The 57,671-nt window shown below is 68.7% G+C and carries 42 protein-coding genes and 2 pseudogenes (2 of these 44 running past the window's edge); 24 read left to right on the top strand and 20 right to left on the bottom strand.

Translation table 11 applies throughout. The features are described 5' to 3' along the window. Positions 1–775: the 5' portion of an Ltp family lipoprotein gene (locus GA0070616_RS15650; protein WP_139128908.1), read on the bottom strand. It extends 638 nt beyond the left edge of the window; 775 of the gene's 1,413 nt are visible here — the first part of the coding sequence; its start codon is at positions 773–775; its stop codon lies beyond the left edge, outside the window. A gap of 621 nt (positions 776–1,396) precedes the next feature. On the opposite strand from GA0070616_RS15650, the gene GA0070616_RS15655 reads away from it, so the two are divergent. From GA0070616_RS15655 to GA0070616_RS15665, 3 genes are all read left to right on the top strand, one after another. After that, entirely contained in the window at positions 1,397–2,428 is a 1,032-nt protein-coding gene (locus tag GA0070616_RS15655) for a macro domain-containing protein (protein ID WP_139128909.1), read from the top strand. Positions 2,429–2,758: 330 nt separating this feature from the next. Further along, positions 2,759–4,393, top strand: coding sequence for a hypothetical protein (locus GA0070616_RS15660; RefSeq protein ID WP_139128910.1), 1,635 nt, complete (start codon positions 2,759–2,761; stop codon positions 4,391–4,393). Between the two features lie 138 nt (positions 4,394–4,531). Beyond that, the gene (locus GA0070616_RS15665; RefSeq protein WP_091082616.1) at positions 4,532–5,461 is read left to right on the top strand and encodes a hypothetical protein; all 930 of its coding nucleotides are present in this window, start codon (positions 4,532–4,534) and stop codon (positions 5,459–5,461) included. 109 nt (positions 5,462–5,570) lie between these two features. Here the strand turns inward: GA0070616_RS15665 and GA0070616_RS15670 are convergent, their stop codons facing one another. Next, positions 5,571–6,434, bottom strand: a complete 864-nt coding sequence (locus GA0070616_RS15670; protein WP_091075810.1) for an IS5 family transposase — start codon at positions 6,432–6,434, stop codon at positions 5,571–5,573. 445 nt (positions 6,435–6,879) lie between these two features. Here GA0070616_RS15670 and GA0070616_RS15675 point away from each other — a divergent pair, with 445 nt between their 5' ends. Beyond that, positions 6,880–7,743: an IS5 family transposase gene (locus GA0070616_RS15675; protein WP_091075810.1), complete on the top strand. Its 864-nt coding sequence runs from the start codon at positions 6,880–6,882 to the stop codon at positions 7,741–7,743. A 13-nt stretch (positions 7,744–7,756) separates the two neighbouring features. Here GA0070616_RS15675 and GA0070616_RS27635 read toward each other — a convergent pair whose 3' ends face one another. Both GA0070616_RS27635 and GA0070616_RS15690 read right to left on the bottom strand, forming a co-directional pair. Next, positions 7,757–10,747 (bottom strand): hypothetical protein, encoded by a 2,991-nt coding sequence (locus GA0070616_RS27635; RefSeq protein ID WP_139128911.1) that lies wholly within the window; start codon positions 10,745–10,747, stop codon positions 7,757–7,759. Positions 10,748–11,390: 643 nt separating this feature from the next. Beyond that, positions 11,391–12,170 (bottom strand): transposase family protein, encoded by a 780-nt coding sequence (locus GA0070616_RS15690; RefSeq protein ID WP_091090882.1) that lies wholly within the window; start codon positions 12,168–12,170, stop codon positions 11,391–11,393. Positions 12,171–12,404: 234 nt separating this feature from the next. Between GA0070616_RS15690 and GA0070616_RS15695 the strand changes: the two are divergent. Beyond that, positions 12,405–13,227, top strand: a pseudogene (locus GA0070616_RS15695) (IS256 family transposase); the annotation flags it as partial. Between the two features lie 111 nt (positions 13,228–13,338). Here the strand turns inward: GA0070616_RS15695 and GA0070616_RS28850 are convergent. Then, a pseudogene (locus tag GA0070616_RS28850) lies at positions 13,339–13,404 on the bottom strand (hypothetical protein); the annotation flags it as partial. A gap of 34 nt (positions 13,405–13,438) precedes the next feature. On the opposite strand from GA0070616_RS28850, the gene GA0070616_RS15700 reads away from it, so the two are divergent. Beyond that, the gene (locus tag GA0070616_RS15700) at positions 13,439–13,654 is read left to right on the top strand and encodes a transposase (RefSeq protein WP_091082622.1); all 216 of its coding nucleotides are present in this window, start codon (positions 13,439–13,441) and stop codon (positions 13,652–13,654) included. 96 nt (positions 13,655–13,750) lie between these two features. After that, positions 13,751–15,706, top strand: coding sequence for a DNA cytosine methyltransferase (gene dcm / locus GA0070616_RS15705; RefSeq protein WP_091090885.1), 1,956 nt, complete (start codon positions 13,751–13,753; stop codon positions 15,704–15,706). A 30-nt stretch (positions 15,707–15,736) separates the two neighbouring features. On the opposite strand, the gene GA0070616_RS15710 is transcribed toward dcm, so the two are convergent. Then, a complete protein-coding gene (locus tag GA0070616_RS15710; protein ID WP_091082624.1) occupies positions 15,737–17,047 on the bottom strand; it encodes an ATP-binding protein in 1,311 nt (436 codons plus the stop codon). Between the two features lie 44 nt (positions 17,048–17,091). Continuing rightward, entirely contained in the window at positions 17,092–17,496 is a 405-nt protein-coding gene (locus tag GA0070616_RS15715; RefSeq protein WP_091090889.1) for a very short patch repair endonuclease, read from the bottom strand. 524 nt (positions 17,497–18,020) lie between these two features. On the opposite strand from GA0070616_RS15715, the gene GA0070616_RS15720 reads away from it, so the two are divergent. From GA0070616_RS15720 to GA0070616_RS15735, 4 genes are read left to right on the top strand one after another with little or no spacing between them, the layout of a single operon-like run. Continuing rightward, complete coding sequence (locus GA0070616_RS15720; RefSeq protein WP_091082627.1) at positions 18,021–20,006, top strand: AIPR family protein; 1,986 nt, start codon at positions 18,021–18,023, stop codon at positions 20,004–20,006. A 32-nt stretch (positions 20,007–20,038) separates the two neighbouring features. Continuing rightward, on the top strand, positions 20,039–21,553 hold the full coding sequence (locus GA0070616_RS15725) for an ATP-binding protein (RefSeq protein ID WP_091082630.1): 1,515 nt from the start codon (positions 20,039–20,041) through the stop codon (positions 21,551–21,553). Then, the gene (locus GA0070616_RS15730; RefSeq protein ID WP_091082632.1) at positions 21,550–22,536 is read left to right on the top strand and encodes a PD-(D/E)XK motif protein; all 987 of its coding nucleotides are present in this window, start codon (positions 21,550–21,552) and stop codon (positions 22,534–22,536) included. The genes GA0070616_RS15725 and GA0070616_RS15730 overlap by 4 nt, the downstream gene beginning before the upstream one ends. Continuing rightward, a complete protein-coding gene (locus GA0070616_RS15735; RefSeq protein WP_091082635.1) occupies positions 22,533–25,427 on the top strand; it encodes a Z1 domain-containing protein in 2,895 nt (964 codons plus the stop codon). The genes GA0070616_RS15730 and GA0070616_RS15735 overlap by 4 nt, the downstream gene beginning before the upstream one ends. Before the next feature lie 215 nt (positions 25,428–25,642). Here GA0070616_RS15735 and GA0070616_RS28165 read toward each other — a convergent pair whose 3' ends face one another. Further along, on the bottom strand, positions 25,643–25,789 hold the full coding sequence (locus tag GA0070616_RS28165) for a hypothetical protein (protein ID WP_175440091.1): 147 nt from the start codon (positions 25,787–25,789) through the stop codon (positions 25,643–25,645). Between the two features lie 166 nt (positions 25,790–25,955). Then, complete coding sequence (locus GA0070616_RS15740) at positions 25,956–27,068, bottom strand: sigma-70 family RNA polymerase sigma factor (RefSeq protein WP_175440092.1); 1,113 nt, start codon at positions 27,066–27,068, stop codon at positions 25,956–25,958. Between the two features lie 151 nt (positions 27,069–27,219). Here GA0070616_RS15740 and GA0070616_RS28855 point away from each other — a divergent pair, with 151 nt between their 5' ends. The 5 genes from GA0070616_RS28855 (at position 27,220) to GA0070616_RS15765 (ending at position 35,965) form a co-directional block, all read left to right on the top strand. Further along, positions 27,220–28,794 carry a nuclease-related domain-containing DEAD/DEAH box helicase gene (locus GA0070616_RS28855; protein WP_245712785.1) on the top strand — a complete coding sequence of 525 codons (1,575 nt, stop codon included), beginning with the start codon at positions 27,220–27,222 and terminating at the stop codon, positions 28,792–28,794. Beyond that, positions 28,791–31,937: a helicase-related protein gene (locus GA0070616_RS15750; RefSeq protein WP_245712786.1), complete on the top strand. Its 3,147-nt coding sequence runs from the start codon at positions 28,791–28,793 to the stop codon at positions 31,935–31,937. The genes GA0070616_RS28855 and GA0070616_RS15750 overlap by 4 nt, the downstream gene beginning before the upstream one ends. Then, positions 31,934–33,742: a DUF1998 domain-containing protein gene (gene drmB / locus GA0070616_RS15755; protein ID WP_091082643.1), complete on the top strand. Its 1,809-nt coding sequence runs from the start codon at positions 31,934–31,936 to the stop codon at positions 33,740–33,742. The genes GA0070616_RS15750 and drmB overlap by 4 nt, the downstream gene beginning before the upstream one ends. Beyond that, on the top strand, positions 33,739–34,845 hold the full coding sequence (locus GA0070616_RS15760; RefSeq protein ID WP_091082645.1) for an AAA family ATPase: 1,107 nt from the start codon (positions 33,739–33,741) through the stop codon (positions 34,843–34,845). Before drmB ends, GA0070616_RS15760 begins: the two co-directional genes overlap by 4 nt. Before the next feature lie 166 nt (positions 34,846–35,011). Then, complete coding sequence (locus GA0070616_RS15765) at positions 35,012–35,965, top strand: HNH endonuclease signature motif containing protein (protein ID WP_139128913.1); 954 nt, start codon at positions 35,012–35,014, stop codon at positions 35,963–35,965. A 239-nt stretch (positions 35,966–36,204) separates the two neighbouring features. On the opposite strand, the gene GA0070616_RS27645 is transcribed toward GA0070616_RS15765, so the two are convergent. Continuing rightward, positions 36,205–36,438: a hypothetical protein gene (locus tag GA0070616_RS27645; protein WP_139128914.1), complete on the bottom strand. Its 234-nt coding sequence runs from the start codon at positions 36,436–36,438 to the stop codon at positions 36,205–36,207. 446 nt (positions 36,439–36,884) lie between these two features. On the opposite strand from GA0070616_RS27645, the gene GA0070616_RS15770 reads away from it, so the two are divergent. Both GA0070616_RS15770 and GA0070616_RS28170 read left to right on the top strand, forming a co-directional pair. Next, positions 36,885–37,196: a caspase family protein gene (locus GA0070616_RS15770; RefSeq protein WP_091082649.1), complete on the top strand. Its 312-nt coding sequence runs from the start codon at positions 36,885–36,887 to the stop codon at positions 37,194–37,196. A gap of 141 nt (positions 37,197–37,337) precedes the next feature. Further along, positions 37,338–37,499: a hypothetical protein gene (locus GA0070616_RS28170; RefSeq protein WP_175440093.1), complete on the top strand. Its 162-nt coding sequence runs from the start codon at positions 37,338–37,340 to the stop codon at positions 37,497–37,499. Positions 37,500–37,521: 22 nt separating this feature from the next. Here GA0070616_RS28170 and GA0070616_RS28860 read toward each other — a convergent pair whose 3' ends face one another. Next, positions 37,522–37,734, bottom strand: a complete 213-nt coding sequence (locus GA0070616_RS28860; RefSeq protein WP_091082651.1) for an ATP-binding protein — start codon at positions 37,732–37,734, stop codon at positions 37,522–37,524. A gap of 369 nt (positions 37,735–38,103) precedes the next feature. Between GA0070616_RS28860 and GA0070616_RS29170 the strand changes: the two genes are divergently transcribed. Together GA0070616_RS29170 and GA0070616_RS15785 are read left to right on the top strand one after the other, a co-directional pair. Continuing rightward, complete coding sequence (locus GA0070616_RS29170; protein ID WP_425412952.1) at positions 38,104–39,735, top strand: Hsp70 family protein; 1,632 nt, start codon at positions 38,104–38,106, stop codon at positions 39,733–39,735. A 55-nt stretch (positions 39,736–39,790) separates the two neighbouring features. After that, positions 39,791–41,809: an AfsR/SARP family transcriptional regulator gene (locus GA0070616_RS15785; RefSeq protein ID WP_091082655.1), complete on the top strand. Its 2,019-nt coding sequence runs from the start codon at positions 39,791–39,793 to the stop codon at positions 41,807–41,809. Between the two features lie 175 nt (positions 41,810–41,984). Here the strand turns inward: GA0070616_RS15785 and GA0070616_RS28475 are convergent, their stop codons facing one another. Next, on the bottom strand, positions 41,985–42,842 hold the full coding sequence (locus GA0070616_RS28475) for a DUF6193 family natural product biosynthesis protein (protein ID WP_217628205.1): 858 nt from the start codon (positions 42,840–42,842) through the stop codon (positions 41,985–41,987). A gap of 1,676 nt (positions 42,843–44,518) precedes the next feature. Here GA0070616_RS28475 and GA0070616_RS28875 point away from each other — a divergent pair. The 3 genes from GA0070616_RS28875 (at position 44,519) to GA0070616_RS29330 (ending at position 48,951) form a co-directional block, all read left to right on the top strand. Beyond that, the gene (locus GA0070616_RS28875) at positions 44,519–46,225 is read left to right on the top strand and encodes an AfsR/SARP family transcriptional regulator (protein ID WP_245712980.1); all 1,707 of its coding nucleotides are present in this window, start codon (positions 44,519–44,521) and stop codon (positions 46,223–46,225) included. Between the two features lie 254 nt (positions 46,226–46,479). After that, positions 46,480–47,754 (top strand): hypothetical protein, encoded by a 1,275-nt coding sequence (locus GA0070616_RS15800; RefSeq protein ID WP_175440094.1) that lies wholly within the window; start codon positions 46,480–46,482, stop codon positions 47,752–47,754. A gap of 702 nt (positions 47,755–48,456) precedes the next feature. After that, positions 48,457–48,951: an excalibur calcium-binding domain-containing protein gene (locus GA0070616_RS29330; protein ID WP_091090901.1), complete on the top strand. Its 495-nt coding sequence runs from the start codon at positions 48,457–48,459 to the stop codon at positions 48,949–48,951. A gap of 707 nt (positions 48,952–49,658) precedes the next feature. Here the strand turns inward: GA0070616_RS29330 and GA0070616_RS15810 are convergent. From GA0070616_RS15810 to GA0070616_RS15845, 8 genes are all read right to left on the bottom strand, one after another. Then, positions 49,659–50,084 carry a hypothetical protein gene (locus GA0070616_RS15810; RefSeq protein WP_245712787.1) on the bottom strand — a complete coding sequence of 142 codons (426 nt, stop codon included), beginning with the start codon at positions 50,082–50,084 and terminating at the stop codon, positions 49,659–49,661. Positions 50,085–50,181: 97 nt separating this feature from the next. Next, positions 50,182–50,724 (bottom strand): HAD domain-containing protein, encoded by a 543-nt coding sequence (locus GA0070616_RS15815; protein WP_091082657.1) that lies wholly within the window; start codon positions 50,722–50,724, stop codon positions 50,182–50,184. Next, positions 50,721–51,398, bottom strand: a complete 678-nt coding sequence (locus GA0070616_RS15820; RefSeq protein WP_245712788.1) for a hypothetical protein — start codon at positions 51,396–51,398, stop codon at positions 50,721–50,723. The genes GA0070616_RS15815 and GA0070616_RS15820 overlap by 4 nt, the downstream gene beginning before the upstream one ends. A gap of 228 nt (positions 51,399–51,626) precedes the next feature. Beyond that, a complete protein-coding gene (locus GA0070616_RS15825; RefSeq protein WP_091082659.1) occupies positions 51,627–53,264 on the bottom strand; it encodes a VWA domain-containing protein in 1,638 nt (545 codons plus the stop codon). A gap of 37 nt (positions 53,265–53,301) precedes the next feature. After that, positions 53,302–54,477 (bottom strand): ATP-binding protein, encoded by a 1,176-nt coding sequence (locus GA0070616_RS15830; protein WP_091082661.1) that lies wholly within the window; start codon positions 54,475–54,477, stop codon positions 53,302–53,304. A gap of 357 nt (positions 54,478–54,834) precedes the next feature. Continuing rightward, positions 54,835–55,224, bottom strand: coding sequence for a hypothetical protein (locus GA0070616_RS15835; protein WP_245712789.1), 390 nt, complete (start codon positions 55,222–55,224; stop codon positions 54,835–54,837). Between the two features lie 196 nt (positions 55,225–55,420). Continuing rightward, positions 55,421–56,515 (bottom strand): DUF4314 domain-containing protein, encoded by a 1,095-nt coding sequence (locus tag GA0070616_RS15840; protein WP_091082663.1) that lies wholly within the window; start codon positions 56,513–56,515, stop codon positions 55,421–55,423. A 71-nt stretch (positions 56,516–56,586) separates the two neighbouring features. Further along, complete coding sequence (locus GA0070616_RS15845) at positions 56,587–57,252, bottom strand: hypothetical protein (protein WP_091082674.1); 666 nt, start codon at positions 57,250–57,252, stop codon at positions 56,587–56,589. A gap of 337 nt (positions 57,253–57,589) precedes the next feature. On the opposite strand from GA0070616_RS15845, the gene GA0070616_RS15850 reads away from it, so the two are divergent. Then, positions 57,590–57,671 carry the 5' end (the start) of a hypothetical protein gene (locus GA0070616_RS15850; protein ID WP_245712981.1) on the top strand. Its footprint extends 557 nt past the window's final position, so only the first 82 of its 639 coding nucleotides appear in the window; its start codon is at positions 57,590–57,592; its stop codon lies off the right edge, out of view.

The raw sequence follows: 57,671 nt of genomic DNA on the forward strand, positions 1-57,671 counted from the left end.
GTAAAGGCTGCTCGGCACCTTTGGCGACCTTGCGGCTTGGTACCGACAGGTAATCCGCGATGACGGCGACGGCGAAATCCGCCGCGTTTCGGGCGGCGAGCGGCTGTGAGCCCTTGGCATCGACGATTTCCTTGGCACCGTCGGCCCGGTCGCTGATGCCGCGGATGACCAGCGCGGGCACCCGGCAAACGTGGCAGGCCCGGACCATGCCGGCGCTCTCCATCTCGATCGCGCCCGCGTCGTTGTAGTCGTTCTCCAGTTGGTCCGATAGCGGCTGCGTGCGGGAGTTGAGCACCACGTCACCTGCAGCGACCGGCCGGAAGTGGACCGCTGGCGCATCCGGATGGTCGCGATAGGTTCGGGCGACTACCCGGGCCCGCTGTTCGAGTTCCCGGTCGGCGTCGTGAGAGCGCGGCCGCGTGAGAAATCCGCGGTCGCTCACGATGCCGCTCTGATATGCGTACACCCGGGTTGCGGTGAGAACATCGCCGATCTGGAGATCGTCGTGCAGGGCACCGGCGATCCCGACGAACAGGATAGCGCTGGGACGGAACATCTCGACGGCGTGCGCGACCGCCAGCGCGGCGTCGAGGTTGCCCTGCCCAAGCTCTGCAATCGCCACCCGGCCGTCGGTGTCGGGCAGATTGCCGACCTCGAACTCGATGCCCAGCGGATGCGGGCTCCGATCCCGATCATGCAGGTGCCGCCGCACTGCGTCGTACTCCACGGGCAGCGCGGTCAGCACGACAACCTGTACACCGCGCCGTTCGTTCACGAGATCAGCGTACCGGTGGGCATCTGGATGACGTAGACGAGCAGTGGCGCTGGGGTGGGGCGGCTTCACCTGCGGGTGGTGCGTACCGACCTGCACTCTATGGTCCACACGGCATGTCGTATCACCTGGTCCGGCTGGACAAACCGCTAACTTGCCGCCCACCCGGTTGCGCCAAGCTGGAGGACCGGCAAGGTCCGCCCTCTGACTGCGTTGCCCGAATTGAGCGCGTGAGGGGTGTCGCCGCCGACTCCGACGAGCAGGGCATGACGTCTTGGAAGCTCGGATCGCATCGGAGCTTCCGGCCGAGCCGGTACCCGCCGGACACCCTTAATGTGGTGGTCTTTGGGGGCAGCGCCAAAGATCGTCCACCCTGGACTCTCCTGGCTGCCGAGCAACGCCATCGTGCACCGACAGAGGTTGCCGACCCACGCCCTGTCGATCGCGAGCACCATATAGGTGTTCTGCCCACCTATGTACCAGAATCACGCATGTGCAGACTATATCGGCCAGTCACGATTACCATTCTTGATTGGCCATCAGTTATATTCTAATTGCCTTGAGGTGGCGGCTGAATAGAGGTTAACCGTGGTTGTCGTTGTAGCGTCTGCTGGCCTCTTCCTGGTGCTCTGTCTGGCGACACTGTGGTGGGCGACGCGTGCTTCGTCGGTTGGAGTGCGCCACACGCTGTTCGTCTTCGTCTGGCTCTGTGCCGCGTTGACCGCCACACTGGTCACCTTCTCGCTCCTCCCGGCCACCACCGCCGACGGTACGGTCTTCGGCGTCACTCTGGGCGGTGCCGGCGCCTTCGTGATTTTGGTGTGGACGGCCGCACTGCGGGCCGGCAACCGGGCGGCTGACCGGGACGGGCGTGAAGCCGCAGCCCTGCGCAAGGCGGTGGCGGCGGCCGCACGGCGCGACGACGCCGAGGCGGTGGCCCGCCGGGCGGTACTGGACCGACAGGATACGCACTGGTTCAAGCTGCGACACACTGATGATGGTGCAAAGCGGTGGATCGGTGTCGTCACCGGTGACGCACGGCAGGTGACCTGCGCGGATGCCTGGGTGAATTCCGAGAACACAGACATGATGATGTCGCGGACGAGCGAGTTCTCGATGTCCGGAATCATCCGCTACGAGGGCGCCCGCCGGGACGCGAGTGGCCGGGTGGTGGCCGACCTGGTCGCCGACGAACTGGCAGCCGCCGTTCGCGACCGGCGGCCAGTGATGCCAGCAGTGGCGATCGTGACCTCCGGCGGAGAACTGGAGCGCACCAACGGCGTACGCATGATCGTCCACACCGCTGCCGTCGAGGGCCAGCCGGGCAGCGGTTACCGGCCCATCCGCGATCTCGACCGCGCCGTCCACCATGCGCTGGCCGCCGCGCAGCAGCCGGTGCTCCCGGACGGCACCGCGATCGAGCCCGCACACACGGTCCTGGTCCCGCTGCTCGGCGCCGGCACGGCGGGCGGTGACCTGGACACCGTCAGCCGTACACTAATCCGGGCCGCTGTCGACCGTCTGGCCCGCTCGTCGAGTCCGGAGCGGGTGCTCTTCCTTGCCTACACCGACGCGGAATTGGCCGCCTGTCGCCGGGTCCTGAAAGCGTGCCCGGACGTGACCTCCGGCAGCCCAGATGGTCCGCCCTCCGGGTGATCCGTTCTGGCTGACAGATCGGGCAGTCTTGGAGAGCATAGGACTCGGTCGCCGCTGATCGCTACCGTGCCCCGCCCGCGCAGTCCAGAGTGCCGAGCGCCCCGCATACCCCAATCTCGATGCCGTTCGCCGAGCCAGCGTGCCCTCGCTGTGCACCTGCTACGCAAGGCGCGCGGTCTAGACGAGCCCTCTTGCCGGGCACCAGCAACTGCCAGTGTCGTTCAGGTGACGGCGTTTAGTGCGAAGTATTTCTGGCAGAGCGATGCGGCCGCCGAGGATGCGAAAGATAGACCACCTTAACGGCGCCGCCCCTACATCCTCACTGTCAGTTTGCAGGCGGACCTCGACAGTTCGGTCCGTTCTTCGGACCGGCCTGCCACATGCGGCCGTGTCCAGCTCAATCGAGTACGCCGTGCCCCTTACTGTCGGATGGTGCAGCGATGGGATTCGCTCAGTGAGCGGCAGCTCGGCCTGCTTCGCCGGATCCACGGCGGCGATGACCTCAGTGGCCCGGACGGCGTCGAGTACCGGCGGTCGGCGCGTGCGCTCCAGGACCGGAACCTGGTGACGGTGACACGTAAGGCAGGGGTGTGGAGGGCGTCTTCGACTGACGCCGGTCGCTTCTACCTTGAGCATGGCCACCATCCCGATCATCCCGACCACCGTGCTTCCCTCCCGTGGTTCGAGACGCCGGCACCCGGCGGCATCGCCGGCGGAGCTTCGTCGGAGGATCTGCTGCGATCGGCTCGCGAACTGCGCGACCGCCTGCAGCACGAGGGCGGCATGGTCCGTATCGAGAGTCCCGACAGTGGAACGCGGGCCCGGTACCGGCGGATCATTCACGCGGCCAAGCAGCAGGGACTTGTGCCATCGGGTCACCATCTACGCCACACTGGCCGCGACGCCGGGGACACCGTCATCCGCCTGTACACCGATGCCGGCCCGGACGAGACCGACGGGAACCGGATCCGGCTCAACACCCGACGTGTCACCACCGACCCGCATCTGGCGTTCAGCGCCCTCGAAGCCGATCCGACCAGCCTCGCTGTCAGCTCGGGCCTACTGCCCCGGGCGTTGCTGCTGATCCGGCAGCTCGCCGGCGAGGCGGCCCGGCGAGGGCACCGGCTCGGGGTCAACACCAAGGCGAAATATCCGCGGATGTTTCTCCAGGCCGGGCAGGTTCGACGCACGGTCACTCTGACCGAGGAACGCGACCAGGTCCCGCACGAAACCACCGCCGAGGAGCTGAAGGTGCTGCGCCTGCGGCCGTGGATGAAACCCGCGGAGTTCGACGTCGTCGACTCCGGCAGGCTCCGCTTGGAGATCGCCCGGGCCGGGTACGACAACCGGGACACCTGGACCGACACCGCACGCGTACGTCTAGAACAGCGCGTCGCGCAGATCATCCAAGGGTTCGAGGCTGGCGTCACCGCCGACGAACAGCAACGGCGGGCAGCCGAGGCCGCGAGGGAGAAGGCCGCGGCCGAACACCGGCGGCGGCAGGAGGAAGCCGCGGCCGAGCGCAGACGGCAGGAGGAGGCCACCCTCGCCCGATGGCACGCCGCGATGGCCGACGCCCGCGTCCAGGCCGCGGACAACATCCGCGCGGACACCTTCCGCAACGCCTACCAGGCGTGGACCACCGCAGCCGGCATCCGCGCGTTCTGCACCGCCCTTGAACAAGCGGCCGAGGGGCGGACCGGCGCCGGCGGGTACCTCGCCAGCTGGGTCGCGTGGGGCAGGGCCGCCGCCGACCGGATCGACCCCATCCGCAATCCCCGCGTGCTAGCTGACATCGATTACAACCCCGAACCCGGACCCGACGATCTGCGCCCGTTCCTCGGTGACTGGAGCCCCCATGGGCCGCGCAAGGAGCACCGCCCTGATCACGACCGGCAGGCCCACGCCGGCATCCGCCGACAGGCCGAATCGTGGCACCACGGGCTGCTCGACCACGGCGCCTGAAGTGCGTCCACCTCAACCTCCACCACCCTCCGGCCGGATGCGCACGAGCCTGCGCCGGGACCTGCCGCCATCGCGGCGCGAACCGCCAGCACGACCCGGTACCACGCAACAAGCGACGCTCACCCGAAGGACGGCTGGATGAGAATCGACCCCTCCCGCTTCACCGTCGGCGACGAATGGGCGTACCGGCAGTCGGACCACGGACCGTCCGAACGCGTCCGCATCCTGGCAGTCGAGCCGAAGAAGAACAGCGCCCGCCTCGAGATCAGATTCCTCGACGACCCCGACGAACGGGTGGAGAAGGTCCCCGGGTCGCGGCTGCGGGTGCCGTGGAGCGAGGTCGGGACCTTCGACGCGCTGATGGCGAACTGGCAACGCATCGACGATCAGAGCCTCGATCGTACAGAGGAAGCCTGCGTCGAGGAGATCTTCGGCCTCTTGATCAGCGATGACGTAGCCGAGCTGCTCTGGTCCCCGGTGTCCTGCGCCACCGAAATCCGAGACAGGGCCCGGCTGAGCGAGATCATCGACGGGCCGGTCGACGACATCCTCGCCTCGGCTGAATGGTTCGACCACGACGACCGGACCATCCTGTCACCGGCCGGCACCCTTCAACTGGTCGAGGCCGCGTGCCGTGCCCATCCGACCCAGGTCCTCGACCTCGTCATCGAGCAGGAAGCCCAGTCCCGCCACAAATGCAAGTTCGGCGACGAGCACCGCGTCGGCCGCGACAACCGGTCGACGACACCGGAATGGGAGTACGACTGGTACCGCCGCCACGACCGGCCCCGTCACGAACTACTACGCCAGTGGTGCGGCCACCGAGCAGTGACCCGCCACGAACGGTTCCTCGCCGCCGAAGCCGAAACTCACCGCCTCGACATCCTGGTGACCGACCTCCTCAAGGCCCTGGACACCCTCGGCGAACACGACCAGGCCGCCCGGTTCGCCGAGGAACACGAACGCGACCGCATCACACCCCACACGATGCGCCCCGTCGTCGAACGCCCCCTACACCCCTCCGAGATACCCGTACACGAGATCAAGGTCAGGAGCCGCTGGTGGTGAATCGCCCTGAAGGCGGGGCCCCAGCCGACTCTGCTCGGATGAAGGCAATGGGTCGGGAGGACCGCCGTTCCTCGCAGCTCCAGTTCACGTTTGTAAGAGGACGTCTGATTCACGTATTTTGTGTGTGTTGTGGTTGTAGGGGTTCTCGCCAGGTTGGGGTGGTTTCGGTGGTGAGGCGTTTGGCGAGGTTGTCGATCATGGCGAGGGTGATCATGCTGGCGGAGTTGTCGGGGCGGGCTTCGTAGTCGCGGACGAGTCGGCGGTGGTGCATGAGCCAGCCGATGGTGCGTTCGACGACCCATCTGCGCTTGACCACGCTGAAGCCCTTGACCTGCGGGTCCTTGGTGACGATCTCGACGTCGACGCCGAGGTGGGCGCCGTGTTCGATGACGCGGTTTTTGAATCCGGCGTCGGCCCAGGTTTTGGTCAGGGTGGGGTAGGTGGTGGTGGCCTGGTCGAGCAGGTCTGCGCCGATGGTGTTGTCGCTGGTGCTGGCGGCGGTGACGATGACGGCGAGGAGGAGGCCGAGGGTGTCGGTGATGATGCCGCGTTTGCGGCCGACGATCTTCTTCCCGGCATCGGTGCCCTGTGTGGACAATGGGACGTTGGTGGAGGTCTTGACGCTCTGGCTGTCCATGATGGACGCGGTGGGTGCGATGGTGCGGCCGTGGTGGTCGCGTACGAGGCCGGTGAGCTGGTAGTTCAGTTCGGTGAAGATGCCTTCCTTGCTCCAGGCGGCGAAGTAGCCGTAGACCGTCGGGTGGGGCGGGAAGTCGTGGGGCAGGTAGCGCCAGGCGATGCCGGTGCGGTTGACGTACAGGATGGCGTTGAAGATCTCGCGCAGGTCGTGAGTGGGGGTGCGGCCGCTGACTCCGGCATCGGTGCGGGCCTGTCGCCAGGCTGTCAGGCGGGGTGCGATCAGGGCCCATCGGGCGTCGGACAGGTCGGACGGATAGGCTCGTCGCGCGGTCATGATTCAGGCGTACGGCGTCTGACTGGACGTTTGTTTCGCGTTCGCGTCAGTAGTGACCGATTTACGCCTCGACCTCGTCAGGGCAATATGCCGGACCTGACCCGGAAGGCGCACATTCTGGCCAGCTCTACCTTGACCAGAATCAGAGCATTTCAGCCCGCGATCGTGTCTGATTCACTTTCACCCGACATCGACGTACATGAGGTCCGTCGATCCGGCCCTCACTGGACGTTTGTTTCGCGTTCGCGTCAGTAGTGACCGATTTACGCCTCGACCTCGTCAGGGCAATATGCCGGACCTGACCCGGAAGGCGCACATTCTGGCCAGCTCTACCTTGACCAGAATCAGAGCATTTCAGCCCGCGATCGTGTCTGATTCACTTTCACCCGACATCGACGTACATGAGGTCCGTCGATCCGGCCCTCAGACGCCGTACGCCTGAATCATGACCGCGCGACGAGCCTATCCGTCCGACCTGTCCGACGCCCGATGGGCCCTGATCGCACCCCGCCTGACAGCCTGGCGACAGGCCCGCACCGATGCCGGAGTCAGCGGCCGCACCCCCACTCACGACCTGCGCGAGATCTTCAACGCCATCCTGTACGTCAACCGCACCGGCATCGCCTGGCGCTACCTGCCCCACGACTTCCCGCCCCACCCGACGGTCTACGGCTACTTCGCCGCCTGGAGCAAGGAAGGCATCTTCACCGAACTGAACTACCAGCTCACCGGCCTCGTACGCGACCACCACGGCCGCACCATCGCACCCACCGCGTCCATCATGGACAGCCAGAGCGTCAAGACCTCCACCAACGTCCCATTGTCCACACAGGGCACCGATGCCGGGAAGAAGATCGTCGGCCGCAAACGCGGCATCATCACCGACACCCTCGGCCTCCTCCTCGCCGTCATCGTCACCGCCGCCAGCACCAGCGACAACACCATCGGCGCAGACCTGCTCGACCAGGCCACCACCACCTACCCCACCCTGACCAAAACCTGGGCCGACGCCGGATTCAAAAACCGCGTCATCGAACACGGCGCCCACCTCGGCGTCGACGTCGAGATCGTCACCAAGGACCCGCAGGTCAAGGGCTTCAGCGTGGTCAAGCGCAGATGGGTCGTCGAACGCACCATCGGCTGGCTCATGCACCACCGCCGACTCGTCCGCGACTACGAAGCCCGCCCCGACAACTCCGCCAGCATGATCACCCTCGCCATGATCGACAACCTCGCCAAACGCCTCACCACCGAAACCACCCCAACCTGGCGAGAACCCCTACAACCACAACACACACAAAATACGTGAATCAGACGTCCTCTTAGCTCCATCGGGTTGCGAGCATTCGTTCGCTCGAGACGTCCAATAAGGCGTTTGGCTGGATGCGGGCCACTATGTCAAGGCACCTATCCCATGAACCTTGAGCGAGGGCTGCCGCGGCAAGTGAACGGGCTCGCAGCACTCCCGTACCTTTGCCTGCGCCCAACGAATATAGCCCCGCCGGAGCTGAACCAGCCTCGGCCTCCACACAGGCGGTTGCGACGACGATGAGCGCCTGCGCCTGCTGGTCCGGGTCGGTGATGCTGTTGGAGATGGTCTCGGCCCGGTCGAGATCTCCGGTAGCGGTCACTGCCTTGGCCAGAGCGGTCATCGCCTGCGCCCGCTGGTCCGGGTTGGTGATGTGGCGGGTCAACGCCTCGGCCCGGTCGACGAGTGCCCGTGCCCGGTCGAGGTTCCCGGTGGCGGCCACCGTCTCGGCCAGAGCGGCTAACGCCTGCATCTGGGGATAAGAGTCGGTGATGCTGTTGGAGATGGTCTCGGCCCGGTCGAGATCTCCGGTAGCGGTCACTGCCTTGGCCAGAGCGGTCATCGCCTGCGCCCGCTGGTCCGGGTTGGTGATGTGGCGGGTCAACGCCTCGGCCCGGTCGACGAGTGCCCGTGCCCGGTCGAGGTTCCCGGTGGCGGCCACCGTCTCGGCTAGGGCGGTTAGAGCCCGTGTCTGTTCACTCGGGTTAGTGACGTTACGGGCAATTGTTTCTGCCCGGTCGAGGTTCCCGGTGGCGGCCACTGCCTTGGCCAGAGCGGTTAGCGCCCATGCTTGCTGGAACGGGTCAGCGATGGTAAGGGCAATCGTCTCAACCTGGTTGACGAGTGCCCGTGCCCGGTCGAGGTCTCCGGTGGCGGTCACTGCGTTGGCCAGGGCGGTTAGCGCCCTGGCCTGTTGGTTCGGGTTGGTGATTCTGTAGGCGATAGTCTCGGCTCGGTCGAGGTTCCCAGTGACGGCCACGGCCCTGGTCAGAGCGGTTAGCGCCCATGCCACTCGGTCCGCGTTGGTGATGTTTCGGGCGATCGTCTCAGCCTGGTGGGCGAACAGCCGCGCCCGGTCGAAATTTCCGATGGTTGCCGCTGCCTTGGCCAGGGCGGTCAAACTCTGCGCGTGCCGGTTCGGGTTGGTGATGCTGCTGGCGATGGTCTCTGCCCGGTCGAGGTTCCCAGTGGCGGCGATTGCGTTGGCCAAGGCGGTTAGTGCCCATGCCTGCCCGTCCGGGTTGGTGATGCTGCTGGCGATGGTCTCGGCTCGGTCGACGCGTCCGGTGACGGCCACTGCCTTGGCCAGACTGGTCATCGCCTGCGCCTGCTGGTATGGGTCGCTGATGCTGTGGGCCAACGCTTCGGCTCGGTCGACGAGTGCCTGTGCCCGGTCGACGCGTCCGGTAACCGCCACCGCCTCGGCCAGAGCGGCTAACGCCTGTGTCTGTCGATAAGAGTTCGTGATGCTGCTGGCGATGGTCTCGGCTCGGTCGACGCGTCCGGTGACGGCCACTGCCTTGGCCAGACTGGTCATCGCCTGCGCCTGCTGGTATGGGTCGCTGATGCTGTGGGCCAACGCTTCGGCCCGGTCGACGATTGCCCTTGCCCGGTCGACGCCTCTGGTGACGGCTACCGTCTCGGCCAGAGCGGCTAACGCCTGTGTCTGTCGATAAGAGTTGGTGATGCTGCGAGCAAGGGCATCAGCGCGGTTTGGCTGCCCGAGTCGTGCCCAGACGCTGGGTAGATCGGTAGGGATATTGTTGTTGCGGTCAGCCAGATCGTTGCGGTGCATGCTGAGCAGCAGCAGCCAGCCGAGGTCGGGTTTGTCATTGGCGAGGATGACGTCTTGGGCGGCAACGATCTCGCTAAGCGCGGCGGCATCGCCGCCGGTAATGTCTAGCATGCGATCTTGTCTGGCGGTGTCAGTAGCATAGGCGATCATGCGTGTAAGGTCACCATCGGCTTGCAGCATGCGATAATAGCCGCGCAGTAGGTATTCTGGTGTTCCCTCTGGCCATCCCTGTTGTCGGTACCCCTCGGCCCAGACGTGCAGCTGTTCTCGGTAGCCGGCCAAAAGGGCAGGACCCATACGCTCCGCCGCAACGACTTGCAGCTCTTCATGTCCGAGAACGAACACTTCCGGTCCGGTCTCGGGTTGAAATCGGCTATGCCGAGTTGCGAACGTACGCCCAGACACGCTGTGCAGCTGCTCTTCAACCTCCCACGGTTCCACACCGGCAAGTTCGGCGAGACTCTCGGCTCCAAGCCCACCGCCAGCTGCGGTCAACAATCCCAGCAGATCTCGTTCTATTCGTGATCCGTTGAGTAGCCGCTTCAGTTCCCGTTTCGCTTCGCCCTTAATTGTCGCCGCAGCGGAGGAGCGACCAAGGGTGCGGACGATTCGCACATCACGTAATGGGTGATTTTGAGGAACGTCATCGGGAATCGGCGGGTTGGGGCGACCTGAGACGATGACCCGCATTCCCGCTACCGGGGTAGCCGGCAGCAGCTTGGCGATGCTGTGCGCGTCCGCACCAGTAGTCACCCCACGATCCTCGTCCAACCCATCGACCAGGAGAATCAGCCGCTCACCCTGAAGCTGGCATGCCTGTGCCGCCTCGTTGATTAACCCGAACAGGTGCGCCTCCCGGGTTGTTTTGGCCAAAAGCGGCGGTTTCTCCTGTCCGAGCAAATCCAACAGCTGCTCCATGACAACGTCGGTAAATGCCACCCGGTCGTTCTGCTCCGCGAACCGGGCAGTGATGAAGAACGACACGACCCGTACCCCATCCGGGGGATTCAGCACGAACCAGGACATCAACGCCGACTTGCCCGTCCAAGCCGGCGCCCGCCACCACCGGTACCAGCCCTCACCCTGGCCGGTGCAGAACGCGGCCAACTCCGCCAATTCCGCTTCCCGCCCCACCAGGGCTTGCGGAGCAATCCGCTGCACCGTTTCCAGGTACCGGGACGCCACTGCTGCACCCGGACGCAGCGTCACTCCACCGGCAACATTGCTAATCTGGTACAGATCCCGCCCAACGCTGGTGTCGACGACTCCTTGACCACCCTGCGCACGGTCAGAACGCCTACTCACCCGAGGGTCACATCCCCTTCAACGTCCCCCACCTGGGTCACGTCACCACCTACCCAGGCGCCACGAATGGCCTGTCCGCCTGGCGCAACATCCGACGCCTGCGCGGACGCCGATGAGGAGGATGCGACTGGGGGCTGCGCCGACCCCAGCGACTTGGGTGACGACGACTGGAGCTTGCCTTTGATCCTGCTGACTTGGGCCAGTCGACCACCTACCACCACATCAGACGCCACCTGCGAACCGGAACTTTCCACGGTTGACGATCCTCCCGCTGGCAACAGGTACGGGGCGCCCAGCGCGACCAAGGCGACCAGCAAGCTCAACCCGCTTGCGATTTTGTCCGCCCTATCCAGTCCCGCCACATATAAATACATGGCGACTCCACCAACAACGACAACCGCGACCCCGCGACCAGCCCACACCCAACCACGAGTCCGACGCGGCACGATACCCCCACCGACATGAGCAACAGTCAAAACGAGCATCTTTCCAGACTAAAGGATGTCTCGTAACTCGGTGAAGGCGTTGCTCGGCAACGGGGCTGGTGTCACCCGGCGAGGATGATGTTGTGGAGGTGGGCGATGCCGGATGCGGTGTGGGTCAATGTGTGGGCGGCGCGGCGGTAGTCGCGCAGGATCTTGAAGCACTTCATGCGGGCCAGTACGTGTTCGACCTGCGCTCGGATGGTGCGGTGCTGCTTGTTCAGCTCCGCTTTCCACTCGGGCAGTTCGCTGCCGTCGGCGGGCTTGCGGTAGGGGATGATTACCTCGGGGTTGCCGCGGTAGGCGCCGTCGGCCATGACCGGCCGTCCGGCCAGCTTCTGGTCGATGCCGCTGGTGCGGTAGACGATGGTGTCGTTGCGGTTGCCGGGCTGCGGGTCGCCGAGTGCGACCACGAGGCGGGTGTGGGCGTCGATGGCGACCTGCAGGTTGGTGCTGTAGCGGTAGTTCTTGCTCGGGGCGGCCAGGCGGTGATCCCGGGTTGGGATCAGGGTGCCGTCAACGATGGTGATCTGGTCGACCCGACGCCGGCGTACCGGGGCCAGGGCGAGCAGCGGACCGAGGGTGTCGATGACTCGATGGGCGGCGGAGTGCGACACCCCGAACAGCGGGCCGATCTGCCGCATCGTCAGGTTCGTGCGCCAGTAGGCGGCTACCAGCAGCACCCGATCGGCAAGGTCGAGAGACCACTGCCGCCCCGGCCGCCCGTCAGCGATCGCGTCACCACCCCGCTCGGCGACCAGCCGGACCAGTCTGCGGAACTGAGCGGGCTGCAGCCCCGTGAACGGGAAGATCCACTCCGGGCGGGCCGCCGAGATCACCTGCACCACGACATGATCCACGATGGACCGGTTACCGAGTTACGAGACGTCCCTTAGGCAACGCAGCGCAGTCAACCATCCGACAATAACTGCGCGGGACTGTATGACGCACGGCTCTGTCTCGCATTCGATGGTGACGGAGGGTGGTGAGGCGGTCCCGGGACTGCGTAAATATCCGTGCTTGACCTGGATGTGGTCCGTTGGACAGGACGTCGATCCTGTCCAGCAAAGGAACACGTCATGGCAGACAAGAAGAACGCTGTTCAGCTTTCGCAGCCGACGGCGGCGGGGGTGGAATTCGCTCAGCAGTTGGTCGAGCGGGCCAAGGCCGACGGAGTCTCGTTGGTCGGGCCGGGTGGGCTCTTGGCCGGGATCACCAGCACCGTCCTGGAATCAGCGCTTGATGCGGAGCTCCATGCGCACCTCGACGAGGTCGGCATCGTCGACGAGGAGACCGGCCGGCGGACCAACATTCGTAACGGGCACGGGGCCAAGACGGTGCAGACCGAGGTCGGGCCGGTGCGGATTCAGGTCCCGCGGGACCGGCCGGGTCGTTCACGCCACGGATCGTGCCCAAGCATGTCCGCAGGTTGGACGGGTTCAACGAGGCGACCCTGTCGCTGCATGCCAAAGGGTTGACCACGGGGGAGATCTCCGCGCATCTGGCTGACGTGTATGACGCCGACGTGTGCCGGGAGTTGATCAGCCGGGTCAGCGACAGCGTCGTGGACGAGATGGAGGCCTGGCGGCGCGGCCGCTGGACCGGGGGCGGTTTCTATCCGGTGGTGCTCATCGACGCCTTGGTGATGAAGATCCGCCAAGGGCAGGTCGCGAACCGCCCATCTACGTCGTGGTCGGTATCAGCCTCGACGGGGAACGCGATGTGCTGGGCATGTGGGCCGGGACCGGCGGTGAGGGTGCCAAGCAGTGGGCCGGCTACCTCACGGAACTGCGCAACCGCGGTGTGGAGGACGTGTTCATGGTCTGCTCCGACGGCCTCAAGGGGATGACCAACGCGATCGAGCAGGTCTGGCCGCAGGCGGTGCACCAACAGTGCGTCGTCCATTTGGTGCGGGCGTCGCTTCGCTATACGAGTCGCAAGGATTGGCAGAAAATTGTGAGCGTAGCCGGGGAACGGCACGAACTGCGGCCAGGAGGTCCTCCAGAGCCGGATGACGGCCGGGTACTGGTCGCCGAACTCGGCGGCGAAGGCCTCGAAACGGGCCGCCGCGACGGCCACCGTGGGGGCCGTGTAGATCTCGCGTAGGGCGGGGGTGGAGGTCCGCAAGGTCCTCTACACCAGCACCAACATCATCGAGAGCCTCAACGCCCGGTTCCGCCAAGCCGCCCGCCGGCGCGGCCACTTCCACATAAAGCAGGCCGCGATGAAGGTTCTCTACCTCGTCGTCCAGCAGAAACGTAGGGGCGGCGGGAGCATCACCGGCCGGGTCTACGGTTGGGCCAAGGCCCTCAACGCCCTGATCCTTTGACAGTCAGCGGGGTCAGCGCCGTACGTGATCGTGACCCGCGTAGGCTCCGCGTCGTCGCTGGCTTTGCGTGCCCCGACGGCGGTAGCGTGCATCACCGTGACCGCCGCTGACCCTGCCCGTACCCGTAAGCCCAGGAAGCGTGAAGGGTACGGCGTGAAGCTGGTCCGAGGCCCCTTCGTGCGGCTGGCCCCACACCCGGACAGTTGCAAGGAAGCGGTCGATCTGCCTGCCTATGCGGCGGGCGTCCGCCGCGCAGGGAGACCTCTTGCGGCCGACCTCTTCAGCGGTGCGGGTGGTTTGAGTCTCGGTCTGCAGAAGGCCGGCTACGAGGTCGTGCTAAGTGTTGATCACGATGCGGAGGCGGTCGAGACCCACCGGCATCACCATGGGGGTCTCAGCGTCAACTGGGACCTGGGAGACCCTACCGTGATCCGCACGGTTGCTGATCTTGTGCGGGACTGTCAGATCGAACTGCTCGCCGGTGGTCCTCCATGTCAGCCGTTCTCCAAGGCGGGCCGGTCGATGATCCGTCATCGGGTCCGCTATGCGGAGCGTGACCCGTACGACGAGCGTCGGGACCTGTGGCGGTCGTTCATCGAGGTGATCCGGCTCGCCAGGCCGCCGGCGGTGCTGATGGAGAACGTTCCGGACATGGCGCTGGACAAGGAGATGTTCATCTTCCGGACGATGGTCCACGAGTTGGAATCGATGGGCTACTCCGTTCAGGCTCAGGTGGTCGACACGTGGCGGTACGGGGTCCCGCAGTTCCGGCAGCGCCTGATCGTGGTCGCCCTGGCCGATGGCGCCCTGTTCGAATGGCCGCCGCATGCGCTCGAGCGGGTGACCGTATGGAACGCGATCGGTGATCTCCCGCCGGTGGAGGGTGGCTGGCGTCCTGAGGGCGGTGCCGAGGGGTGGACCGATTACGCGGAGCCGGTGACGGAGTATCAGCGCAGCATGCGCACCGACGTGACGGACGCTGACAAGCGTAAATTGTTCGATCACATCACCCGACCTGTCCGTGAGGATGACGCCCGCGCGTTCGAGCTGATGGACGCCACCACCCGTTACTCGGACCTCCCCGAGGAGATGAGGCGGTACCGCGACGACATTTTCGACGACAAGTACAAGCGCCTCGATGAGGACGGCCTGTCCCGGACCATCACAGCGCACATCGCGAAGGACGGCTACTGGTACATCCATCCGCGGCAGGGCCGGACGCTGACCGTGCGGGAGGCGGCCCGATTGCAGACCTTCCCCGACTGGTTCAGGTTCGCTGGACCACCGTCGGCGGCGTTCCGTCAGATCGGCAACGCGGTGCCACCGCTGTTCGCCGAGCACCTGGCGGGCGCGGTGCGCCGGAGCGTCGCCGCCGCGCGGCCGGCGGAGACCTCCACTCGGGAGGTTGCGGCGTTGCTCGCAGGGTGGTTCGACAGCGCTGAGGTTCGTGGCCTTCCCTGGCTACGGGCGACCACGAGATGGCAGGTGATCCAGGCGGAGATGCTGCTGGACCGAGCCTCCGTGGACGTCGTACGTCCGCTCTGGCCGCTGATAGCGAGGTGGACATCCCCGCAGGCGACGGTGCTCGCGGAGGCGGAGCTGAGCGAGATCGGACGGTGGACGGGCAAGGAGGTCCGTGCGGGGCGGATCGTCGAGCTGGCAGGACGGCTGGCCGACAACCCGGCGGTTCTCGATGACGACGCCGGGCTGCGCAGAATTCCCGGTCTGCATGAGGCGTTGGCGGATCTGGCGATTCTGGTCGTGCCCAGCGCGGGTGAGGACGATTCGGAGGAGCCGGTGCTGTCCACGAAGGGTGTGCTGCGGGTGGCTGCCCGTTACCTCGGTGAGCCGGTCGACCGGAGGAACCGGCTTACGGACGGCCGGCTGGCGGTGGCCCGCATGATCGGGGACGACAGCGACGCCCGGAGGGCGCATCTGGGTCTCATTGAGCTGGCAAACACACTGTGTCGGCCCGTCGAGCCCATGTGTGACGCGTGCCCGCTGCAGAAGGTGTGCAGAAGTAGCCAGGCCGGAAGCCTCCGGCTGTTCTGACCGGCAGGTGCCAGCCTTCCCGCGGGCGTTTCAGGTGTCCAGGCCGAGGGTCTTCAGGACGTCCGGTGACTGTTCCTTCAGTACGGCGGTGATGCGCTGCCAGGCGGCCCATTCCCCGGCCTGCATCGCTGCGGCCCGCAGGGTGAGTCCGGCGGTGGCGGCGGCATTCGCGGCGGCGCGGACCTCGGGCGGGGTACCGAGACCAGCGGGCACCGGCCGGCGTGCTGCGGCGGTGTGTGGTGCCTTGCGGTAGGCGTCGTTGGCGTAGATGCACAGCTCATTGATCGGCGCTTCGAGCATCTGGCGGAGCTGGGCCGGGATCGCGACCCGCATCTTGGCAACGTTGATGTTGAACGCGGAGTCGAGGCCGGTGCCGAAGTCAACGGAGGCTCTGGCGAGCTTCGTATGTTCATCGATGCCGCGGATCCCGCCCCAGCCGCCCCACTGGACGAGGCGGTTGGCCCGGTAGATGTAGAGGCCCTGCTGGCGGTTCCAGTTGAGCGGCCCGGAGTGCCGTTCGAACTCGGTCGGTGAGCTGAAGCTGTCGCGTGAGGGCAGGATGTAGCGGCGTAGGGTCACGTGGCCACCGGCGTTGCCGAGTGTGATCTCGAAGCGTTGGGGTGACAGTTCCTGCCGGGCCGCCTCGTCCGGCGCGAACGGGTTCCAGGCGCGGATCTTCTGTCCGTTAACGGTGATCACGACCTGCCGGTCGCCGGCAGCACCTTCGATGAAGCGGTGGAACACCATTCCGAGGTGTTCGGCCGTGCGGGTGGCGAGCGTCTCGATGCGCCGTTTCGCCCAGCCACCTTCGGGCCGGCGCTCCGGAAGTACCCTGTCGAGGCTGCGCCAGAGCACTACCGTGCCGGTGCCCTCGGCGAGCCATTTCCGGGCACGGATGACGTCGGGATCGGCACCTGGGTCGACGATGACCCATTCGTCCCACTCCTCGACGATGTCGAGGTCGAGGCTGCGGGCAGATGTGCGGAACACCTTCGGCGAACTGCGGGTGATCACGGTGACGGACCGGCACTGCGACAGCGACGCGGTCTTCAGCCCGAGCCCGTAGCGGCCGAGGTCTCCATCGGCGTAGCCGCGTCGTGACCCGAGACGGAGGGCTTCGAGCAGCGCGTTGGGTGTCATGCCCGAGCCGTCATCGGTGATGAAGACCCGTGAGTCGGCGCCGTCGAATTCGATGCTTATGTCGACGTGGGTCGCTCCTGCGGCGATGCTGTTGTCCACGATGTCGGCCACAGCGGTGGGGAATTCGTAGCCGATGTCGCGCAGGGATCCGGTCAGTCTCGCGGCCGAGGGCGGCACCTGGAACCATGATTCGGGCGGCATCGGTTTCCTCCCCAGCGTGCGACGGCAGCTCCGAGACCAGGATGTCACACATGACGTGGTGATCTTGTACCGCGTTCCGGTGCCCTCCGTTCCCGGCGCCATAGTGTTTCGACGCGGTCCGCGACGTCGCTGGGGTCCTCGTGTTCCCAGAAGTGCGCGACCGTCCAGCCGAGTGCGGAGAGCTGGTCGTCCTTCTCGCGGTCACGCTGAACGTTGCGCTGTAGTTTTGCGGCCCACCAAGCGGCGTTGTTCTTGGGGACCGTGCCGTGTAACGGGCACATGTGCCAGAAGCATCCGTCGATGAATACGGCGAGCTTCGCTCTGGTGAAGGCGATGTCGGGCCGACCGGGCAGCAGTTTGTGGTTGACCCGGTAGCGCATTCCCCGACGGTGCAGTTCACGACGGATGAGGAGTTCCGGGCGCGTGGAGGCGCGTGGCATCCGGCTCATCTGCGCTGACACCAGCGCGTTGAGAGGTGCCGGTCGGCGACCGGTGGATGTCAATGCGCCCTCCGTCGCGGGTGAGGCGCCTTCCGGCCGTCCGGACGGATCCGGTGGCACCGCGCCGGTCGTGACCGGCCGACCGCCCGGTGGGCGGTGGCATCTGCGTACACATCGATGTCAGCCGAACGGGCCGAAGGTCCGGGGCAGGGCGCGGCGGCACGACCGGCGGATTCACCGGCGGCGCGGCCCGGGCCCGGCCCGGACAGGTGCCGGTACCGGCGCGGCGACCACCGGCCTATGTAGTAAGGGGCGATCCGGTACGTTGAAAGCGGCCGTGACACCGGGATCCGGCGCTTCCCGGATTCAGCCGTCGGACGAATATGCTGAAGAGCCCTGTCACCCATGCCGACCACCCCCGTGCCCCGCCCGGCAACCGCCCCTCGTCCCGGAAGACTGCGCGATGTCTGAATGTTCACCCCTGGCGGTCCTATCCGTGACGGCGGTCGCGTGCGCCCTGTTGGAGTCGAATCATGCCTGACGTGGACGTGAGCGCATTCGCGCATACCCTCATCGAGGATGTCCGGGCGCAGGCGGACGCCGACGGCTGCGACCTGGCGGAGGCGTTCGCGCGGATGATGCTGGACCGGTTCAGCCTGGACGGCTACACCGAGGACGCGACTGTGGCGATGTACCGCGACCACGGGGTGGAGATCAGCGGCTACGGGCTCTCCTCCGATGACCGGTGCCTGGATCTGTTTGCGACGGTGTACAGCCCCCGAGCTGATGAGGCACATAAGATCAACCGCCCCGAGCTGGAGGCGGTGACCCGGCGGCTGCAGAACTTTCTGCTGAGGGCCGTGCCGGGGACCCCACGACGCAGGAACCCCTCCTCCGAGGTGCTCGGGATGGAACGGGCGGTCGCGGAGAAGTTCCACCAGGTTGACCGGATCCGCTTCATCATCGTCACCAATGCCCGCAGTGTCGTGCGGGAACCCGCCATGACGACGGAGATCGAGGGCCGTAAGGTCGTCCGGGAGCTGTGGGACCTGCGTCGCCTGGCCGCGTGGTCGGTGTCCGGGACCCAGGCGGAACCGATCATCGCCGAGTTCCCTGACGGCCTGCCGTGTCTGACCGCACCGTCGACGGCGGGGGACTACTCGGTGTTTCTGGCCATCGTTCCCGGCGCGGACCTGGCCGCGTTGTACGCCGAGCACGGTGGCCGGCTGCTCGAGCTCAACGTGCGGTCCTTCCTGCAGACGAAGGGCGCGGTCAACCGGGGTATCCAGGAGACGTTGCGGACGACACCGGACCGGTTCCTCGCCTACAACAACGGCATCGCGGCCACGGGATCCCAGGTTGATCTGGACCGGGGGGCCAACGGGCAGACCGTCATACGGCGGATCCACGGCCTGCAGATCGTGAACGGCGGTCAGACCACCGCTTCGATCCACCACGCGCGCCGTAACGGGATCCCGGTCGACGATGTGCATGTGCAGATGAAGCTCACGGTCGTGTCCCCGGACCGGCTCGATGAGATCGTTCCCCGTATCTCCCAGTACTCGAACACCCAGAACAAGGTCACCGCATCCGATCTCCGTGCCAACAGCGGCTTCCACATCGAGGTGGAGCGGATCATGCGGACGCTTCTCGCTCCGCCCGGGCCGGTGCACCGCGTGGACACTCACTGGTACTACGAACGGGCCCGCGGCCAGTACGCCGACGCCGTCGCCAGGGAGTCGACGCCGGCACGACGGGCCACCTTCCGCGCGTCGAACCCGCCGGACCAGAAGTTCGACAAGGCCGACCTGGCGAGGTTCGTGCAGGCGTGGGCACGCTACCCCCACCTGGTCAGCCGCGGCGGTGAGAAGAACTTCGTGCTCTTCCAGGGGCGCCTCAAGGACGAGCCGGTCACTGTGGACAAGGCCTACTGTCGCAGGCTCGTCGCCAAGGCGATCCTGTTCCGCCGTGCCGACCGGATCGTCCGCGACCAGGACTTCGGCGGATACAAGATCAATATCGTGGCTTACACCATCGCGTTCCTCGTGCACGCCACCCGTGGTCGCATCGACCTCGACAGGATCTGGCGTGACCAGGACCTCTCGCCGGCGCTGAGGGAGGCCATAGCCGAGGTCTCGATGCTCACCCAGAAGGTGATCACCTCCCCACCGGACGGGCGAGTCCACGTCGGGGAGTGGGCGAAGCGGCCGGAGTGCTGGGACGCGGTCCGTGACCTGGACTGGCAGCCCTCACCGGCGCTCGAGGCGGAGTTGGCGGACGTCGACACCTACGCCGAGGACCTGCAGCTCATCCAGGGGACCAGCGCGCAGGACTGGTCGGACCTGGTCGACTGGGGGCGCTCCGCCGGCACGCTCGACGGAGCCGACCAACGCACCGCCGCCAATGTCGCCGAGGCGCTCCGCGAGCGGTGGACACCCGCCGGCAGGGACGTCCTCGCCGCGGTACCGCTCATGCGCCGCGCGCGCCGGCGTGGCTTCCGGCCCGTCGCCGGGTTCTGACCCACGAACCACAACCGAGAGGTGGTGCCACCATGTCCGTGTGGACCCGGGACGTACCCGTCGAGGGAACGACCGAACTCCCACCGGACCCGCGTGCCCTCGACGCCCTCGGCCGCAACCACTCCCTCGAGACCGCTCTCGCCGACCTCGTCGACAACTCCATCGACGCCGACGCCGACCGCATCCGGATCCGCTTCATCCGGCACCGCACCAGGCTCGTCGGTCTCTACGTCGTCGACAACGGCACCGGCATCAGACCCGACACCATCGACGCCGCGATGACGGTCGGCGGACGCCGGAACTACTCCGGCACCGACCTCGGACGGTTCGGTGTCGGCCTCAAGGCCGCTTCCTTCAGCCAGGCCGCCAGCCTCACCGTCATGTCCCGCGCCGCGGGCCACCCACCCGTCGGACGCCGGTGGCTGCTGAACCGCAGCCGCCGCGACTACCGGTGCGACATCGTCACCAGCGACTTCGCCGCCGCGGAACTCGACCGCAACTGGCCGGTGCCCACCAACCCCAGCGGAACCGTCGTGCGCTGGGACGACGTGGTCGGGTTCCCCTCGACCGACGACCCGGCCCAGGTCGAGGAGTTCCTCACCCGGACCATCTCCCACCTGCAGGGACACCTCGGCCTCACATTCCACCGCATCATCACGCATAGGAACATCCGCATCAGCATCGACGTCGAGGACACCGGCCTCGGCGCCGGCATCGCCAGCACCGTCAACGCCCTGGACCCCTTCGCCTACCCCGGGACACCACCCGGCTGGCCCAAGGAGCTACGGGCCGACCTCGACGGCACCCCCGTCGTCCTGCGCTGCCACATCTGGCCCGGCCGGTCGAACCTGCCGCAGTACCGGCTCCCCGGCGGTGCGGAGCAGCGCCAGGGCCTCTACATGTACCGCCACGACCGGCTCCTGCACGCCGGCGGATGGGAAGGCGTCCACGCCGCCGACCGCAGACTCCAGCTCGCCCGCGTGGAGATCGACATCGACGGCGACACCCCCGGCCTGTTCATCATGAACCCGGAGAAGACCCGGGTGACAGCCGGCCCACTGTTCGCCGGAACCGTCGCCCGCGCCCGCGCCCAGGACGGCACCGACATCACCACCTACCTGCAGGCCGCCGAAGCCGTCTGGACGACCACGAACCAGCGCACCACCGCCCGACGCCGGCCGGTCGTCCCGCCCGGCCGCGGCCTGCACCCGAAGGTCACCCGCGAGATCCGCGACGAGCTGCCCCAGCTGACCGATGAGCCCGTGAACATCCTCTGGAAGGCGCTCCCGGACAACCAGTTCATCGAGATCGACCGGGAGGCGAACACCCTCTGGCTGAACAGGAACTACCGCGCCGCGCTGCTCGGCGGCCGACGCGGAGGCCTCAACGACCTGCCGGTACTCAAGACGCTGCTCTACCTGCTCGCCGAGAACACGTTCCAGGGAGCCCACCTCGGCCCCAGGGACAAGGACAACATCGAACTCTGGCAGAGCCTGCTCACCACCGCCGCCCGCGCCGAACGCGCCGCCTACGAGGAGCGCCGGTGAGCACGGCCAGCGAACGCCATCTCAGCACCGAGACCTTCGCCGGGCATCTACGTCACACGGCACCGATGGACCACGCGGTACCCGGCGAGCCCCGGCTGGTGCTGTTCACCGTTCCCGGTGACCGTGTCGGACTACGCGGACCGGCCCGCCCGGGGGAGCGACCGGCACCCACCGGCCTGGAACACGTCACGGTCCGCGCCGTCCACCACGGTGGGCGACGGATGATCGAGCTGGTCATCACGGACCCCCGTGTGTTCCTCGATGCCTACCCCCTGCTGCGGGCCGTCGCCGACCGGATCCAGCTGGGTCACCAGCCGATGACCTCAGCGGTCCGCGACACCCTCCGCCAGCTGGGTCACCTTCTGCAGCCGGAAGCCACCCTGCGGCGGTCCACCGAGACCGGCATGCTCGGGGAGCTGTGCCTGTTCACCGGCGTGTCCCTGACCGCAGGACCGGCAGTGGCACTCCAGGCGTGGCGCGGGGCCCTGTCGGAGGAACACGACTTCGGCTTCCCCGGCTACGACGTGGAGGTCAAGACCACCACCTACGAGCAGCGCCGCCACACCATCGAATCCCTCACCCAACTCGTACCGACCGGCTCACGGCCACTGTGGCTGGTTTCCGTCCAGGTCACCGTCGCGGGCCACGACGGTGCCACCCTGCCTGAACTCATCGGTCGGAGTCGCGCCCTGCTGAGCGCCGGAGCCGACCGGATCCGGTTCGATGACCTGCTCCACGCCGCAGGCTGGGCGGACCGCCACACCACATCCTGCGGCACCCGCTGGCGGCTCAGGACACCACCGGCGACCTTCATCGTCGACGCCGGTTTCCCCCGCATCACACCCGCCATGCTGCAACCGCAGACGGACCTCGCCCGGGTCACCGACGTCCGCTACCGCACCGACCTCACCGGCCGGCCCGAAGACAACCCGCCGGACCTGCTGCGCACCGCCCTCACCGCCGGACAACAGGAGCTGCGATGAGCGACACCGTCACCACCGGCTACAGCTCCGCCCTCGACGGCATGAAGACCGCCGGCCCCGCCCCGTTGCACCAGTTCGCGGCCCTGTTCGCCAGAGACACGTCGCTGACCGATGGCACCGCACTGCTCGCGCATCTGCAGAGCGCCGGTCCGGACGACGCCCTGCGTCAACGCCTCGCCTACCAGCTGTCGTCCTGGGACCATACGGACGACGGACCGTGGGCCGCCGGTACCGCGCCCCACACCGCCGAACGGCGGGCCGCCATCTGCCGCGCACTCGAACTCGACCGGGCCACCGAGGAGCTTCTCTCCGAGATCATCCCCTGGGCCGCGATCGACGCCCCTATCGTCATCGCTGAACACTTCGAGGAATGGCGTACCCCGCAGCGGCGCACCGAACGTGACTTCTACTGGGCCCACTACAGCGCCAACCTGCTGGCGAACGGCTGGGACCCGTCCGCCGTCGCCGGCATCGACGAGGCTACGGAGGAGGTCGTCCGCCGCATCTCCGACCCCACCCGCAAAGTCGCCTACCAGGCCAAGGGCCTCGTCGTCGGATACGTGCAGAGCGGGAAGACCGCCAACTTCACCGGTGTGATCGCCAAGGCCATCGACGCCGGCTACCGGATGGTCATCGTGCTGACCGGTACCACCAACATGCTCAGGGCCCAGACCCAGCGGCGACTCGACATGGAACTGTGCGGGCGCGAGAACATCGAGCCGGACCACGACCCGACCGCACACGAGTACCGCTACGACGACGACTGGAAACGCCACAAGTTCATCAACCACGGTGGCAGGCCGTCCGACTCCGGCCATCCCGACATCGAACGGCTCAGCAACTATGCGGGCGACTACCAGCGCCTCAAACAGGGCATCTCAGCGCTACGGTTCAAACGGCACGACGCCACCAAGGAGTTCTTCCACCCCGCCAACCTCTACACCAGCGATGCCCGCCTGGTCGTGGCGAAGAAGAACGCGTCCGTCCTCACCAACCTCGTCACCGACCTGAAGAAGGTCAGCGCGCGGCTCGGCGAGATCCCCGTGCTCATCATCGACGACGAGTCCGACCAGGCGTCCGTCAACACCACGAGCCCCGCTAAGTGGAAGGAGGACAGCAAGAAACGCACCGCGATCAACCGGCTCATCGCCCAGCTCCTGACGATGCTTCCCCGCGCCCAGTACGTCGGTTACACCGCCACCCCGTACGCCAACGTCTTCATCGACCCGTCCGACGTCGAGGACATCTTCCCCAAGGACTTCATCGTCTCGCTGCCCCGGCCGCTCGGCTACATGGGCGCCGACGACTTCCACGACTTCGACGACGACCGTCCGGTCGGACAGCGACCGTTGAAGACATCGAAGGAACGCGCCCACGTACGCTACCTCAGCGACGAGCCCGCGGATCACGAGCTGCGAGCCGCCCTCGACATGTACGTACTCACCGGCGCACTCAAGGTCTACCGCGAACGGACCGGTGCCGGTAGCTACCGGCACCACACCATGCTCGTGCACGAAGCAATGGGCCGCGAGTCCCACCGCGAGACCGCACGGGTCATCGACAAGCTCTGGGCAACCGCCGGCTACCGCAGCCCGACAGGCCTTCAGCGGCTCAGGGAGCTGTATGAGAACGACATCCTCCCCGTCACCACCGCACAGACACCCGGAGCGGCCATGCCGGGCAGCTTCGAAGAACTGCACGAGCACATCGCTGACGCGCTCGGTCTGATCCAGCCGGCCGACCGCCACGGCACTCCGGTCATCATCGTCAACAGTGACCCTGACCTGGAAAGACACCAGCAGGATCTCGACTTCGACCAGCACGGCGTGTGGCGGATCCTCGTCGGTGGCAACAAGCTCGCGCGTGGCTTCACCGTCGAGGGCCTCACCGTGACCTACTACCGCCGCGCAGCCAGACAGGTCGACACCCTGATGCAGATGGGCCGCTGGTTCGGCTTCCGGGCCGGCTACCGCGACCTGGTCCGCCTGTACACGACCCAGGACCTGCACGCACTGTTCGGTGCCGCCTGCCAGGACGAACAGTCTCTGCGCGATGACCTCCGCAAGTACTCGTCCGAGACCGCTCCGGAATCCCGACTGACGCCCAGCCGCGTTCCTCCGCTGGTCGAACAGCACCGTCCTGATCTGCGACCGACCGGCCGGAACAAGATGTGGAACGCCCGACTGGTCTCACGCAGTTCGCCTGGCGAACCCATGGAACCGGTCGCGCACCCGGAGAAGGGCAAGCGGGCTCTGCAGAACCTCAGGCTCTGGGAGCCGGTCCTGGCCTCTGCTGCGGCGACCGGCACGGTCGCATTCAGAGCAACCGGATCGAAGGCGACATATTCGGCCTACCACGCGGTTCTGCTGCATAACGAGATGATGGCGGTGCTGAACCGCCTGCAGTGGCTCCGGGATGACATATTCGTCCCGGAACGCGCCTGGCTGAACGCGCTCGCCCCGACCCAGCTCCGGCAGTGGGTCGTGCTACTTCCCCAACAGGTGGACCCCACCACCGGCCGCATGATCCTCGGGCACGGACCGTTCAGCATCTTTGACAGGAAGCGGAGCGAAACGGGAACTCTCAGCGCCATCAGCGAAAGCCGCCACCGCAACGCGGCAGCACGGATCGCGGGTCTCGACGCGCACCCCGATCCGGCCGCTGACGCGCTGGCGGCACCTTGTACGGCGGTACTGACCCTGTACCCGTCCGTCAAGCCGGATACGTTGACGGGAGCGCGCGGTGATCGGATCGATCCGGAACTGGTCACGATCGGGTTCCGCGCCATCACCCCACTGAGCACTGGTGGAGGCGGCAAGCGGTTGATCTGGACGACCCTGGACAGCGGCAGGCCGAATGACATCGTCATCGACACCCCCTCGGCGGTATGACCCAGGATGGATCATCGCCGTCCGTACATGTCCTTCGACCAGCTGACCGGGAGCATCTGTATCAATACAGCCATTCTCGTGCGGTTCGTGCGGTCCATGGCGAAGCGCGTCCGGCTCGCCGGCGCGGGGTCATCAGTCCAGGGCGACGCTGCCGTACCCGGGGCAGGAACCGGTCCTACGATGAACTCCGTAGTGGTGCATCCACAGCACGACGTCTAGGACCCCGCGGCAAGCTGGTGGTGGAGGGCGATGCCGGCGCGGTCGCGGAGCAGACCCAGTTCGTCGCGCAGCACGCCGCGGTCCGCCGCGCTCCGCCGGTGTAGGCGTCGCCACACCTCCTCGGGCCCGCCGTATACAGGCACCTGGTGACCTGAGATCGAGCGGACACCCCGGATGACCGCTCGTGCTGTCGTGAGGGTGCCGGGTCCGCCCGTCCCGCCCGTGACCCTCGCCGGTCGCCCGCGTCCCGGGACGCCTTCGCGGCGGTCTCCGGGTCGACCGATCAATCCGTCGCCGTCGGACCCCGGTTCAGCGTACGGTTTCTCCGGCGCCGGGGACGGCGTCGCCCAGACGTTCCCTCATCCGGTCCCTCAGCTGCGGCAGCGCCCGGCCCTCCAGTTGACGCACACGCTCCGGGCTGATCCCGAGCCGTCGGTCGATCTCGTCGAGGGTCAGCGGTTCGTCCGTGCCGACGCCGGCCCGCCAACCCAGGATCGCCGCCGACCGTGGGGGAAGAGCCGCCAACGAGGCGCGCAGGATGGTCATCGTCTCACGCCGCTGCGCCACGACATCCGGCCGCATGGCGTCGGGGTCCGGGGTGACGATCTCGCCCAGCGGTGTGGCGCCGTCACCGACGAGTAGATCCAGCGACGTCATACCGGCGTGCAGTCTCAGGCATTCAAGGACCGTCTCCGGACCGAGACCGAGTCCGTGACATATTTCCGACACCGTCGCCTGTCCGGCAAGGGCCAACAGCCGAGCCCGGCACGTCACCACCCGACGGACCTGGTCCACTTTGTGTACCGGTAGGCGAATGGCGCGGCCCTCGTTGGCGAGTGCTCTCGTCACCGCCTGTCGGATCCACCAGACCGTGTAGGTGGAAAATTTAAGGCCACGCGTGGGATCGAACCGCTCGACCGCCCGCATCAGACCGATGACGCCATGCTGGACCAGGTCCTCCGGGTCCAGCCCTTGTCCCACGTATCTGCCGGTCACGAACCCGACGAGCCTGCGATTGTGCAGAACCATGGCGTCGAATGCCCGGGCGCGTTCGTCAGCCGTGTCCAGGCCGGCCCGGTAGCCGTTCGGGACCTCCTCGTGTGGCAGGTACCGGTCCCCGCGCAGCAGGACCGCCAGGCCGACCTCCTCCGACGCTGTCAGCAGCCGGTCCCAGGGACGCGGGGACGTCCGGTCCCTGCGCAGCAGCAGACGGGCGTCGCAGACGCCACGTTCGATCAGTGCCGGCCCGGTCGCCCCCGCCGGGTCCCCGTCCGTGGGCGGAACGTTGTCCGGCGGGTCGAGAATGTCCACACCCAGGCCGGTCACCATGGCCACGACCTGCTGCCGGAGGGCGGGACGTGTCTCACCGGCGAGACCGAGGACGCTGTCCACCTCGTGCGTGCGCACCAAGCGCTCGCGCACGTGTGCCAATAGCAGCTTCACACACGTCTCGACAACTTCATCATCGGTCGGGAAATCCATAGCGGACAGTTCTGCTGCCGGCCAATGAAGGTCGGTAAGGCGTCTCGGCGCTCCATCGTGCACAATCTGCCGGGTGCGGATGGTCCCTGAGGTGATTTCCCCGTCAGTGAAGAGTGCCGCCGAGGCCCGGATACACAGACGTCTCAAACTCGTGGGCGGGGATTGGAGCTTTGCACTGCACAGCCTCAATCTGCCCGAACACGGCTGGAAGCGCGTCAGTGAGATCGACTTCGTGGTGGCGGGACGACGCGGTGTGTACGTCCTGGAGGTCAAGGGCGGACGTGTCAGCTGCACGAACGGCATCTGGACCCACACCGACCGCGCCGGCACACAGCGGCGGCGCCGGGAGAGTCCCTTCGCCCAGGCATCCAGCGCCATGTTCACCCTGCAGCGGCGCATCGAGGATCGTCTCGGTCGTGAAGCGATGCGCCGGGTCACCATCGGCTACGCCGTCGTGTTCCCCGACTGTCAACTACCCGACCAGACCCCGGTCGAATGGGACGACGAGAACCTGATCGACCGCCGTCTGCTCGACCGGACCGACGGTCTGCACCGCGGCCTCAACCGGATGGCGGACTACTGGCGGGCGAAGCCCGGGGGACGTCAGGCCACGCTCGAGGAACCCCTCCTGCGGGAGATCCTGCAGGCCCTGCGCCCCGACTTCGACGCGGTACCCACCCTGCGCCAGATCGTCACGGACGCGGAGGCCGACCTCGTCGCACTCACCGCAGGCCAGTACCGCACCCTCGACAGTGTCGAACACAACCCGCGGCTGCTCGTGGAGGGCGGCGCGGGCACAGGGAAGACGATGCTCGCCGCAGAACTGTGCCGCCGCTCCGCGGCGGACGGCAAGCGGACGTTGTTCACCTGCCGCAGCCAGGTCGTCGCCGGATTCGTGCGGCACCAGCCCGGCATGCAGGACGTCCATGTCGTTCCGTTCGCCAACCTGCCGCCCGGCACCGACGGCGCCTTCGATGTCGTCGTGGTCGACGAGGCCCAGGACATCGTCAACTTCACCGACCTGTCGTACCTGGACAGTCGGATCGCCGGTGGGCTCACCGACGGCAGCTGGTACCTGCTGCTCGACAGCAACAACCAGCGGGGACTGGTCGGCTCCTGCGACGACGAGGCACTGGACTACCTGCGGTCGCTCCGGCCCGCCGAACTGCGGCTGCGCGACAACTGTCGCAACACCCGCCAGATCGTCACCTCGACCCAGCGGATGACCGGTGCGGACACCGGTGTCTCCGCCGCCGGCGAAGGACCCGAGGTGATGGTGGTCCACGAACCCGACCGCGCCAGGCGGGCCGCCGCAGCCGCGACCGAGCTGGACCGGCTGCACGAGAACGGAATACCCGCCTCGGAGATCATCCTGCTGTCCCCGCTGCCCCTGCAGGAATCCCTGTTCGCGGACCTCCCCGCCCGGTGGCGGCACCGTGTCGACGTGCTGGACCTGCACACACTCCGACGGCCCACGCGGGGACGGATCGCGTTCGCCAGGGTCGAGGACTTCAAAGGGCTCGAAAACCGGTTCGTGCTGCTGGCCGACGTCGGCCCCGTGGACCCCAGACACAACCGCAGTCTCTACGTCGGCATGACACGCGCGAGGGTGGGGCTCTGGCTGGCCACCGCGCAACGGACACCACAGCGGGAGGACCACCGGTGACCACCACGACCGAACCGACCGGCGCCGAGGAACGGACGCTCGTCCTGAACTATCTCCGTCGCCAGCTGACGGGCCCCTGGAACGGCGAAGACGAAATTCTCACGGAGCGACCCGACCGCCGGTACCTCGCCGGCATCCTGTTCCCCCGCGAGGCGTCCGTCGACGCGGGCGACAGCGACGACATCGCCGACGACGCCCCGGTGCCCGGAACCGCCGACGCGACGGATACCGATGAGGACCCTGTGGCGCTGGCAGGACAGATGCTGCCGAGCTCGGTCGGCCTGAGCTTCGTCACTAGCACCCGCTGCACCCTGCGCATCGAGGTCACCGCCGCCAGATACCTGAAGGAGGACCGGCAGAAGTGGCGGCGTCAACCGTTGGCGGCCACCGGCAGCAACGCCGTGTACGTCGAACCCCCGCCGACCGGGCGGCAGAGCAGCAAGCTCCTGTTCGACAGCGACGCCCGCGTCACCGTCGTCTGGCGTGACTTCGGTGAAGGGGCGCTCGTCACCGTGTCCCTCGTCAACAGACGCACCCTTTCGGAACACGGCAGGCTGGACCCCGCCGACTGCCTGCTCCAGGTGAGCCTCCGGTGCAGTCCGGTCGACGCCGCGATCGTCCCCTACCCGTCCACGCTGCGCCTGCACGTCGACCCCGAGGAGGAGGAGCTGGCGCTGCTCTACCGGAAGATCCCCGTCTTCGCCCTCGGGCACGGCGCCGCAGCGACCTGGGAGGCGCAGGGCCACCACGCCACGTCGGTGCAGACCACGTTCGTGCCCAGCCACGTCGTCCCCGACGTCACGTTCGACCTCACCGGCGACCAGCAGGCACTGAGCCTGCACTACCTCACCGGGCTGGAACAGCACCCGGCCGAGGTCACCGCGAGGCTGCTCAGCTTCGTCGACAACTACGACGACTGGGCGCGCCGGATCCACACCCGCCGCGACGACGTCGCACCACCTCTCGCTGCCGCCGCGGACCGGCTCCTGCAGCGTGTCGACCGGGCCCGGGCAAGGATGCGCGAAGGTGTGCTGCTGCTGGAGCGGGACCCCACCGCGCGGCGGGCCTTCGTCCTGGCGAACAGGGCGATGCTGATGCAGATGGTCCGCAGCGGCCCCCCGTTCGCTGCCATTACACGGGACTGGAACGAGCCGGTCCCGGCTGCCCCGGGTTACGACGACCCGGGCCGCCGCTGGCGGCCCTTCCAGCTGGCGTTCTTGCTCCTGTCCCTGCCCTCGGTCGTGGACCCCGCGCACGAGGACCGGGATCTCGTCGACCTGATCTGGTTCCCCACCGGTGGCGGAAAGACCGAGGCCTACCTCGGTCTGGTGGCCTTCACCGTCTTCCACCGCCGCCTCACGCTCGGCGACGCAGGCGCAGGCACCACCGTCATCACCCGCTACACCCTGCGACTGCTGACCGCGCAGCAGTTCCAGCGGGCGGCCACCCTGATCTGCGCCAGCGAACTGATCCGTCGGGAACGCCCGGACGAACTCGGCACCCGGCCGGTCTCGATCGGAATCTGGGTCGGTGGCAACAACAGCCCCAACAGGTTCGCCGACGCCGTCGAGCTGCTGGAGACCATCAGGAACCGGGAGCCCACGACCAAGAGCTTCCAGGTCGAACGCTGTCCCTGGTGCGGTACCCGGATCCTCCCCTCAGACGACGCCCCGGAACAGGGCTGGGGAGTACAGGCGGACAACAACAGCTTCCGCATGAACTGTCCCAACGCCTCCTGCGACTTCCACACCACGCTGCCGGTCTCGTCGGTCGACGACGCGCTCTACGCCGACCCGCCGACCCTGTTGGTCGCCACCGTCGACAAATTCGCCCGGTTCACCCGCGAACCGCGGGCCGGGGTGTTCATCGGTGCCGGGCCGGACCCCGGCCCCGCGCTGATCATCCAGGACGAGTTCCACCTCATCTCCGGGCCGCTGGGCACCGTCGTCGGCCTCTACGAGGCTGCCTTCGACGTGGCCATGAACCGCCACGGCACCCGCCCGAAGATCGTCGCCTCCACGGCCACCATCCGTCGCGCCGACGCCCAGTCACGCGGCGTCTTCGGACGTCCCATCGCCCTCTTCCCACCCTCCGGCCTCGACGCCGACGACTCCTACTTCGTCCGGTCGGACCACAGCCGACCCGGCCGGCTCTACGCCGGCGTCATGCCGCAGGGCCACACCCCCCTGACGGCGATGGTGCACCTGTCCGCGGCCATGCTCAACGCCCCTGTCGAGCTACCCCTCGGTCCGCAGGCCGCCGACGCCTACTGGACCCTCGTCGCCTACCACAACAGCCTGCGGGAACTCGGCAAGACCGTCACCCTGGCCCACGACGACATCCCCGCCCGTCTCGGGGTCATCGCACCCGCCGAGGACGACCGGCGCCACCTCGACGACGGTGAGATCATGGAGCTCACCAGCAACATCCCCCCGGCCGACATCCCCCGCCACCTGCAACGGCTGTTCCTGCAACGGGGCCAGACCGGAGCGGTGTCGTTCGTGCCCAGCACGAACATGATCTCCGTCGGCGTCGACGTGCCCCGACTCGGCCTCATGCTGGTCGTCGGCCAGCCCAAGACCACCGCCGAGTACATCCAGGCCTCGAGCCGGGTCGGGCGACGCCAACCCGGCCTGGTGGTCACCCTCTACTCCCCGTCCAAGCCCCGGGACCGCTCGCACTACGAGTCGTTCATCCCCTACCACACCTCCCTCTACCGGGCCGTCGAACCGACCTCCGTCACCCCGTTCTCGGTGCCGGCCCGCACCCGGGCCCTGCACGCCGGAATGGTGATCCTCGCCCGTCACGCGCACAGCTGGCGCGACGACCGGGACGCCGCCGCGTTCGACCCGGACGACCCCGCCTGGCGGACCCTCGTCCAGGAGTTCATCGCACGCGCCCGGGCCGCCGATCCACGCGAGGCCGAGGACGTCGCCCGGCACGTCGAACGGCTCGAGGAACACTGGGCCGGACTCGTCGACCGTGCCCACCCACTCGGCGGGCTGACCTACACCGGCGGCGGACGCGAACGCATCCAGCTGCTGAGGAAGTTCGATGTGCCGGGAAGGGGCTGGCCGACCCTCGATTCCATGCGCAACGTCGACACGGAGGCCCGGGTGTCCGTGAGGGGAGAGGACAAGTGACCGACCGTCGGCTGCGACGCATGCAGGCCCTGTCACCCTTCGGCGTGGGAGCGATCGTCGACATGCTCGGCGAGTCCTTCGTCGCCGAGGACGTGACCCGCTGGAAGGGCCGGCGCATGACGTTGAACGCCCCGCGCGTCGCCGCGCACTTCGGGGTGGACGAACTGCGCCTGCCGCCGGCCCACAACGAGGGCCGACTGCCCTACTACCGGTTCCCGCAGTGGTTGTTCTGCGGTGCATGCCGCACCATGACCCACTGGAGCGTCCGCCGGGAACGGGCCGGCAAGGCCCCCCACTGCACCCACTGCAGGCGTGGCCCCCAGCTGGTTCCCATGCGATTCGTAGCCGTGTGCGGCAACGGCCACCTCGACGACGTGCCCTGGACCCAGTGGGCACACTCCGGCGGCGGACAGGGACGGGAGCAACGCCAGTGCGGGCGACCCGAGCTGCAGTTCGAGCACCTCACCACGGTGGGCGGCGGACTGGAGTCCCTTCGGGTCCGTTGCCGGACCTGCCGGGCCGGCAGGAACCTGTCCGACCTCACCTCACCACGCGCTCTTACCCGCATCGGCATCCGGTGTCGCGGCCGGCAGCCGTGGCAACGGGACTCCGAGGCGGTCACCTGCGACCAGACGCCCGTTGTCCTGCAGCGGGGCGCCTCCAGCGTCTACTTCCCGGACACCGGTTCCGCGATCGACCTGCCGCCCGACTCCGACTGGGTCACCTGGGGCGGCACGGCGGCGCGTGTCGAACAGAACCCCTACTTCGTGCTGCTGCACAAGGACCCCGAAGGCCCGATGCGGGACAACCTGATCAGCTTCGTCGCGGAGCAGGAGAACGTCACCGAGAAGCAGGTGGTCGCCATCCTGAACGACCGCCTCGGCGCCACCGTCACCGACGCCGACTCGGAGACCTCCGAGGACCTCGCGGAACGCGAATGGAAGGCGCTGACCAACCCGCGCGACGAACACCACCCCGACGACCGCTTCATCACCCGGCCCACGCCCTTCCCGGCTCCCGCGGGACACGGCGCACTCGAACCCGTCGTCGACCACTTGAGGCAGCTGATCTCCGACATCATCCTGGTCGACCGGCTCCGGGAGGTCCGGGCCCTTCGGGGCTTCCGACGCCACACCATGGACACCCGGATCCCGGCCGACCTCGGGGCCCGCAGCAGCTCACTGCCTGCCGTCGAGGTCTACGGCGAGGGCATCTTCCTCGTCCTCGACGAGGACAACCTCCGCCGCTGGGAGCTCCAGACGCCGGTCGTGAGAAACGCGAACACGCTGCACAAGCGTTTCACCGGCAGCATGCACGCCAGGTGGATCGAGGCCACTCCCACTCCAAGGCTCATCCTGCTGCACACCCTGGCCCACCTCCTGATGCGCCAACTGGCCTTCGACGCCGGCTACCCCTCCTCCTCGCTGCGCGAGAGGATCTACGCCAGCACACCGGGCGCCGACACACCGATGGCCGGAATACTGATCTACACCGCCGCAGGCGACGTCGAAGGTACCCTCGGCGGCCTCGCCCGTGCCGGTGAAGCGGAGCGGCTGGTCACAACGGTCGCCGCCACTCTCGCCGCCGCCCGCTGGTGCTCCCTGGACCCCGTGTGCCGCGAATCGACCGCCCAGGGCCCCGCCGGACTGTCAATGGCAGCCTGCCACGCCTGCGCACTGGTCCCCGAAACCAGCTGCACGATGGGCAACGTGCTGCTGGACCGTACCCTCGTCATCGACGACGAGTACGGCTTCATGCGGGACCCGCTGGCCGAGCTCATCGCCGCCCAGGCAGGTATGGCATGACACTCCAGCTACCCCCGGTGACCCAGCTCGACCCCGCCCAGCGCGACGTTCTCGCCCTCCCCTTCGAGCAGTCGCATCTCGTCACCGGCGGCCCGGGAACAGGCAAGACCGTCACCGCGATCTACCGGGCGGCCGCCCTGCACAGGTCGGGCAGGCCGACCGTGATGCTCATGTACAGCAAGGTGCTCTCGGCCTACACGCGGACCGCGGTGGCGCAGATCGGTACGGCGGACATAGCAACGACCTACCACAAGTGGATGTTCGCCTTCTGGCAGGAACACTACCGGCGCAGCCCTCCGATGCTCGAACGCTACGAGATCGACTGGATGGCCTGCCTCACCAAGATCATGACCGAGCCGCCGGCCATCGAACAACGACCGTACTTCGTCGTCGACGAGGGCCAGGACATGCCGGCCGCGTTCTACCTCGCACTGGGCGCCCTCGCGTCGTCCGTGAGCGTCTTCGCCGACGAGAACCAGCGCATCGGTGCTCGGCAGAGCACCATCCGGGAGATCGCCGCGGCGGCGAAGACCGGTGACCCCGTCGTGCTTCCCCGCAGTGTGCGCAACAGTCGTCAGATCCGCGCCCTCGCCGACCGCTTCCAGCCCGGCAACGACACCGCGGACACACTGCCGGACGGCCCCACACCCCGCCTGCTCAGGGTCGACCACACGTCCGAAGCGGTCGACCACCTGCTCCTGCACGAGAAGCAGCACCCCTGCAACATCACCGGGGTCATCCTGCACCGCGCCAGGGACGTCTTCAGCTACCATCACCAACTGCGTGGCCGCACCGTCAACCCCGTACAGGGCTACGTCAGCAACACCCGCGTCGAGGGTCTCTCGGATCCCGCCTTCAGCGGCCCGGGGATCAAGCTCATCACCTGGCAGAGCGTGAAAGGCCTGGAGTTCGACGCGGTCTTCGCACCCGAACTCCAGCACGTCCCCGGCGACATCACCAGTGACCATGTACGGATGGGCATGTACGTACTGATCACCCGCGCACGGCGCGACCTGACCCTCGTGTACCGGGGAACAGGCGAACCGGCACTGGTCGAAGCGCTACCGAAGGAACTGCTCGACCTCTCGCACTACACGCCCTGAGCTCCGCAGGCCCCGGCTGCGTGCCGACGACCGGACGCGGTGGGGCGACACCCCACCGCCGACAACCGGAAGGCCGGGGTACACGACGCCCCCTGCCCGACCCCTCCGGAGGGAACCTGCCGGCCGAATGAACAATGACCTGCCAATGCTGAAAGAAGGGGCGTGCATGACCGTTGACCCGCCGACCGGCTGGCTGATGCTGGCCACGGGAGCAGACCGGCAGCACGGCGGCAACGACGGGTACGACGACGACCCGGACCTGCACTACAGTTGGGACGACACCGTCCCGAACGCCCGTACCGTCGCCGTCGGCGACCGGATCGTCCTGTGGGACAAGAAAGCCGTTATCGGCGCCTCACTGATCGAGGCCATCGAGACCGGCTCTGCCGAGAAGATCCTCTACCGCTGCCCGCGGTGCAACGGGGCGAACATCAAGCGACGCAAGCGACGGTCACCACAGTTCCGCTGTTTCCCGTGCTCGGACACGTTCGAGACCGCCTCAACCCGGGTCGCGCGCGTGGCAACCTTCCGCACCCGCCACGACGCCAACTGGATCGACCTCGGAGGCTGCCTCGACGGCCCGACCCTGCGCGACCTCTGCGTCTCCCCACGCTCCCAACTCAGCATGCGGGCCCTGCGCTGGGATGCATTCCTCGAGGCACTGGGAAACGTCGGCAGATCACGGGCCGTCGCAGCCCTTAACTCGTCGAGCACCCGGCCCCGACTGGGCAGGGACGGCCACCGGCAGGTTCGGGTCCGCGTCCGAGTGGGCCAACGCGAGTTCAGACGACGTCTGCTCGCGACCATGGGCCCCGTCTGCGCCTTCACCGGACCCGGTCCCGCCGCTGCGCTGGAGGCCGCGCACCTCTACAGCTACGCCGCAGTCGGCCGGCACCACGACGACGGTGGACTGCTCATGAGGCGCGATCTTCACCGCCTCTTCGACCAGGGAGACATCGCCGTTGATCCGAACACGCTGACGATCAACCTGTGTAAGGACCTGCTCGCGTACGAGGGCTACGCGACCCTGCACGGTCAGCGGCTCGCGATAGCGCCCGACCCCGGTCACATCGCCTGGATGGAGAAGCACTGGAACCAGCACCGCGTCGAGGCCGACTAAAGTTCCACCCATGCCAGGGCGCCGCACCTACACCTGCTGCCGCCGGCCTTTTAGAGGCCAGGGCATTTTCACCACCGGAACGCCACCGCTTCGCCGCCCGTACACCGCAGTCTTCGACACCGGCAGCCGGGCCGCGAACTCCGACACCGGCGCCGCGCGGCGGCCCACCCCGCCGCCTGCCACCGCACCGCCTCACGCTCGGCCCGCCCCGCGCGGACAACCCACCTCGGAATACCTCATCACCCTGCAACGACCATCGGCAAGATCACGCCGACATGGCGAACCACAGTGTTCGATTTCAGCCCGACTGCCGGTGGCCACAGGATCGCGGATCGCTGGGCTAACCGGATCGCGGTACGGGTCCGGGCGACTTCGGCGACCGCTAGGAGTCCGACGGCCGCCGCCTGTGAAGTCGTCAGAAAGTCGGCGAGGAACCGCGGGTTGGTCGCAGGCCCGCTGCTGTTCTGCACCATCAGGCCACCTGGTGCGGCAGACCTCCACCTGTTCAGCGGTCGTGACTGATCGGGTCAGCCACCAGTGGCAGAGCTGGCGAGCGATCTCCACACCCTCGTTCGGCCAGCAGTGGCACCAACTCGGTGGTCGCGGACACGCCACTGCCAAGGGAGAGTCCGTCGGCGGCAGCCCACTCACGAGCGGTAGAGCGTGATTGATCTCCAGGACTCCTGACCACGACACGTCGGGTCGCCCAACCGGCCTATGGGTGCCATCCGAAAGCGGGGTGTGAACCAACCGCGTCCACCGCGGACAGCGAGCCGGTATCTGCGCTGACGCCTTGACCAGGTCGTCGGACCGGGAACGCGCCGGTGGTCACCGCGCTCCTCCAAGGGTGAGTGTGCCAGCTCCGATCCGATTTGGTCGGTGCCTTGAGAAGCCAGACCATCACACGAGGTGAACGGCCATGTCCGAGACTGACCCGACCACCCCTGCTCGCCGTCACCTCATCACGATCGGCGCCGCTCGCTACCGCAACCTTCCGGACGCCGCCTACCTGCCGCAGGTGGATGCGGACACCGCGACGGTGGCAGCACTAATCGAGCGCTTCGGATACCGCCGCGCGCTGGCCGGCCTCGGCGAGTACGCGACCGCCGAGCACCTCCGCCGGACGATGTCCCACTGGAGCCAGGACGCCGAGATCGGGAGCGACGACATCGTCGCCGTCTACTACGCCGGCCACGGTCTCGTCGACGACCGCCACTACCTCCTCTGCTGAGACAGCACGGAGACGGACCTCGCGGCCAGCGCGCTGCCCACCGAGGACCTGGTCCGGATCCTCACCCGGACCGGCCTGCGCAACCTGCTGCTCATCCTGGACACCTGCTACGGCGGCGCGGGCAGCGCCGAGGCGGCACGGGTGGCGCTGCAGACCATGTCCCGCCGGCTGACCGGCGACGCCGCCATCACCAGCATGTGGTTCCTCTCCTCGGCCAGGAGCCGCGACGAGGCCGGAGACGGGACGATGGTGGCCGCGCTCCCCGCGGCGGTTGTCGGCGTACGAGTGTGTGTCCCCAGGTAGGTACGGCTGAACGTGGCCAGGTTCAGGCGACGTTGGCTTGGCCGTCGATGGCGGTGAGGCGGTTCTTGAGCCGGTAGCTGGGTCCGTTAATGGCGACGACGTCGCGGTGGTGCAGGAGTCGGTCGAGGATGGCACGGACCGGCCAGCGCCAGGAGTTCCTGGACCTGCACGACCTGGTCGCGTAGCTCAACGCCACCTTCCGGCAGGGCAGCAGCCCCCAGCGGGCCGAACTCACCTCCGGCCTGAGTACCGGCGTGGCCCCGATCCTGCCCAATCTGGGCTCGGGTTGACCCTGCTCAACGCGCTCGTCGTCACGCCTCGTACTTTCGGGGTGACCTCATTGATCTATTCATGTTTACTGAGGTTCATGCGTTCGGGGAAGGCGCGTCTGGCGGTCGATTGTGGTACTGCCACGACCAGCGCCGTGGTGGCGTGGTCTGACGGCTCTTGGTCGCCGGTGCTGTTCGATGGTGAGGTTTCCCTGCCCAGCGCGGTTCTGGTCGGCGATGGTGGTGAGGTGCTGACCGGTCATGCGGCGTGGCAGGGTGCTGTCGCGCGGCCGGGTGGTCTGGTTCCGGCGCCGCGGAGGTCGGCTGAGCAGCGGGTGTCGGTTGCCGGTGTCGAGGTTGAGGCGACGGATCTGGTGGCGGCGACGGTGCGGCGGGTCGTGGTGGAGGCGCAGCGGCAGGTGGGTGTGCCGGTCGAGGATGTGCGGTTGGTGGTGCCGGCGGGGTGGGGGCCGCGGCGGCGGACGTGGTGGCGGCATGTCGCGCACAGGGCTGGTCTGCCGCAGTCGCGGCTGGTGGAGGCTCCGGTCGCGGTGGCGGAGCATCTGCTGGCTGGTGGTGTGAGGCTGCCGGTGGGCAGTGTGCTGGTGGTGTGTGATCTGGGCGGCGGCGCGGAGGTCAGCGTGCTGGGTCGCGGGGAGGCCGGGTTCGAGGTCCTGGCCACCTTGGCTGATCCGCTGGCCGGCGGCATGGCGGTTGATGAGGCGTTGACCGCCGCGGTGGCCGGTGACGGCACCCTGACGGGTCCCGAAGATGTTGACGGTGGGCGGTGGGCGCTGGCGGCCAGCGTCGAGACGGCCAAGCGGGCGTTGAGTTCGCATGCGGCGGTGAGCGTGGCGGTGCCGTCGGGGCCGGCGGTGGTGCTCAACGCGCAGGTGTTGGAGCAGGCGGCCCGGCCGGTGCTACAACGTGCGGCCCGGCTGACGGTGGAGGCGATCGCCGCGGCCGAGGTTGATGCCGGTTCCCTCGCGGGCGTCTACTGCGTCGGAGGGGCCGCCCGGATGCCGCTGGTCGCCGCGGTGTTCGCCGAGGAGGCCGGGATCGACGTCGTGGTGGTTGATGATCCGTTGTTGGCGGCGGTGCGGGGGGCTGCGGAGGCGGGCACCGGTGCGCCAACAGGGGAGCCGGTGGTGGCGGAGGTGGCGGTGCCGCCGTTGCGGCGGGCGGTGGCGATGGCGGTGCCGGGTTTCGCGTCGCTGCTGTTGGTGTCGCACATGCTGCTGACCCCGACCTGGCACGGCGGGATCTTGCGGCCGGTGGCGGCGCTGAACTGGGGTGAGTTGGCGATGGCGTCGGTGTTCGCGCTGGTCGCCTGCCTGGGGGCGGGCACGGTCCTCGGGTCGGCGCTGGCCGCCCGTGACGGGAATAGCGTGTCGCTGTCGCCGGGCGTGCAGGTCGCCACGGGGATTCTCACCGCGGCGTGGCTGGGGGTCGCTGTCGCGGGCATGTACGCGGTGGTGGGGAGTCAGTACATCGGCACCGAGTTGGGGCCGTTCCTGCGGTGGTCTCTGCTGCCGGTGGCGCCGATCCTGCTGGTTGCTGGCGGGCTGGCGTTGATCGCTGTGCTGCGGTGGCGCACGCCGCGGGGCGGGTGGTCGGATTTCCTGGCGTTCCCCACGTCGTCGGTGGTGACGGCCACCGCGGGCATGCTGTTGATCCAGTGGTCGCTGACGGCGGACCGGTGGCCGGACATGCTGGTGTGGATCGACCTCGGTGGTCGTGTCGGTGGTCTGCTCCTCGGGATCGGGGTCATCACGGCGCTGGTGTCGCGGCTGGCGTTGCGGCTGGTCCTGGGCGCGCCGCTGGCGATCATCTGCGCCGCGCTGGTCAGCTCCCGGACCGCGGGGATCCTCGCGGTCATCTACGCGATCGCGGTGACGGTGTGGTGGCTGAAGCAGCTGTGGACCCGCATCATCCACCCCCGCCCGCTGTCCGCGCCCACGCCATGAAGGCCTCACACCCGGGCACACCTGTGCGGGGTGCGGGGTCGAGGGGTGGGTGAGGATGCGCTGGCCCCGACAGGCCGCCTCGCTACTGGCGGTCGCCGCCCTGCTGGCCGGGCCACCAGTACTGCTGACTGAGTGGGTGGGGTGGCCGTGGGACCGGTGGCCCGACAGCGAGCAGGCACGACTGTGGCTGCGCGAGCCGTTGACCGAGCAGAACCTCACCGGGCTGCTGGTCGTGCTCGCGTGGCTGCTGTGGGCGTTCGTCGCCTACACCGCCGCCGTCCGGGTGGCGGTGCGGGTGTGGGCGGGTGTGCGGTGGCTGCGCCGTCTGCCTCTGCCCACCCCCTGGCAGGCCACCGCGACCGGGATGGCCGGCGCCGCGGCGTTCACCGCCGGCGCCCACACCTCCACGCCCGCGGTCGAGGCCCCCGTCGACCCGGTGGTCCCCGCCACCGACACCCAGGACACCTTCCGAGAGCAGGACCGTGACGGGGTGGCGGTGACCGGCGGGTGGCTGCCGTACGACGTCGCCGAGCAGGTCACCGCCGCCGCGTCGCTGTGGTGGCTACGCCGCCGCCGCGCCTACCAGCCGACACCAGCGCAGGCGACGACGGCGAACGCGGACCTGGCGCCGCTGCCACCGACAGTGGCCGCCGTCCAAGCCGCCACCCGCACCGCCCCCGCCCCGGGCCCGGACCCGGACCCGGCGACCGTCCCTGCTGTGACCGGTCCGCTCTCCGCGCAGCTGCCGCGTGGGGGTGTCGGTCTGACCGGACCGGGCGCGTACGCCGCCGCCCGCGGGATACTGGTCACCACCCTCCTCGCCGGCCTCCGCCACCCTGAACGGGCCAGAGGTGTCGTGATCACCCGGACCGCAGTCGAAACACTGTTCGGCCCGGCCGCCGACGGGCTCCGGCCCGGACCCGGCCTGCGGATCACCTCCACGACCGACGACGCCGCAGCGCTCCTACCCCCACCCCACAGCCACAGGCCGTACACCAGCACCTCCCCCGACGAGATGCCCGTTCCTTACGGTGCCGCTGGGTCCGTCGTGATCATGGAAGGCCCACCACAGGGTCGTCTCGCCGCCTCACTCGCCGACTGCCAGGCCACCGCGATCGTCCTCGCCCTCTGGCCCGGCGTGCCCACCTGGCACGTCGAGGCCACCGGCCACGCCCGCGACCTACGGCATCCTGCCGACACGGAGCTTCGGCTGTGTGTGCTCGACCCGGTGGCGGCCACCGACCTGCTCGCCGTCGCCGGCCACACTGACCACACCCACCGCACTGCTGTCAGCGACGCCCCGCAGCAGAGACAGCGGGCGCTGGTTCCCCGCCAGGCGAGCCGGCACCCGCCGCCCGCCGCCGACCCCGGATGGCGGTTGAGGGTGCTCGGTGAACCGGCACTCTTCGTCAACGGCACACCCGTGGCCGTGCGCCGCAGCGCCGCCCTGCAGGCCCTGGCGTTCCTCGCCGTCCACAACGACGGCGCCACCAGCCGGCAACTCACCGAAGCGCTCTGGCCCGGACTGCCCGCACACCGGGTGACGAGCCGCCTCTACACCACCCTCAGCCACCTCCGCGCCACCGCCCGCACCACGGCCGGTGCCATGCTCGTCGAGCATGTCGGCGACCGCTACCGGCTCCACCCCGACCACGTCGACGTCGACCTGTGGCACCTGCACACCGCCATCGACCACGCCACGACGACACTCACCACCGACAGCCGGCCCTGGCAGGCCATCATCGACGCCTACCCCGCCGACCTCGCCAGCGGACAGATGTGGCCGTGGATCGAACCACACCGCGAAGCACTCCGACGCCACGTCCTCGACGCCTACGCCGCTCTCGCCGCCGCCGAACCCGACCCGCGACAGGCGCTGGCCCGGCTCCAGGACGGCATCCGCGTCGACCCCTACAACGAACAACTGCACCGGCGCGCCGTCGACATCCTCACCGACCTCGGCGACCACGAGGCAGCGACCAACCTGTCCGACCGTTACGCGCGACGCCTCACCGACGCCGGCCTCCACCCCGACCACACTTTCCGCGTTGCTGGACATCCCACAACAACCTGAACCCGGAATCGGATTCGCCTCCGGCCGAGGTGCGGTGCGGAAGGCCGTGGTGGAGTTCGGCGACGACCCGGGCACCCTGCCGTGGCTGCGGGAACGGGCCACAACGGAAGGTCACGAGCTGGTGCGGCGGGCGGCGGCGTGGGTGATCAGTGACATGGCTGGCTGGCGCTCGGTCCTACTCTCGCGGCTTGTGGAGTAGCTGCCGGGCATAGTCGTCGTCGGGCGCGATGTCTGCTACCGCCTGCCTGGCCGCACCGTCCTCACCTCGGGTTCGTAGGAGCTGGACCAGGAAGTACAGGGCCGTCATGTCTCCGGTGGCCGCCCGGGCCCGGAGGCCGTCGGCGTGGCCGTCCTCGTGCAACTGCCGGTCCAGGCGTCGGCGGGCATGAGTGTCGGTGACCGCGAGGGCGGCGAGTTCGTCGAGCCGCCCCGCACGCGCCAAGGCGTCCATCCTCCCGAGGTGCGCGTGATGAGCAGTCGCGCCGAGATCCTCCTCGACCGGTGCGTGGATGCCCGAGCAAAGTTGGACGGATACCGAGGCGAACAGGTCGACCGCAGCTGCGTACTGGCCCTGCTCCATGGCCCGCTCGGCCGCGGCGAGTGTCGAGAACGGCGGTTCCAGCTGTAGGTCCGGGTCGTGCGTTCCGGTCAGGACGCCCGTGGCGGCCTCGTGAGCCGCGAGTTGCTCGCTGTTCCCGACGAACGCCCGGCCGCAGCCGGCGGGAAGGCGTGCGACCACCATCGCGACTGCCTCCCGCGCGGTGGTCGCCGGACCGACGGTCTGCGTTCGGCTCGGGCCCTCCACCGCGTAGGTGCCGCCAGCGGCCGGCCGGATGAAGGGGATGTCCCAGGTCCAGCGATGCTCGGTGCACCGGCTGAAGTGCAGCTCGCCCATCCCTGTCCAGGGAAACAGGCACCGCAGGCGCGGCTCCGCGTACGCCGCCCGCACGAGGTCCGGACGCACGCGGCCGTCATCCCGCACGGCCTGCCAACCGGCCTCGACCACAGCACCAATGGGCTGCTCACCATCCATCCCCGCCATTATGCGTCGCGCCCGACCTACCGCAGCGTCCATGCCATACCCACGTGCTGAGGCAGGGGGACGAACCTCCGGGATCAACCGTTGCAGCCCTTGTCCCTTGACGCTGCCGCTGGCGGGCTCAGCGGCGTGGCCTGCGTTTGTGAGGTCGTGTAAGACGGTGTTAGGTCTTGTCAGCAGCTGAAGGCGCCTCTCGTGCCCGTCAGCCTCCTACGGTCTGCCTCATCGCCAACACCGTCGATGACGCGAGGGGGCAGGGCATGGTGAAACTTTCGGCTTCGGCGACAGCGACGGTCGTCGGGACGGCGTTGCTCGCTGCGGCGCCGCTCGTGCTGGCGTATGCGGCAGGGTGGCTTGCCATCACGGTGCCGTCGCCGGAGCGGTGGGGGGCGTGGTTGCGTCAGCCGCTGACCCGCGGTTTCGTCATCCTCCTGCTGCAGAGCGGCATGTGGTTGATGTGGGTGCTTTTCGCGGGGTCGGTGGTGTTCCGCGCCCAGCGATGGTTCACCGGGCGTGTCCGGTGGCGGCTGGCTCTTCGTCTGCCGGGGCCCCTGCAGGGGATCGCGGCGGCGCTGCTGGGTGCCACCGCCGTCACCACAGTCGCCGTGCCCGCTACCGCGCACTCCGCTACGGACGTAGCTGGGTCACCCGAGACGCCACCGCTGGCCGATCAGGGTAGGCAGGAACCGCACACGCCGGGTGACCCGCCTCAATCTGGTGACCCGGAGCGGCATACGAGCATCCCGCGCACTGGTGTCGACGGCTTCGTCGACGACGGTGACCGCTTTCCGAACAGCGGGGCCTCCGACCGGAGTGTGGAGGGGCGTCAGGTTGTCGCGGACACGGCAGCGAGACAACCGCCTCCTGCCCATCTGGTGTCCGGTCAGGCGGCCCCGCCCCCGTCAAGGAACTCCTTGACCTGCGTGGTCAAGCGTGGGGACAGCCTGTCGGAGATCGCCGAGCGGTGGCTCGGTGACGCCGACCGGTGGCCGGAGATCTTCGCCCTCAACCGCGGCACCCGCTTCCCCGACGTCGGTGGTTCCCTCACCAGCCCGCACCTCATCTACCCCGGATGGATCCTGGACTTACCCGCGGACGCCACCCCACCAGCCGGTAAGCGGTCCCGCCCGGACGGCCCTGGCGTGGTGGAGCCCGCCCCGGCGCCGAGCCAGTCGACGTCCGGACCGGTGGCAGGCGCCACGAGCCCTACCGACCAGCCGGACAACAGCGATGCTGGCGCACCCACAGCGGCAGGTCCGGCGTCACCGGCGGTCCCCGCCCCGCCCGCGCCACGCGACGCGTCGAGTGGTCCCGGCGCCGACACACCTGCCCCGGCCGGTAGCCCGTCAGCGCGAGCTGAGCGTCCCGGCATCACACTGCCGACGGGAAGCTGGACCGACGTCGGTCTCGCTCTCGCGATCGCGGCTGCCGCCGCGCTGGTCTGGGCTCACCGCCGTCGCCGTTACCAGCCCCGGACCCCGGGCGCGCGCGTCCGGGCCGCCGATCGCGGGCTTGAGCCGTTGCCTGCCGTCGTCACCCAGATCCGCCGGGGCCTGCGCCCCACGGACGTCGACGGCCTGGACCTCCTCGAAACAGCGACACCCCTGGCCGCCGGGACCGACCACGTACGCCGGGATGGTGACGGTGCGGCTGACGCTCAGACATCGGACGTGAAGGACCTTCTGGGCGGCAACGATCTGCCCGACGGCGATGCAGGGCAGCGCCAAGAGCCCGTGCCGGTGGTGCCGGCGCTGGACGGCCCACTGGCCGCGGTGTGGCCACCTGCCGGCCTCGGGCTGACCGGCCCCGGCGCGGAGGCCGCCGGCCGCGGGTTCCTCACCGCCGCCCTCGCCGCCGGTGGCGTGGACAACCCCCACGCGCGCAGCACGGTGGTGATCCCCTCGACGACCGCCGCCACCCTCCTGGGTGCCGCCGCTGTGCTGCCCGAGACTCCCCGCCTGACCGTCCCCGGCAGCCTCGATGACGCCTTGGACATCCTCGAAGCGGACACCCTGCACCGCACCCGCTTGGCCTACCAGCACGAGGTCGACACCATCGCCGAGCTGCGCCGCACCGACCCGTGCGAGGAGCCGCAGCCACCCATCCTGCTCATCGCCGACGCCGCGGCCAGCCACGAACGCGCCAGGATCGCCGCGCTCCTGGCCCAGGGACAACGCCTCGACATCCACGGCATCCTTCTCGGTTCCTGGCCAGACGGGAACACCGTCGTCGTCAACGTCGACGGCACCACGACCCCCGCCGACGGGGAGGCCCGCCACCGTACGCACCCCGCCGACGTCGGTCGCCTGAGCGTCCTCACCCCTGCCGAGACGATCGGCCTGCTCACCACCGTCGCCGAAGCGCACACCGGCCAACAGCGACCCTCACCGGCCGATACTGCCCGACCGGCTGCCGGCCAGGACCCGCGACCGGCCTCGACCAGCACCGAAGACGCCGGCCACGGCGACGGCGACGGTCGAGGGCCCGTCGGCGACGAGCCGGCACCCGCCGCCGAGGACACCGCTCCGGTCGTCCCACACCCACGCGATCCCGCCACCGACGGAACACAGGCAGCGGGAGAAGAACCGGCGGCCCTGTCCAACGGGCGCGTCAAGGTACGGGTGCTCGGCGGCGCCCGCATCGTGGACATGGACACGACCATGCCGCTGCGGGCCAAAGCCCTCGAACTGCTGGTCTACCTCGTCGTCCACGACGGCGACGCGGCACAGGACAGCATCCTCGACGACCTGCTACCCGACGCCCCGGCAGCACGGGCACCCCACCGCCTGCACACCTACGTCTCCGCGCTCCGCAAGGCCCTCGCCCGCACCGGCGGACCCGCCAGCTACCTCACCCACCCGTCACGCCGCTACACCCTCAACCGGGAGATGCTCGACGTGGACCTGTGGCGGATGCGCGACGCGCTACGCGACGCCAAGCACGCCACCACCGACACCGACCGGACCGCCGCACTGCAACGCGCGATCGACGCCTACGACGGCGCACTCGCCGACGGCTCCGGCTACGAGTGGATCGAGGCACACCGCGAGGGCATCCGCCGCCAGGCCCTCGACGCCCACCTCGCCCTCGCCACCGCGACCACCGACCCGACACAAGCCCTCGCCGTCCTGGAAGCCGCGATGCGCCACGACCCGTACGCCGAGGCCTTCTACCAACAGGCGATGCGCGCCCACGCCACGCTGGGACACCTCGAGCAGATCCGCGCCCTGCGCCGGACACTCACCCGCCGCCTCGAAGAGATCGACGCCGAACCCAGCGAGGACACCCTCGCACTCGCCGACCGGCTCATCGCCGGACTACGCCAGCAGTGGCCGACCGGAAAGCCCGAGCCACGCGACGACGGGCCACGCTCATGACGCCGGACCCCCCGGCGGCCCCCGAAACAGGGCACGAAAACCGGTACGCGCAGCCCTCATTCGGCGGCGGCCCGCAGCCGGCGAACCCCGTCCGCGACCACGCCGCAGCATCCCCGTCGAAAACCGTCCTCGCCGACGATGCGGGGCCGGGCAGCGACCGTCAGGTCGGGTCGGCTGGTCGGCGTGCCGCGTCGCTGACGACTCGGGACGCGCTGGAAGCCGACCTGGCCACCGCGGTCCGGCACGCCGCCCGGATGCGTCAGGCGTTCTACGTCCTGGTGCTGCTGGTCGCCCTCGTCGGACAGGTCACCGGCGCCGTCGCGACGCTCGGCGTTCCGGTGGTTGTCGCGGTGCCCGCCCTCGCGGCGTTGGAACTGGGCGGCGTGGTCGTCATGGCCAACGCCGACGTGCGACGCCGGCTCGGCGAACAGGCGATCGGGTCCCGCCTGCTGTCCACCGCGATCGCCGCCGGAGCCGTCACCTTCAACTGGGCCGCCCACCCCGCCCACCTCGTCGGCGGCTTCTACGCCGGCATGTCCGCCCTCGGATACCTCGTATGGCTGATGCACGCCGGCAACCAACGCCGAGACCGGCTACGCGCCACCGGCGACCTACCACCCACACCACCGTCCTACGAGGTGATCAGCCACTGGATCCGCCACCCCCTCATCACCTCCCGCGCACGGTCCATCGCCAAGGCCGACAACCTCGACCTGTACGAATCCCTGAACGCGGCCCGCGACGCGATCGCCCGCCAACAGCGCGACGCGGCGATCGCCAAGGTTCTACACCGCAAGATCAGAGCCGCCGTGGACCCGACCACCGCCGACATCGCCGTGCAGGTGTACGACCTGAACGAAATCGCCGCACGCCTCGCGGCCACCGCCGACTACCACGGACTGACCACACTCCTGGCCGCGGACCTCGCCCCGAAGCGGATCGCGACGGTCCACAGTGTTCGTCGTCGCCGTCGCTGGTGCAGACGAAAGCGCCCCAACGACGCGTCACCGGCACCTCAGCCCACCCCCTCCCCGCCACAAGCGCCCGCCACATCGGCGACGCACACACCAGGCGATAACCGGCAAGAGCCGAACCCGGAGCCAGAGGAGAACCCTGAACCGACCCCGAGCAGCCACCAGCAGACTGCCGACAGCCGCGACGCTGGCCCGCCTGAAACCGTGTCGCCGGACGATCCGGCCGTCGCGGACCTGGCAGGCGCAAGCGAGAACGCCAAGGACGTCGCTGGCGATGACGCCAACCAGGAGACGAACGACGGCGATCAGGATGCAGCCAGCGACGCAAACGACGGTGAGGACTCAGAAGTGCCCCAGGGAACCGCGCAAGCAGTGGCCTACTGGCTGAACAAGGAGCCAAACCTGGACCCGGAACTGCTCGCCGAGAAAATCGGCAAGTCGTTGCGATCGGTCTACCGATACCTGCCACCGGACTACCCCCGCCGACCGGGCATCGCCAGGCGACGGACCCGACACCAACCCGACCCCGCCCGCCGCGCGAGCCGCAGCGAGTGACATCAACAGGCACGACCACCTGCCGACTGTCGGCACCACCAGGTTCGAGTGCGCAGTCGGGCACGCGCCACCTACAAAGACCCACATGACGAGGACGAGGGTTGACGGCCGGCGTGACGCTTTTACCGTCACTTGGGACGGCCTTCATCCGGCTCGCTGGTCACCGCATCGCCGCGCACGAGAGCGCGAATTACGGCTACTTGTTTTATTGATCTACGACCGTTGCCTGGCCAGACTTTCCGTCGAGGCGCCCGGGGTGTCGCTCTCGTTGCGGCTGCCCACGCCGGTCGTGTGCTTTCATCCGGCTGCGGACCGGCGACACGGCGCAACGGCGGGGCTGCCGACAGCAACGATGACAGCGACCGGCGCGGACAGAACCGCCCTTCCCGGCCGGTGCCGGGTGGTTATCCGAGCCCCGGAGACACGGACGGATCCGGCCGGACGGAGCGCCTAGTACTTACGAGTGAGGGGTCGCCTACTTGAGAAGTCGGCTTGTTGACAGGAGTACAACCGATCAGCGGGTAGGGATCGTGGCACTGACTGTGAAGACTGCGCACCATGATCAGTGTTCCGCCCCGGGACCCTTGGGCTACTCAGCAGCCCAACCCTTCCATCTCGATGGCCGTACCGAACGATCCGATAACCCAGTCGAAGAGTTTGGGAGCCGGTGGTATCGCTGCGATCATTGTGGGTGGGGTGCTGATGGCTTGCTGCGGCTTTGCTGGTCTTGGTGCTCTCGTCGGAGACGAGAAGCCTGAGGCCAACGCACCGCCAAGTCCGTCACCCTCTCCAACCGCCGTTGCTACGACCGCCGAACCCTTGACGGCCGTCAGCGCTTCTCCCAGCAGCGTGGTTGAGCCGTCCAGGACGGTGGCAGCGCCGAAGCCGAAGCCGACTACCGCGGCACCGCAGCCGAAAGAGCCCTACTACCGCAACTGTGATGCCGTGCGTGCTGCCGGGAAGGACCCCTTGTACGAGGGGGACCCCGGATTCCGACCTGCTTTGGATCGAGACGGCGACGGCGAAGCCTGCGAGCCCGGCGGCGGCAACGGCGACACCGGGCCCGCGCCGGACGGCGATGTCTACTACGCGAACTGCTCCGAGGTGCGAGCCGCCGGCGCGGCTCCCATCCGTCGGGGCGAGCCAGGCTACTCACGCAAGTTGGATCGAGACGGCGACGGTATCGCCTGCGAATAGTCGCTACGTAGCCAGTGGGGTGCGCCCTCACCAGGTATCAACCTGGTGAGGGCGCTTGGCCCTACTGAGGAGTGCGAGAAGTCCGGAGAGCGCTCCGATCACCGCGGCGATGCCGCCGAGTAGTGCTGCCCACTCGCCGGGCGAGGCCTGTCCGTTACGGCCAGTCCGTCTGCCTCTCTTGTTCGTTAGCCTCATGAGGCCTGCGCTTTCTCCAGTAGTTGCAGGTCAGGGGGCGGCACCCGCGCCAACGGTTTGTGCCGCCCCTGCCCCCTTTCGGACCTTCGGCCCGTCCCCTGAGTAACGAGGGGCGGGCCGAAAAGGTCTTCGCACTTGTCAAGCGAATCCAAGATCAAAGCCGCACAGGTCTGTGCGACGCGCAGGTACCTTATGGGGAGATTTAAAGGTACAAAGTCAAATTTTTGCTGCCAGCAAAGTAGGTTGCCTCAGCTCAATCGCGAGTTTCGTGCGAGATGCAACTTGCATGAGACGGGAAGATTCGTATCGATAAAGCCTTATCTAGCGGCATTGAAGGGTCGTATCGTCTATAGCTCTCAAGAGACGTGAAACGCCCCAGAGTGGTCAGCTGTGATCTGTAACACCTTCAGCGTCCTGGGACCGTGAGCCTTGGTAGTGGGAGGCATTCGCTCCGGTCTGTAGCCCAGGTGGGCTGAGCGATTGCCGCCCAGCCCACCTGGGTCGCCGCAGTTCTACCCCGCTGAGCGGGGCTGTGCCGTACCGGTGGTGTTGTCGTGCGGCGGTGCGGTGTCGTCGGTCCCGTCGGCGTCCTCGCCGGGTGAGTCAACCTCGACGAACCCGAAGAGTCTTTCGATGACTTGGAGTACCTGGGTGGAGTAGCGGTCGGCGAAACCTCGACAGATGGCGGGCTTGGCCTCCGGATAGCCGGCGTAGGGCAGCGTCGAGTGGCAGATGATGTATCCCGCGTCGCTGCGCGCCTCGGTCACCATCTGCTTGAGCCGGCCGGGGTCGAGGTGCATCGGGTTGCCGGGCTTGAAGATGCAGGTGGCGCATTCGCGGGCGAGCCGTCGAGTCTTGCGCAGTTCCGGGTCGCCGACGCTGAGTCGGGGTGACCGGTCGCTACCCGGATCGTCGGCGGGATCGAACATGCTGTCCATAGTCAACTCCTTGTTGTTGCGGCGCGGGCCCGCATCCGTGGATGCGGGCCCTGCGAATCCGGGTGAACGGAGTGCCTCGGCACCGGGTAAGGCCTGGTCAGAGCCGGCGCAGCCAGGTCAGCACCGTGTCGACGTCGGCACGGCGCAGCCCGTCGTACGGGTCGACCCGGTGGAGCAGGGTGGGTGCGCCGTCGGCGGTGCGCTGGTCTGCGGTGGTGGGGTCCTTGCCGCCGAACTCGTCGTCGAGGACGGCGAGTGGCCGTCGCGCGGCCCAGGCATACAGGTCGGTGAGTTTGCTCTGGTGGCCGAAGCGGACCGCGCCGGCGTGGACGGGGACATGCGGCCAGGCGGTCGGTAGGCCCAGCCGTGGCGCGATCCATGCGGTGGCCAGTTGGTTCCAGCTGGTGCACCACACCGGTTGGGCGTGCTCGGCCAGTTCCCGCAGCCACGGCCCGTGGCCGGGGTTTAGCCAGACGGTGCCGGTGACGCGCCGACAGTCCGGGCCGAGCCCGTCGTAGCGGTGTGGCCGGTAGCCGAGTGTCTCGGCGTGGTCGGGGTTGGCGGGGTTGAGGACGCCGTCGACGTCGATGGCCACGATGGGTGAGGGGGCGGGGTGTGCCAGCGGTCGGGTGCTGGTCATGGCTGGGCCTGCTCGATGGTGATCGGGTGCAGGGGCACGGTGAGCCGGTCGGCGGTGTGGCCGGGTCCGTCGGCGGGTTGCCACGTGTCGGCGGCGGCGTGGTTGGGGAACGGGCCGATGAGGGCGAGCCAGCCTTCGGTGCGGTCGAGCAGCACGAGGACGGCGGTGCGGGCGTCCTCGAGGGCCGGCCGCAGGACCATAGCGAGGTCGGGTGGTAGGTCAACCCAACTGGTGGCGGGTAGATCCGTGACGGCGGGGTCGTGCAGCGGTACGGGCCTGGTCACGGCGAGCGTGGTGCTGTCGAGCGCGAGCGTGGCGGCGTGGGAGTGGGCTGCTTCGGCGCCGCTGGTGGGGCCGTGGGCGCCGAGGTCGCCGTTGGTGTGGACCGCGAGCAGGGCGTGCGGGTCGCGGATCTCCAGGGAGTCGAGGACGGCGAGGGTGACCGTGTCTCCGGTGCGCATGTCGCGCAGGGTGAGCAGGACCGGCCGTCCGTCCGGGTCCCGGTTCCAGGTGATGGCGTCGAAGTGTTCGCTGGTGACGTCGCGCAGGCGCCGCCAGGCGCGGTTGTCGGTGTCGAAGGGGTGTTCGTCGTCGGTGCCGTAACGCATGAGGAACTCCTTGTTGGGCAGCGTCGTACCGTGTCCGGACCCGGGGTCGGTCAGGACGCGATGCATGCACGCTTCGATGGCGCGGGGTGGTCAAGTCGCGGGGGCGGCAGCGAGGCCGTTCGGCGTCGGCCCTCCGCGAGATGCGGGTGGGGCCGCCTGTGGCAGCTCCGCATTCCAGGCCCTGGTGAGTCCTGGGTCCCGGCGTGCGGCGCTGCGCGGGCCGCAGCCGGCGCAGCGCCGCGGCGCGGAGTGGGATTGGTTGGCTGCCGGCTCGGGGCCCGCTCAGCCCGGCGTTCAGGCCTGGGTGAGTGCGGTGACGGCGGCGTCGGCGATTGCCGCGATGGCCTCGGTCGGGTCGGTGACGGTCAGGGTGTTGGCGTGGGTGAAGGTGTGCCCCCAGATTTGGTCCGGGTCGGTCGGTTCGCCGTCGGTGGGTGGGTCGGCGGGGTGGAGCCACAGCACGGCGCAGCCGGCGCGGTGCAGGGTGGTGACGAGGTGTTGGCCGGCGGGGATGTCGTCGAGGTAGCCGTCGGAGACGACGGCGAGCATCCGCAGGGTGCGGCCGTGGCGTAGGTCGAGGAGTTGGTCGGCGACCTTGACCGCTTCCGGGAAGGTGGCGGTGGCCAGCCCGGTGCGCATGTGCAGCACCTGCCTGGGGTAGGTGCGTGGGGGCACCAGGACGGTGGTGCGGTCGCCGAACCCGATGGTGGTGGTCGTCGCCTCGGCGCGGCGTGCCGCGTTGGCGAAGATCCACGCTGCGGAGGACATCGCCTCGGTGTAGCGGGCCATCGACCCGGACAGGTCGACCAGGATCGCCAGGTGCAGGCGCGGTTTCTCCGGAGGCAGTTGCGCCCGTTGCTGCCACGGGGCAGCGGTCGGCATTTGTCCGGCGGCGGTTTGCGCTTCGGCGGTGATGGCCTGGCGGGTGCGCAGCCGGCCGGGTGGGATCACCGAGGGGCGCCGGCCGGGTTCGGGGTGGCGGGTGCGGGCCTGCCGCAGCCGGTTGGCGAGGTCGCGGGCCGCGCGGTGTTCGTGCTCGGTCGGATCGGTGCGGTCCCACTCTGCTGGTGGGCTGTGCCGGTGGGCCAGCAGCGCCGCGGCGTACTCGGCCGGGGTGACACCAGCGGCGACGGCGAGGTAGTCGACGAGGGCCGCGGCGAGGCGGCCGGGGAACAGGCCGGCGTCCGGTACGGGGGTGTCGTACTGCTGGTCGGGGTCGATGCCGAGGACTTGGCACCACCGGCGGGCCAGGCAGATCATGGTGTCGGCGTCGGTGTCGTCGCAGGTGTGGGCCTCGCGCCAGATGTCGCGCAGTTGCCGCAGGCGTTTGCGTCCGAGGACTCCGGTGACGGCGGCGCGTACGGGGCGGACGTCTTTGCTGGTGACGATACGGGCGTCGACGCGGGCCAGGAGCAGCGCGGCGAGTTGTCCGGCGTGCCACGCGTCGTCGACGGCCGCGTCGTCGGGGTCGAGGAGGGTTGTCACGACGTGGCGCAGCCAGCGGCGGTCGCCCCGGCGGCGGGCGCGTTGGCGTCCTTCGGCCCGGGATTCCTCCAGCATGTCGGCGACAGCGGCGAGGATCGGCGGGGTGCCGGGTGGGGTGGTCCAGCGGCTGTGCGCGGCGTGCGCGGCGCCGTGTACGAGCAGCCCGTAGCCGGTGGGCACGAGGCGCTTGTGCCGGGCCTTGGCCGGGTTGGTGACGTCGGGGCGGTCGGCGATGTAGGTGGCGTCGACCTCGATCCGGTTGAGGTCGGGGTAGAAGCATTCGGGCGCGTCCCCGGCGGCGCCGGGGGCGACGAGGACGGTGAGGTCGGTACGGCCGGTCAGCAGCGGGACGTGCTTGGTCCACGCCGCGGACCAGTCATGCCAGTCGCTGGCGCCGGCCGGCGTCGGTGGTGCGCCCTGCTGTAGGTGGGTGCTGGGGTGTGACACGGATCGGCTCCTTCCAGAAATCTGAGGTGGACGGCGGTTAGCGCTTGCCGAGGGCGAGCGCGGTGATGGGCGTGCCGGTGTGTCGGGACAGGGCGGCGGTGACGTCATCGCGGGCGTCCTCGGGGGCGATGCCGGCCAGGTTGGCCAGGGCGGCGGTCATGCCAAGGTGGTCGCGGACCTTGACGAAGCCGAGCAGTTCGCGCAGCTGCGGCGCCCACACGGTCTTGCCGGCGGCGAGGTCGGCGTTGAGGTCGATAGCCGCGGCCACGACCTGCTTGGGGACGCCGAGTTGGCGGGCGAGGTCCCAGTCGGTGGTGACGTGCAGGTGGACGGTGAAACGGGAGGCCAGGGCCTCGGTGAGCACCGCGCCGTGCACGCCCGGGTTGTGGCCGGCGACGATGTAGAACCCGTCGACGGCTTCCACGGTCTCGTTGCCGTTGGCGGGGATGGTGATAACCCCGCGGCCGTCCATGGCCGGGTACAGCACGGCCAGGACGCGAGGCGGGATGAGGGTGGCGTCGTCGACCAGCAGCACCCGCCCCTCCCGCATCGCGGTGACCAGCGGTCCGTGGACGAACTCGTAGCCGCCGCCGGGGATCGGGTTGTACGAGCCGAGGAAGTCGTCGACGACGGTGTCGCCGGTGCCGGCGACGGTCAGCAGGTCGGGGAAGGCCGCCTCGACCATGGCGGTCTTGCCGGTACCGGGCGGCCCGTACAGCAGCACGGGCACCTGCTGGGTGCGCAGCCGCCGCAGTTCCTCGACGTCCCAGCCCCGCCCGAGCCGACGCGGGTGGTACAGCGTCCCGTTCGGCCGCGGCACGGGCGCGGGCCGGGACTGCCGGCCACCACCAGTACCGCCGCTGGAGCGGGTGCGGGGTGCGGCGGGTGGGAGGGTGCCGGCGGCGTCGATGCCGGCCTGGGTGATCTGGAAGCGGTGGTGCGGGTCGCGGTGGTGGGTGGCGTGCCCGGCGGCGGCCATCTTCTTCAGCGCCTCGAATACCGCCCCGGACGACGGTGCGCCGATGGCTTGGGTGATCTCGCCGACCTTGAGGATGGTGTCGGGGTGGTCGGCCAGGTGCAGGGCGACCTTGCGGTAGAGGTAGCCGGACCGGCCGGAGCCCGCCTCGGTGGCGGGAGTGCCGGCGCCGCTGGCCGAGTCCTGGTCGTTCTGCGGTAAACCGGCCTGCGGGGCCGGCGGGTGTGGTGTGGTCATGGGATTGCCTCGATTCAAAAGTCGGGCCCGCGCACCCGTCTCCGGGTGCGCGGGCGGGTGGGTACCGCACAGCGGAGACGGGCGGGGCCACCCCTGCCGGCCCGCGTCGGGCCGGGCAGGTGGGCGACCACACCCCTGGTAGTGCTGAAGGGTCACGGCGACGCGCAGGATCGCCGCTGGTGCGCGCTGGTCGGTGTCGAGGCCGCGCGGGCGGTGTCGGCGCCGACGATGGAACCCCCGCCAGACCACTCGATCAAGTCGAATGGGTTTGCGGGTGCGGGTGCGGGATTGCGGGAGCGCCGGCTGGCTACGCGTGCACCGTGAGGGCCGGGAGCGATGCTGGCGGCACGGTCGTGGTCAGTCGGCGCAGCCCTGTTCGCAGCCCTGCGGGTCGCACTGCTGTCCCTCGGCCATCCGGGCCAGGGCCAGCCTGTCGTCGCCGTCGAGGTCGTCGAGGAACGGCCAGCCGAACTCGTCGGCGAACGCCTTGACCTTGGGCGCCCCGTACATCGACCAGCCGGCGTGGTCCACCGCTGCCACGATGTCGTCACGGCCGAGGAGCCAGGCGAGTTCGCCGAGCTTGTCCACCGACCGGCTCGCCGAGTTGCCGCGGTGGTCGAGGATCTTCCCGACGGCGAAATCCAGGTAGTCCCGGGCGTAGGCCTCGTGGTCGACCCGCTGGGTCCACTCGCCCGGGTGCCGGGGGGCGATGACCTGGCGGGCATGGTCGAGGTCGAGTGCCTCCATGAGCACCTCCTCCCGGAAGCCGAAGACGTCCCCGCGGTCGGGCCCGGAGAGCCCAGACCCGGGTGACGATCTCCTCTTGGGTACGGACGGTCACTGGGTTCCTTCCTGTCGGTCTTACCTGTCGTGGTGGTGTAGGTGCCGCCGCCGAAGCCGGGTCGGCTCGGTGGCATGGCGAGGGCTCGGCCGGGATGCCGGCTTATGCCTGGTCGGGGTCGGGCAGGTCGCCGACGATCCGGTCGCAGTCGTACGGGTCGACGGCCTCCCAGCACCAGCTGCGGCCCATCACCACGTACCGGCCGTCGCCGCCGGGTGCGATGCGGTCGATGGCGTGCGGGTCGTCGGCCAGGGCGCGCTGATCGGCGACGATGACGTCGCCGTCGAAGGTCAGGTTGGCCAGCGCGGCGTCGACCCGCCGGTCCAGGTCGTCGGCCGGCACGCCCTGCTCCCGTAGGCGGTGGCGGTACTGGTCTCGGTGGCGCTGCTGGTCGGCGACGATCGCCTCGGCCACCGCTCGGGTGCAGGAGAACACCGCCCACCCGTTCCATGAGTCGATCAGGGTGCCGACGAACCCGACCGCGATGCGGTCGCCGCCGTCAGGGTCGGCGGTGCGCGCCCACTCGCCGGAGAACACGCCGACGTCGCCGACACGGACCCGGGCGGGACGCAGGTGGGACACGTCGGCGCCGGTGGGGCTGGCCGCGAGGTGACACAGGTCGGCGATCCGACCGGTGGCGGCGGTGTCGAAGGCGTCGCGGTAGACGGCCATCGCCTCGTCGCGCTGCTGGATGCGCAGCCCGAACCAGCCTGTGGTGTCGCCAGTGGCATCGGCGAACAGCTCCCACCCGCTGGTGTCCACCGGATCTCCGGCCGAGCTGTAGCGGGGTAGGGCGTCGAGGACGGCGGGATCGCCGTCGTTGATACCGGCCAGGATCCGGCGCGCGGCCAGGCGGGTGTCGCCGCCGGCCCGGGCACCGATGGTGTCCTGAGCCCACCACTGGGCGGCGGTGTGGCCGGCCTCGGTGCCGGCGGCGCGCATCCGCCGCAGCGCGGTAGCCCAAACGGCGGCCTCGTCGACCAGCCCGCCGGTTGGCGGCGAGGTGGAGGTGGCTGGTTCGATGCGGTCGCCGTCGTCGAGGCACATCGACAGGGCCGAGCCGCTGTCCCAGGCGACATCGACGACGTTGTGCCGCTGGTCGTGGCGGCGGACGGTGCCGGTGTCGCCGGGCCGCAGCAGGGTGTACGGGTCGCTGGTGTGGACCAGGGCGACGCGCTGGCCAGGCTGATAGATCATGCTGCTCTCCGATCGGTGAGAGTTGGATGGGCTGTGGCCGGTGGGCGGCGACGGCCTCGGAGCGGGCTGGTTCATCCGGTGCTGCCCGTCGCGTCACCCGTCGTGGGGTCGTGGGGTGGCCAGGGCTTGCGGACGAGGCGGGCGCCGAACATCGGGTCGGTGGCGACCGAGGAGCCGCAGCGGGTGCAGCTGGTGGCGGTGTCGTAGCCGTAGCCGGCCATGGACGGCACCTCGACGTGGTCGATCTCGTCGACCGCCCCGCACACGGTGCACACCGTCATCTCCGACCCGCCCTCGTTGAGGGCGGGTGCGGTGACGAACAGGTCCTCGACCGGGTCGAGGTGGTGGACGCTGTGGCGCAGCCAGCGGCCGTGGACCGTCGCCTCGTACACCACCAGCCGCCCCTGGTCGGGGTGCAGCAGGTACATCCACTCGAGAAACCCGTCGAGGTCCTCCCGCAGTGAGCCCTGCCGCATCGTGTCGTTCCCGGCCGGGTAGCCCAGTCCCGGGACAAGCGGCTGCCGGTCCCATCGCCGGTGTCTGGGGTTGACGGCGAGGGACCGCCAGTTGCGGGCCAGCAGCGCGGCGGCCATGGCGTCGGTGTCGCGGCCGAACGTGTCGGTCCAGATCCGGCGCAGCAGCGGAACCAGGACTTCCGGGGCCTCACCGAACTGGATCAAGCGGGCGGTGTACCTGCCGGACAGGGCGGGGACACCGATCAGCGTGGGTGTACTCACGTGCCTTACCTCCTTGGGAATTCGTGGATGCGGGTTGCGGCGGTCATCCCGGTCGGGACGACCGCTGGGTGACCGTTGATCCGCCGGCATCGATCAATGGCCTTTGCGGGGATGCGGCGGAATCCGAAACACGCGGTACTCGCCGTACGTAGATGTGTCGGCGACCAGCCGGCGCGGTTCTCGCTGGCGGAATGCCGGCCTGCGGGGACGTGTTGGCAGGTCGTGTTGGTGTCGCAGAGTGATCGTCATGAGTCAGCCCGGAAGATCCATGGCGCGAAAGTCGCCTGGAGCGCTTCGGCCGCAGTCGAAGTCGGCCGGGAATGTCGGCTTGAATGACGTGGTGATCACGATGCAGGCGGTCGTCGAGGTGCCGATGTTCGACAGCGGGTCGTCGCCGTGGCCGACAGAGCAGCTGGCAC

It is taken from the genome of Micromonospora nigra, from assembly GCF_900091585.1.
Classification (GTDB): Bacteria; Actinomycetota; Actinomycetes; order Mycobacteriales; family Micromonosporaceae; genus Micromonospora; species Micromonospora nigra.

Coding starts and splice junctions, on each gene's coding strand:
- GA0070616_RS27645 (WP_139128914.1), bottom strand. CDS start 36,438: ATGGTGCAGAACAGCAGCGGGCCTGCGACCAACCCGCGGTTCCTCGCC.
- GA0070616_RS15675 (WP_091075810.1), top strand. CDS start 6,880: ATGACCGCGCGACGAGCCTATCCGTCCGACCTGTCCGACGCCCGATGG.
- GA0070616_RS15785 (WP_091082655.1), top strand. CDS start 39,791: ATGCGCTGGCCCCGACAGGCCGCCTCGCTACTGGCGGTCGCCGCCCTG.
- GA0070616_RS15770 (WP_091082649.1), top strand. CDS start 36,885: ATGTCCGAGACTGACCCGACCACCCCTGCTCGCCGTCACCTCATCACG.
- GA0070616_RS15665 (WP_091082616.1), top strand. CDS start 4,532: ATGAGAATCGACCCCTCCCGCTTCACCGTCGGCGACGAATGGGCGTAC.
- GA0070616_RS15830 (WP_091082661.1), bottom strand. CDS start 54,477: ATGACCACACCACACCCGCCGGCCCCGCAGGCCGGTTTACCGCAGAAC.
- GA0070616_RS15835 (WP_245712789.1), bottom strand. CDS start 55,224: ATGGAGGCACTCGACCTCGACCATGCCCGCCAGGTCATCGCCCCCCGG.
- GA0070616_RS15820 (WP_245712788.1), bottom strand. CDS start 51,398: ATGCATCGCGTCCTGACCGACCCCGGGTCCGGACACGGTACGACGCTG.
- GA0070616_RS15725 (WP_091082630.1), top strand. CDS start 20,039: ATGTCCGTGTGGACCCGGGACGTACCCGTCGAGGGAACGACCGAACTC.
- GA0070616_RS15735 (WP_091082635.1), top strand. CDS start 22,533: ATGAGCGACACCGTCACCACCGGCTACAGCTCCGCCCTCGACGGCATG.
- GA0070616_RS28475 (WP_217628205.1), bottom strand. CDS start 42,842: ATGGATGGTGAGCAGCCCATTGGTGCTGTGGTCGAGGCCGGTTGGCAG.
- GA0070616_RS15710 (WP_091082624.1), bottom strand. CDS start 17,047: ATGCCGCCCGAATCATGGTTCCAGGTGCCGCCCTCGGCCGCGAGACTG.
- GA0070616_RS15760 (WP_091082645.1), top strand. CDS start 33,739: ATGACACTCCAGCTACCCCCGGTGACCCAGCTCGACCCCGCCCAGCGC.
- GA0070616_RS15840 (WP_091082663.1), bottom strand. CDS start 56,515: ATGATCTATCAGCCTGGCCAGCGCGTCGCCCTGGTCCACACCAGCGAC.
- GA0070616_RS15670 (WP_091075810.1), bottom strand. CDS start 6,434: ATGACCGCGCGACGAGCCTATCCGTCCGACCTGTCCGACGCCCGATGG.
- GA0070616_RS15715 (WP_091090889.1), bottom strand. CDS start 17,496: ATGAGCCGGATGCCACGCGCCTCCACGCGCCCGGAACTCCTCATCCGT.
- GA0070616_RS29330 (WP_091090901.1), top strand. CDS start 48,457: ATGGCTTGCTGCGGCTTTGCTGGTCTTGGTGCTCTCGTCGGAGACGAG.
- GA0070616_RS15810 (WP_245712787.1), bottom strand. CDS start 50,084: ATGGACAGCATGTTCGATCCCGCCGACGATCCGGGTAGCGACCGGTCA.
- GA0070616_RS15765 (WP_139128913.1), top strand. CDS start 35,012: ATGACCGTTGACCCGCCGACCGGCTGGCTGATGCTGGCCACGGGAGCA.
- GA0070616_RS15720 (WP_091082627.1), top strand. CDS start 18,021: ATGCCTGACGTGGACGTGAGCGCATTCGCGCATACCCTCATCGAGGAT.
- GA0070616_RS15800 (WP_175440094.1), top strand. CDS start 46,480: ATGCGTCAGGCGTTCTACGTCCTGGTGCTGCTGGTCGCCCTCGTCGGA.
- GA0070616_RS15815 (WP_091082657.1), bottom strand. CDS start 50,724: ATGACCAGCACCCGACCGCTGGCACACCCCGCCCCCTCACCCATCGTG.